Annotated in this window: 53 protein-coding genes and 1 tRNA gene (2 of these 54 only partly in view); 21 read left to right on the top strand and 33 right to left on the bottom strand. The window is 52.3% G+C overall.

Translation table 11 applies throughout. The features are described from left to right. The 4 genes in view from GHC22_RS07895 to yejF are tightly spaced (at most 1 nt apart) and all read left to right on the top strand, a layout consistent with a single transcriptional unit that may run on beyond the window. Window positions 1-256, top strand: partial view of an extracellular solute-binding protein gene (locus GHC22_RS07895; RefSeq protein WP_153752607.1) — the 3' portion only. The gene continues 1,559 nt to the left of window position 1, outside the view; only the last 256 of its 1,815 coding nucleotides appear in the window; its start codon lies off the left edge, out of view; it ends in the stop codon at window positions 254-256. Then, window positions 257-1,351 carry a microcin C ABC transporter permease YejB gene (locus GHC22_RS07890; protein WP_003834575.1) on the top strand — a complete coding sequence of 365 codons (1,095 nt, stop codon included), beginning with the start codon at window positions 257-259 and terminating at the stop codon, window positions 1,349-1,351. Next, window positions 1,351-2,376 carry an ABC transporter permease gene (locus tag GHC22_RS07885; RefSeq protein ID WP_079934551.1) on the top strand — a complete coding sequence of 342 codons (1,026 nt, stop codon included), beginning with the start codon at window positions 1,351-1,353 and terminating at the stop codon, window positions 2,374-2,376. Before GHC22_RS07890 ends, GHC22_RS07885 begins: the two co-directional genes overlap by 1 nt. Window position 2,377: 1 nt before the next feature. Next, window positions 2,378-3,967 (top strand): microcin C ABC transporter ATP-binding protein YejF, encoded by a 1,590-nt coding sequence (yejF, locus tag GHC22_RS07880; protein WP_153752605.1) that lies wholly within the window; start codon window positions 2,378-2,380, stop codon window positions 3,965-3,967. 3 nt (window positions 3,968-3,970) lie between these two features. On the opposite strand, the gene GHC22_RS07875 is transcribed toward yejF, so the two are convergent. From GHC22_RS07875 to rsuA, 3 genes are all read right to left on the bottom strand, one after another. Further along, complete coding sequence (locus tag GHC22_RS07875) at window positions 3,971-4,315, bottom strand: YejG family protein (protein ID WP_085951589.1); 345 nt, start codon at window positions 4,313-4,315, stop codon at window positions 3,971-3,973. A gap of 333 nt (window positions 4,316-4,648) precedes the next feature. After that, window positions 4,649-5,839 carry a Bcr/CflA family multidrug efflux MFS transporter gene (locus GHC22_RS07870; protein WP_003834584.1) on the bottom strand — a complete coding sequence of 397 codons (1,191 nt, stop codon included), beginning with the start codon at window positions 5,837-5,839 and terminating at the stop codon, window positions 4,649-4,651. Between the two features lie 15 nt (window positions 5,840-5,854). Next, window positions 5,855-6,562 (bottom strand): 16S rRNA pseudouridine(516) synthase RsuA, encoded by a 708-nt coding sequence (gene rsuA / locus GHC22_RS07865; RefSeq protein WP_008785291.1) that lies wholly within the window; start codon window positions 6,560-6,562, stop codon window positions 5,855-5,857. Between the two features lie 151 nt (window positions 6,563-6,713). On the opposite strand from rsuA, the gene GHC22_RS07860 reads away from it, so the two are divergent. Both GHC22_RS07860 and rplY read left to right on the top strand, forming a co-directional pair. Further along, window positions 6,714-8,474 (top strand): DEAD/DEAH box helicase, encoded by a 1,761-nt coding sequence (locus GHC22_RS07860; RefSeq protein WP_079934598.1) that lies wholly within the window; start codon window positions 6,714-6,716, stop codon window positions 8,472-8,474. A gap of 124 nt (window positions 8,475-8,598) precedes the next feature. Next, on the top strand, window positions 8,599-8,883 hold the full coding sequence (gene rplY, locus GHC22_RS07855) for a 50S ribosomal protein L25 (RefSeq protein WP_003027502.1): 285 nt from the start codon (window positions 8,599-8,601) through the stop codon (window positions 8,881-8,883). Window positions 8,884-9,003: 120 nt separating this feature from the next. Here rplY and yejK read toward each other — a convergent pair whose 3' ends face one another. Next, window positions 9,004-10,011: a nucleoid-associated protein YejK gene (gene yejK, locus GHC22_RS07850; RefSeq protein ID WP_003027504.1), complete on the bottom strand. Its 1,008-nt coding sequence runs from the start codon at window positions 10,009-10,011 to the stop codon at window positions 9,004-9,006. 134 nt (window positions 10,012-10,145) lie between these two features. Here yejK and GHC22_RS07845 point away from each other — a divergent pair, with 134 nt between their 5' ends. The 4 genes from GHC22_RS07845 (at window position 10,146) to narP (ending at window position 13,172) form a co-directional block, all read left to right on the top strand. Then, complete coding sequence (locus GHC22_RS07845; protein ID WP_003027506.1) at window positions 10,146-10,373, top strand: YejL family protein; 228 nt, start codon at window positions 10,146-10,148, stop codon at window positions 10,371-10,373. A gap of 31 nt (window positions 10,374-10,404) precedes the next feature. Beyond that, window positions 10,405-12,165 carry an LPS biosynthesis-modulating metalloenzyme YejM gene (gene yejM, locus GHC22_RS07840; RefSeq protein ID WP_003834595.1) on the top strand — a complete coding sequence of 587 codons (1,761 nt, stop codon included), beginning with the start codon at window positions 10,405-10,407 and terminating at the stop codon, window positions 12,163-12,165. A 74-nt stretch (window positions 12,166-12,239) separates the two neighbouring features. Next, window positions 12,240-12,316 (top strand) — tRNA-Pro (locus GHC22_RS07835). A 208-nt stretch (window positions 12,317-12,524) separates the two neighbouring features. Continuing rightward, complete coding sequence (gene narP / locus GHC22_RS07830) at window positions 12,525-13,172, top strand: nitrate/nitrite response regulator protein NarP (protein WP_003834605.1); 648 nt, start codon at window positions 12,525-12,527, stop codon at window positions 13,170-13,172. Window positions 13,173-13,268: 96 nt separating this feature from the next. On the opposite strand, the gene GHC22_RS07825 is transcribed toward narP, so the two are convergent. The 15 genes from GHC22_RS07825 to napF form a co-directional block, all read right to left on the bottom strand. Next, window positions 13,269-14,318 carry a cytochrome c-type biogenesis protein CcmH gene (locus tag GHC22_RS07825; protein WP_032944027.1) on the bottom strand — a complete coding sequence of 350 codons (1,050 nt, stop codon included), beginning with the start codon at window positions 14,316-14,318 and terminating at the stop codon, window positions 13,269-13,271. Beyond that, window positions 14,315-14,872: a thiol:disulfide interchange protein DsbE gene (gene dsbE / locus GHC22_RS07820; RefSeq protein WP_003834613.1), complete on the bottom strand. Its 558-nt coding sequence runs from the start codon at window positions 14,870-14,872 to the stop codon at window positions 14,315-14,317. The genes GHC22_RS07825 and dsbE overlap by 4 nt, the downstream gene beginning before the upstream one ends. Then, the gene (locus GHC22_RS07815) at window positions 14,869-16,824 is read right to left on the bottom strand and encodes a heme lyase CcmF/NrfE family subunit (RefSeq protein ID WP_153752603.1); all 1,956 of its coding nucleotides are present in this window, start codon (window positions 16,822-16,824) and stop codon (window positions 14,869-14,871) included. Before GHC22_RS07815 ends, dsbE begins: the two co-directional genes overlap by 4 nt. Further along, window positions 16,821-17,300, bottom strand: coding sequence for a cytochrome c maturation protein CcmE (ccmE, locus tag GHC22_RS07810; RefSeq protein WP_003834619.1), 480 nt, complete (start codon window positions 17,298-17,300; stop codon window positions 16,821-16,823). The genes GHC22_RS07815 and ccmE overlap by 4 nt, the downstream gene beginning before the upstream one ends. After that, complete coding sequence (ccmD, locus tag GHC22_RS07805) at window positions 17,297-17,509, bottom strand: heme exporter protein CcmD (RefSeq protein WP_020996676.1); 213 nt, start codon at window positions 17,507-17,509, stop codon at window positions 17,297-17,299. The genes ccmE and ccmD overlap by 4 nt, the downstream gene beginning before the upstream one ends. Then, on the bottom strand, window positions 17,506-18,243 hold the full coding sequence (locus GHC22_RS07800; RefSeq protein WP_003027538.1) for a heme ABC transporter permease: 738 nt from the start codon (window positions 18,241-18,243) through the stop codon (window positions 17,506-17,508). The genes ccmD and GHC22_RS07800 overlap by 4 nt, the downstream gene beginning before the upstream one ends. A gap of 76 nt (window positions 18,244-18,319) precedes the next feature. Continuing rightward, the gene (gene ccmB / locus GHC22_RS07795; protein WP_048215891.1) at window positions 18,320-18,979 is read right to left on the bottom strand and encodes a heme exporter protein CcmB; all 660 of its coding nucleotides are present in this window, start codon (window positions 18,977-18,979) and stop codon (window positions 18,320-18,322) included. Further along, window positions 18,976-19,596, bottom strand: a complete 621-nt coding sequence (ccmA, locus tag GHC22_RS07790) for a cytochrome c biogenesis heme-transporting ATPase CcmA (RefSeq protein WP_008785298.1) — start codon at window positions 19,594-19,596, stop codon at window positions 18,976-18,978. Before ccmA ends, ccmB begins: the two co-directional genes overlap by 4 nt. Before the next feature lie 20 nt (window positions 19,597-19,616). After that, a complete protein-coding gene (gene napC / locus GHC22_RS07785) occupies window positions 19,617-20,219 on the bottom strand; it encodes a cytochrome c-type protein NapC (RefSeq protein ID WP_003027548.1) in 603 nt (200 codons plus the stop codon). 9 nt (window positions 20,220-20,228) lie between these two features. After that, window positions 20,229-20,678 (bottom strand): nitrate reductase cytochrome c-type subunit, encoded by a 450-nt coding sequence (napB, locus tag GHC22_RS07780; protein WP_003834627.1) that lies wholly within the window; start codon window positions 20,676-20,678, stop codon window positions 20,229-20,231. Further along, entirely contained in the window at window positions 20,675-21,538 is an 864-nt protein-coding gene (gene napH, locus GHC22_RS07775) for a quinol dehydrogenase ferredoxin subunit NapH (RefSeq protein ID WP_003027552.1), read from the bottom strand. The genes napB and napH overlap by 4 nt, the downstream gene beginning before the upstream one ends. Further along, on the bottom strand, window positions 21,525-22,220 hold the full coding sequence (gene napG, locus GHC22_RS07770) for a ferredoxin-type protein NapG (RefSeq protein ID WP_003834629.1): 696 nt from the start codon (window positions 22,218-22,220) through the stop codon (window positions 21,525-21,527). The genes napH and napG overlap by 14 nt, the downstream gene beginning before the upstream one ends. Window positions 22,221-22,226: 6 nt before the next feature. Then, on the bottom strand, window positions 22,227-24,713 hold the full coding sequence (napA, locus tag GHC22_RS07765) for a nitrate reductase catalytic subunit NapA (protein ID WP_008785300.1): 2,487 nt from the start codon (window positions 24,711-24,713) through the stop codon (window positions 22,227-22,229). Further along, a complete protein-coding gene (gene napD, locus GHC22_RS07760; protein WP_003027560.1) occupies window positions 24,710-24,973 on the bottom strand; it encodes a chaperone NapD in 264 nt (87 codons plus the stop codon). The genes napA and napD overlap by 4 nt, the downstream gene beginning before the upstream one ends. Then, a complete protein-coding gene (napF, locus tag GHC22_RS07755; RefSeq protein ID WP_003027564.1) occupies window positions 24,963-25,454 on the bottom strand; it encodes a ferredoxin-type protein NapF in 492 nt (163 codons plus the stop codon). The genes napD and napF overlap by 11 nt, the downstream gene beginning before the upstream one ends. Before the next feature lie 413 nt (window positions 25,455-25,867). On the opposite strand from napF, the gene eco reads away from it, so the two are divergent. After that, window positions 25,868-26,365 carry a serine protease inhibitor ecotin gene (gene eco / locus GHC22_RS07750; RefSeq protein ID WP_032941984.1) on the top strand — a complete coding sequence of 166 codons (498 nt, stop codon included), beginning with the start codon at window positions 25,868-25,870 and terminating at the stop codon, window positions 26,363-26,365. A 93-nt stretch (window positions 26,366-26,458) separates the two neighbouring features. Here eco and mqo read toward each other — a convergent pair whose 3' ends face one another. Further along, complete coding sequence (mqo, locus tag GHC22_RS07745; protein ID WP_003834639.1) at window positions 26,459-28,120, bottom strand: malate dehydrogenase (quinone); 1,662 nt, start codon at window positions 28,118-28,120, stop codon at window positions 26,459-26,461. Between the two features lie 278 nt (window positions 28,121-28,398). On the opposite strand from mqo, the gene GHC22_RS07740 reads away from it, so the two are divergent. Continuing rightward, complete coding sequence (locus tag GHC22_RS07740; protein ID WP_060683791.1) at window positions 28,399-29,646, top strand: SulP family inorganic anion transporter; 1,248 nt, start codon at window positions 28,399-28,401, stop codon at window positions 29,644-29,646. Here the strand turns inward: GHC22_RS07740 and mgtE are convergent. The 6 genes from mgtE to GHC22_RS07710 all read right to left on the bottom strand — a co-directional run bounded on the left by mgtE (window position 29,609) and on the right by GHC22_RS07710 (window position 36,947). After that, window positions 29,609-31,045 carry a magnesium transporter gene (mgtE, locus tag GHC22_RS07735; protein WP_071444658.1) on the bottom strand — a complete coding sequence of 479 codons (1,437 nt, stop codon included), beginning with the start codon at window positions 31,043-31,045 and terminating at the stop codon, window positions 29,609-29,611. The genes GHC22_RS07740 and mgtE overlap by 38 nt on opposite strands. A gap of 106 nt (window positions 31,046-31,151) precedes the next feature. Beyond that, window positions 31,152-32,795 (bottom strand): multidrug ABC transporter permease/ATP-binding protein, encoded by a 1,644-nt coding sequence (locus tag GHC22_RS07730; RefSeq protein WP_153752601.1) that lies wholly within the window; start codon window positions 32,793-32,795, stop codon window positions 31,152-31,154. Between the two features lie 75 nt (window positions 32,796-32,870). Continuing rightward, on the bottom strand, window positions 32,871-33,521 hold the full coding sequence (gene alkB / locus GHC22_RS07725; protein WP_079934555.1) for a DNA oxidative demethylase AlkB: 651 nt from the start codon (window positions 33,519-33,521) through the stop codon (window positions 32,871-32,873). Next, window positions 33,521-34,585, bottom strand: a complete 1,065-nt coding sequence (ada, locus tag GHC22_RS07720) for a bifunctional DNA-binding transcriptional regulator/O6-methylguanine-DNA methyltransferase Ada (protein ID WP_153752600.1) — start codon at window positions 34,583-34,585, stop codon at window positions 33,521-33,523. The genes alkB and ada overlap by 1 nt, the downstream gene beginning before the upstream one ends. 79 nt (window positions 34,586-34,664) lie before the next feature. Next, window positions 34,665-35,717 carry an FAD:protein FMN transferase ApbE gene (gene apbE / locus GHC22_RS07715; RefSeq protein WP_071444655.1) on the bottom strand — a complete coding sequence of 351 codons (1,053 nt, stop codon included), beginning with the start codon at window positions 35,715-35,717 and terminating at the stop codon, window positions 34,665-34,667. Window positions 35,718-35,831: 114 nt separating this feature from the next. Then, on the bottom strand, window positions 35,832-36,947 hold the full coding sequence (locus tag GHC22_RS07710; RefSeq protein ID WP_048215883.1) for a porin OmpC: 1,116 nt from the start codon (window positions 36,945-36,947) through the stop codon (window positions 35,832-35,834). A gap of 737 nt (window positions 36,948-37,684) precedes the next feature. Between GHC22_RS07710 and rcsD the strand changes: the two genes are divergently transcribed. Both rcsD and rcsB read left to right on the top strand, forming a co-directional pair. After that, complete coding sequence (gene rcsD, locus GHC22_RS07705) at window positions 37,685-40,354, top strand: phosphotransferase RcsD (protein ID WP_153752598.1); 2,670 nt, start codon at window positions 37,685-37,687, stop codon at window positions 40,352-40,354. A 16-nt stretch (window positions 40,355-40,370) separates the two neighbouring features. Beyond that, the gene (gene rcsB / locus GHC22_RS07700) at window positions 40,371-41,021 is read left to right on the top strand and encodes a response regulator transcription factor RcsB (protein ID WP_003027592.1); all 651 of its coding nucleotides are present in this window, start codon (window positions 40,371-40,373) and stop codon (window positions 41,019-41,021) included. Between the two features lie 118 nt (window positions 41,022-41,139). Here the strand turns inward: rcsB and rcsC are convergent, their stop codons facing one another. Beyond that, entirely contained in the window at window positions 41,140-43,986 is a 2,847-nt protein-coding gene (gene rcsC / locus GHC22_RS07695; protein ID WP_008785313.1) for a two-component system sensor histidine kinase RcsC, read from the bottom strand. A gap of 54 nt (window positions 43,987-44,040) precedes the next feature. On the opposite strand from rcsC, the gene GHC22_RS07690 reads away from it, so the two are divergent. Together GHC22_RS07690 and GHC22_RS07685 are read left to right on the top strand one after the other, a co-directional pair. Beyond that, on the top strand, window positions 44,041-44,304 hold the full coding sequence (locus GHC22_RS07690) for a hypothetical protein (protein ID WP_081364668.1): 264 nt from the start codon (window positions 44,041-44,043) through the stop codon (window positions 44,302-44,304). Window positions 44,305-44,354: 50 nt separating this feature from the next. Beyond that, complete coding sequence (locus GHC22_RS07685; protein ID WP_048224672.1) at window positions 44,355-45,110, top strand: MurR/RpiR family transcriptional regulator; 756 nt, start codon at window positions 44,355-44,357, stop codon at window positions 45,108-45,110. Between the two features lie 93 nt (window positions 45,111-45,203). Here GHC22_RS07685 and GHC22_RS07680 read toward each other — a convergent pair whose 3' ends face one another. The 5 genes from GHC22_RS07680 to gyrA all read right to left on the bottom strand — a co-directional run bounded on the left by GHC22_RS07680 (window position 45,204) and on the right by gyrA (window position 51,156). Beyond that, the gene (locus GHC22_RS07680) at window positions 45,204-46,220 is read right to left on the bottom strand and encodes a Gfo/Idh/MocA family protein (protein WP_048224675.1); all 1,017 of its coding nucleotides are present in this window, start codon (window positions 46,218-46,220) and stop codon (window positions 45,204-45,206) included. Window positions 46,221-46,231: 11 nt separating this feature from the next. Continuing rightward, the gene (locus tag GHC22_RS07675) at window positions 46,232-47,248 is read right to left on the bottom strand and encodes a PTS glucitol/sorbitol transporter subunit IIB (protein WP_153752596.1); all 1,017 of its coding nucleotides are present in this window, start codon (window positions 47,246-47,248) and stop codon (window positions 46,232-46,234) included. Then, a complete protein-coding gene (locus tag GHC22_RS07670) occupies window positions 47,229-47,627 on the bottom strand; it encodes a PTS glucitol/sorbitol transporter subunit IIA (RefSeq protein ID WP_048224679.1) in 399 nt (132 codons plus the stop codon). The genes GHC22_RS07675 and GHC22_RS07670 overlap by 20 nt, the downstream gene beginning before the upstream one ends. A gap of 9 nt (window positions 47,628-47,636) precedes the next feature. Continuing rightward, window positions 47,637-48,158 carry a PTS glucitol/sorbitol transporter subunit IIC gene (locus GHC22_RS07665; RefSeq protein ID WP_006683705.1) on the bottom strand — a complete coding sequence of 174 codons (522 nt, stop codon included), beginning with the start codon at window positions 48,156-48,158 and terminating at the stop codon, window positions 47,637-47,639. Between the two features lie 358 nt (window positions 48,159-48,516). After that, a complete protein-coding gene (gene gyrA, locus GHC22_RS07660; protein WP_057066395.1) occupies window positions 48,517-51,156 on the bottom strand; it encodes a DNA topoisomerase (ATP-hydrolyzing) subunit A in 2,640 nt (879 codons plus the stop codon). A 158-nt stretch (window positions 51,157-51,314) separates the two neighbouring features. On the opposite strand from gyrA, the gene ubiG reads away from it, so the two are divergent. The 4 genes from ubiG to yfaE all read left to right on the top strand — a co-directional run bounded on the left by ubiG (window position 51,315) and on the right by yfaE (window position 56,243). Then, window positions 51,315-52,043 carry a bifunctional 2-polyprenyl-6-hydroxyphenol methylase/3-demethylubiquinol 3-O-methyltransferase UbiG gene (ubiG, locus tag GHC22_RS07655; protein ID WP_008785314.1) on the top strand — a complete coding sequence of 243 codons (729 nt, stop codon included), beginning with the start codon at window positions 51,315-51,317 and terminating at the stop codon, window positions 52,041-52,043. A 419-nt stretch (window positions 52,044-52,462) separates the two neighbouring features. Further along, complete coding sequence (gene nrdA, locus GHC22_RS07650; RefSeq protein WP_008785315.1) at window positions 52,463-54,748, top strand: class 1a ribonucleoside-diphosphate reductase subunit alpha; 2,286 nt, start codon at window positions 52,463-52,465, stop codon at window positions 54,746-54,748. A 110-nt stretch (window positions 54,749-54,858) separates the two neighbouring features. Then, on the top strand, window positions 54,859-55,989 hold the full coding sequence (gene nrdB / locus GHC22_RS07645) for a class Ia ribonucleoside-diphosphate reductase subunit beta (RefSeq protein WP_003834668.1): 1,131 nt from the start codon (window positions 54,859-54,861) through the stop codon (window positions 55,987-55,989). Beyond that, entirely contained in the window at window positions 55,989-56,243 is a 255-nt protein-coding gene (gene yfaE, locus GHC22_RS07640) for a ferredoxin-like diferric-tyrosyl radical cofactor maintenance protein YfaE (protein ID WP_003027609.1), read from the top strand. Before nrdB ends, yfaE begins: the two co-directional genes overlap by 1 nt. Before the next feature lie 3 nt (window positions 56,244-56,246). On the opposite strand, the gene GHC22_RS07635 is transcribed toward yfaE, so the two are convergent. After that, on the bottom strand, window positions 56,247-57,437 hold the full coding sequence (locus GHC22_RS07635; protein ID WP_153752594.1) for an MFS transporter: 1,191 nt from the start codon (window positions 57,435-57,437) through the stop codon (window positions 56,247-56,249). Between the two features lie 160 nt (window positions 57,438-57,597). On the opposite strand from GHC22_RS07635, the gene GHC22_RS07630 reads away from it, so the two are divergent. Next, window positions 57,598-57,671 carry the beginning of a LysR family transcriptional regulator gene (locus GHC22_RS07630; RefSeq protein ID WP_153752592.1) on the top strand. The gene runs 805 nt beyond the window's last position, so only the first 74 of its 879 coding nucleotides appear in the window; it begins with the start codon at window positions 57,598-57,600; its stop codon lies beyond the right edge, outside the window.

The following is a 57,671-nucleotide window of genomic DNA, read 5'->3' as shown; positions in this document are numbered from 1 at the left end:
TAAACTGATCGACCAAATTATCGCGGCACAAGGTGATAAAGCCAAATTGATCCCACTGGGCCGGGCACTGGACAGGGTATTAACCTGGAACTACTACATGTTGCCGATGTGGTTTATGGCAGAGGATCGCATCGCCTGGTGGGATAAATTTTCGCATCCTGCTATTCGCCCAATTTACACCATTGGCCTCGACAACTGGTGGTATGACGTCAACAAAGCGGCGAAACTGCCCGCAGCCAGACGACAGGGAGAATAAATGGGCGCGTATCTGATTCGACGTCTACTGCTGGTGATCCCAACGCTTTGGGCCATCATCACCATCAACTTTTTTATCGTGCAAATTGCCCCAGGCGGCCCGGTTGAACAGGCCGTCGCCGCCATTGAGTTCGGGCAAAGCGGGGCATTACCCGGCGCGGGTAGCGAAGGCGTTCGTGCCAGCCACGCGCAAACCGGCGTTGGTAACATCAGCGACAGTAATTATCGAGGCGGACGGGGTCTTGACCCGGAAGTGATCGCCGAAATCACTCGCCGCTATGGGTTCGATAAGCCCATTCATGAGCGTTACTTCAAAATGCTCTGGGATTACATTCGTTTCGATTTCGGTGACAGCCTGTTTCGTAGCGCCTCGGTGCTGACGCTTATCAAAGACAGCCTGCCTGTTTCCGTCACGCTGGGGCTGTGGAGTACGCTCATCATCTATCTGGTGTCGATACCTCTTGGGATCCGCAAAGCGGTGCATAACGGCAGCCGGTTTGATGTCTGGAGCAGCGCATTTATTATTATCGGCTATGCCATACCGGCCTTTCTGTTTGCCATTTTGCTGATCGTCTTTTTTGCCGGGGGAAGCTACTACGACCTGTTCCCGCTTCGCGGGCTGGTTTCCGCCAATTTTGACTCCCTGCCCTGGTATCAGAAAGTAACCGACTACCTTTGGCATATTACCCTGCCGGTGCTGGCGACGGTGGTTGGTGGGTTTGCCGCACTGACTATGCTGACCAAGAACTCATTTCTGGATGAGGTGCGCAAACAATATGTCGTCACCGCACGCGCTAAAGGGGTCAGCGAGAAAAATATTCTGTGGAAACATGTGTTTCGCAATGCCATGTTGCTGGTGATCGCCGGCTTCCCGGCAACGTTTATCAGCATGTTTTTTACCGGCTCACTGCTGATTGAAGTGATGTTCTCACTTAACGGCCTGGGATTGCTGGGTTATGAATCCACCGTATCACGCGACTACCCGGTAATGTTTGGCACGCTTTATATCTTCACCCTGATCGGTCTGCTGCTGAATATCCTCAGCGACATCAGCTATACGCTGGTCGATCCTCGTATTGATTTTGAGGGACGCTAATGTCGCGATTAAGCCCCGTCAATCAGGCCCGCTGGGCGCGCTTTCGCCACAATCGTCGCGGCTACTGGTCGCTGTGGATTTTTCTGGTGCTGTTCGGTCTTAGCCTGTGTTCAGAACTGATTGCCAATGATAAGCCGCTACTGGTGCGCTACGACAATAGCTGGTATTTCCCCCTGTTCAAAAACTACAGTGAAAGCGACTTCGGCGGACCGCTGGCGACTCAGGCTGATTATCAGGACCCGTGGCTACAACAGCGCCTGGAAAACCAGGGCTGGATCCTGTGGGCACCAATACGCTTTGGGGCCACCAGCATTAACTTTGCCACCGATAAGCCCTTCCCTTCCCCGCCTTCCGCACAAAACTGGCTGGGAACAGACGCCAACGGCGGTGATGTACTGGCGCGCATCCTCTACGGCACACGTATTTCTGTCTTGTTTGGTCTAATGCTCACCCTCTGTTCGAGCGTGATGGGCATTATGGCTGGCGCAATTCAGGGCTATTATGGCGGCAAGGTGGACCTGTGGGGGCAACGATTCATTGAAGTTTGGTCAGGAATGCCAACGCTGTTTCTCATCATCCTATTGTCGAGCGTGGTCCAGCCTAACTTCTGGTGGCTGCTGGGCATTACCGTGCTGTTTGGCTGGATGAGCCTGGTTGGCGTGGTGCGCGCGGAATTTTTACGTACCCGAAACTTTGATTACATTCGAGCCGCTCAAGCGCTAGGCGTAAGCGATCGCAATATTATTCTGCGTCATATGCTGCCTAACGCGATGGTCGCGGCCCTGACTTTTTTACCGTTTATTTTATGCGCCTCGATAACCACCCTGACCTCACTGGATTTTCTTGGGTTCGGTTTACCGCTTGGCTCGCCATCACTGGGAGAACTCCTGTTACAGGGTAAAAACAACCTGCAGGCACCGTGGCTTGGCATCACCGCGTTCATCTCCGTTGCCCTGCTACTATCGCTACTGATCTTTATTGGTGAAGCGGTACGCGATGCGTTTGATCCCAACAAGGCGATTTAAAATGACACAACCTCTGTTAGCCATTGAGAATTTATCGGTAGGTTTTCGTCAACAAGAGACCGTGCGCACCGTAGTCAATGCCCTCTCACTACGGGTTGATGCCGGACAAACGCTAGCGCTGGTGGGCGAGTCTGGATCGGGGAAAAGCGTGACCGCGCTTTCTATCCTACGGTTGTTACCGTCCCCTCCGGTAGTTTACCCTTCCGGGGACATCCGTTTTCATGGTGAATCATTACTTCACGCCAACGAGCAGACGCTTCGCGGCGTACGGGGGAATAAAATCGCCATGATTTTCCAGGAGCCGATGGTGTCACTGAACCCGCTCCACAATCTGGAAAAACAGCTTTATGAAGTGCTGTCGCTGCATAGGGGAATGCGTCGGGAAGCGGCGCGGGCAGAAATCCTGACCTGCCTGGATCGCGTTGGCATCCGTCAGGCGGCCAAACGTCTCGCAGATTACCCACACCAACTGTCCGGCGGTGAACGCCAGCGTGTGATGATCGCCATGGCACTGCTGACACGACCTGAGCTGCTTATTGCTGATGAACCGACTACCGCGCTGGACGTTTCCGTTCAGGCACAGATCCTGCAATTGCTGAGGGAACTACAGCGCGAGCTGAACATGGGATTACTGTTCATCACCCACAACCTGAGTATTGTGAAAAAACTGGCCGATACCGTGGCGGTCATGCAAAACGGCCAGTGCGTTGAGCAAAATAGAGCAGCACAGTTGCTCACTGCGCCAACGCATCCCTACACGAAGAAATTGTTAAACAGCGAACCTTCCGGCGACCCGGTACCTTTGCCTGTCGGGCAAGCTCCGTTGCTGGAAGTGGAAAAACTCCGCGTCGCCTTTCCTATCCGCAAAGGTATCCTGAAACGCGTGGTGGACCACAACGTCGTCGTTAACGACGTCAGTTTTTCCCTCCGGCCCGGTGAAACGCTGGGGCTGGTTGGAGAGTCAGGCTCCGGAAAAAGCACTACCGGACTGGCGCTTCTGCGGTTAATCACCTCGCAGGGAAGCATTGTGTTCGATGGTCTGGCACTGCATACCTTAAATCGACGCCAGCTGTTGCCGGTCCGTCACCGTATTCAGGTGGTATTTCAGGATCCCAACTCCTCGCTGAACCCACGCCTGAGCGTGCTACAGATTATCGAGGAGGGGTTGCGCGTTCATCAGCCTACCCTGTCAGCCGAACAACGCGAGGCACAGGTGAAAGCGGTAATGGCGGAAGTGGGATTGGATAGAGAAACGCGACATCGTTATCCTGCGGAGTTTTCCGGCGGACAACGCCAACGCATTGCTATTGCGAGAGCATTGATTCTCAAACCTTCCCTGATCATTCTGGATGAACCAACATCGTCGCTCGACAGGACCGTACAGGCGCAAATCCTGACGTTGTTAAAATCCTTACAGGAAAAGCATCGGCTGGCTTATATTTTTATCAGCCATGATTTGCACGTAGTACGCGCATTATGCCATCAGGTTATTGTGCTACGTCAGGGAGAGGTCGTGGAGCAAGGGCAATGCGAGCACGTCTTTAACGCACCACAGCAGGCCTATACGCGTCAGCTGCTCGCGCTAAGCTGACGCTCAAAAAGGATTGTTGTTTGAAAACGGTTCTGCGATAGCCACGCCGAAGTTTTTCAGTCTGCAGGTCGCGGCAAATTCGTCCTGGCGATTCACAAACAGGCACGGCTCTCCTTCACATTCCAGTACGGAACAAGGAACCTCGATATCACTGAGGGCCTGGCTGAGCTTATGCATGACTGACCACGCGCTGTCACCATCAGGACTGAGCAATTTGAGTGCCACCAGGCTGTTCTCATTACTCTGACCGTTTTGCGGAATCGGTTCAACTTTCGAACCTGCGAAACCCACCGACCAACGATAGCTCTGCGGCAGACGATGAACGATTGAGAGTTGTAATGTCATCACTTTCTTTCCCTGGAAGCACAATCACTTCACAATTATTTTACATCAATATTAACACATCATTGACAATACGTCTTTAGACAGTTGGTAAACGTTTACATCCAGTACTTATGCTGCTTACAGAACCCAGTAATTAAATTTATTCAACGGTTCTGGCATATTTCCGGGCTATATGTACTCGTTTCTGCGATCTAACTCAACCTTTTTAACTACAATGATGTGACTTTTTACATAAATTGATTTTACATAAAATAAACATAAGCGGGGAAAATGATAGATTTGCGGTTGATGTACATCAACTCTGGAGACCTTATGGTCCCCAGGTTGTGTAATAGATCACCGTTTTTGAGCGCGACTGGCGTAAAGATAGAAGAGAATTGAGCAGGTAGCGCAAAATGCGATCGACCATATCATTGGCCAGGCCGAGTTAAAGGTCGCCAGAGACAACAGGGCCCCGACAATGGCGCCAATGCCAAAGCGGAATGTCCCAGCCAGCGATGACGCCGTTCCCGCCATATGCGGAAATTCATCCAGAATAACCGCCATGGCGTTTGATGACACCATCGATACACAGCCAACAAACGCCGCAACGCCAACGACCAGAGCCCAGAACCCCAGCCCAAACAGTGCGCTAAAGACCATCCATCCCGCCATCACGAACTGGATCCACAGACCGGTACGGAACATATTCAATGCCCCAACCCGACGCACAAAGCGACTGTTGATGATAGTCATCACGAACAGGAATACGATGTTCAGTGCGAAGTAATAACCGAAATGCTGCGGTGAAACGTGGTTGATCTCAATGTAAACAAAGGGTCCGGCGCTCAGAAACGAGAACATCCCGGCAAAGCTGAACCCGCTGGCCAGCATATAGCTCAGCACTCGTTTATGACGAAACAGCGAGGCAAAGTTGCCAATAGTGGTACGCAGGCGAAACGGCTGGCGACGCTCTACAGGCAGGGTCTCTTTGATCAGCGTAAAGATCATCACCGACGCCAGAACAGCCGCCATGGCGAGGATCCAAAAGATATAGTGCCAGCTAAGCCATACCAGCACCCAACCACCCACGATAGGTGCCAACAAGGGCGCAATTGTCGTGACCAGCATGACGAATGACATCATGCGTGAGAACTCTTCCTTCGGATAGATATCGCGCATCAGGGCGTTGATAACCACGCTCGCCGCCGCGGCAGCCAGACCGTGGAAGAAACGCATCACGATCAGTTGATCAATAGTTTGCGCCAGTGCGCAGGCCACTGCCGCCGCCGCAAACACCAGCGTTCCGCCCAGAATCACCGGCTTGCGCCCAATGCTGTCAGCCATTGGGCCATAGAGCAACTGCCCCACTGCAAACCCCAGAATATAGGTACTGAGGGTCATCTGCGCGCTACCCGCAGGCACACCAAACTGTTCTGAGATAACAGGTAGCGCCGGAAGATACATATCAATCGACAACGGCATCAGCATGGCTAACAAGCCAAGGATAAAGACTATGGCAATTGACGAGTTCTGCCGGGTGGTCACATTTAGCTCCTGAAATTAACGCGGGGTTAAGTTAACGCTGGCGATTTCTTCTTCGGTCAATGGACGGTATTCACCCGGCTCCAGATCGTCATCAAGCCTGATGTCACCAATTCGTTCACGGTGCAGTTCCACAACGTGGTTACCCACCGCGGCAAACATACGTTTTACCTGATGATAACGCCCTTCGCTGATGGTCAATCGCACCTGAGTTGGCGTAATGACCTCCAGAACAGCCGGTTTGGTCAGGTCTTTTTCATTATGCAACTGTACGCCATGGGCAAACTGCTCGGCGGTATCGTCTGCCACTGGCGACTCCAGCGTCACCAGATAGGTTTTCTCACAATGGTGACGAGGAGAGGTGATACGATGCGACCACTGTCCGTCATCGGTCATCAGTACCAGTCCGGTGGTGTCGATATCCAGACGCCCTGCCGCATGCAATTTGTAGGCAACCGGTTCATCAAGGAAATAAAGCACCGTCGGATGATCCGGGTCATCCGTTGAGCAAACATAACCCTGAGGCTTATTCAACATAAAATAGCGCGGGCCATTTTGTTGAACCAGGGAATTACCGTCATATTCGACGTCGTGTTCTGGTAGCAGCTTAAAGGCACTGTTTTTAACGATTTCACCGTCGACAGTAACGCGGTTAGCACGGATCTCACGCCCGGCAATAGCGCGGCTGACGCCGAGTTGCTGAGCGATAAATTTATCAAGTCGCATGAGTGTGATTTTTGCCTGTAAAAATACGAGAAGCGGGTTTACGCCCGAAAAGTGGGACTATTATCCGCCCAGTATAGCGGTGTTACACCATCCCTCAAGGGAAATGATTCATGGCATACTATACATTGTTGCTGTTTACCTTAATGAGCTCATGATTTTTACTCTTCGCCCGTACCAAAAAGAAGCCGTGGACGCCACGCTCAACCATTTTCGCCACCACCGCACCCCGGCGGTTATCGTCCTGCCAACCGGCGCGGGCAAAAGTCTGGTGATTGCTGAACTGGCCCGCGTGGCACGTGGTCGCGTACTGGTACTGGCGCACGTCAAAGAACTGGTCGCACAAAACCATGCCAAATATTGTGCGCTGGGGCTGGAAGCCGATATTTTTGCCGCAGGCCTGAAGCGTAAAGAGAGCCACGGGAAAGTAGTCTTTGGCAGCGTACAGTCGGTAGCGCGTAATCTGGACGCCTTTCAGGGTGAATTCTCCCTGCTGATCGTCGATGAATGTCATCGTATTGGCGATGATGAAGAGAGTCAGTATCAGCAAATCCTCACTCACCTGACTAAAGTAAATCCCCACTTACGTCTGCTCGGGCTTACCGCCACACCTTTTCGTTTGGGCAAGGGCTGGATTTATCATTTTCATTATCATGGTATGGTGCGCGGCGATGAAAAAGCGCTGTTTCGCGACTGCATTTATGAATTACCGCTGCGCTACATGATTAAACACGGCTACCTGACGCCGCCAGAACGCCTCGACATGCCGGTCGTGCAGTATGACTTTAGTCGCCTGCAGGCGCAGAGTAACGGCCTGTTTAGCGAAGCGGATCTGAATCAGGAGCTGAAAAAGCAGCAACGAATAACGCCGCATATCATCAGCCAAATTGTCGAGTTTGCCCAAACCCGCAAAGGGGTGATGATTTTCGCCGCCACCGTTGAGCACGCCAAAGAAATTCTGGGCCTGCTGCCCGCTGACGACGCCGCGCTAATCACTGGGGATACGCCAGGCGCTGAGCGCGACGTGCTGATTGAAGAGTTCAAAGCCCAGCGCTTTCGCTATCTGGTGAATGTGTCGGTCCTGACCACCGGCTTTGATGCCCCGCACGTTGACCTTATCGCCATTCTGCGCCCGACGGAGTCAGTTAGCCTTTACCAACAAATTGTCGGTCGCGGGTTGCGCCTTGCACCGGGTAAAACCGACTGTCTGATCCTCGATTATGCCGGCAACCCGCACGATCTGTACGCACCGGAAGTGGGTGCTCCGAAAGGGAAAAGCGACAACGTTCCGGTACAGGTGTTCTGTCCTGCCTGCGGATTTGCAAACACCTTCTGGGGCAAAACCACGGCAGACGGCACGCTGATTGAACATTTTGGCCGCCGCTGCCAGGGATGGTTTGAAGATGATGACGGCCATCGCGAACAGTGCGATTTTCGTTTCCGTTTTAAAAACTGTCCACAGTGCAACGCGGAAAATGACATTGCTGCCCGCCGTTGTCGGGAGTGCGACACGGTGCTGGTTGACCCGGATGACATGCTGAAAGCCGCGCTCAGGCTCAAAGATGCGCTGGTCCTGCGCTGTAGTGGTATGGTGTTACAAAACGGGCAGGATGATAAAGGCGAATGGCTGAAAATCACCTATTACGATGAAGATGGCGCTGACGTCAGCGAACGCTTTCGCCTGCACACTCCCGCGCAGCGTACGGCCTTCGAACAACTGTTTATTCGCCCGCACACCCGAACACCCGGTATACCCTTACGCTGGATAACCGCCGCCGATATCCTCAATCAGCAGGCGTTGTTACGGCATCCTGATTTCGTGGTGGCGCGCATGAAAGGTCAGTACTGGCAGGTCCGTGAAAAGGTCTTCGATTATGAAGGACGCTTTCGTCGGGCACATGAATTACGCGGTTAATCGTACTTTTGATTGATGTACCAGCCGTTTGAGTATAGAATCTCGCCCGCTTTTGCATACGCAAAGCAGATCACTTACCTGTTGCTGGGTCGCCTGTAGCAGGAATTATTAAAGAGAGATTTAAATGTTTACTATCAACGCTGAAGTACGTAAAGAGCAGGGTAAGGGTGCGAGCCGCCGCCTGCGTGCCGCTAACAAGTTCCCGGCAATCATCTACGGTGGCGCAGAAGCCCCGATTGCTATCGAACTGGATCACGATGCAGTTATGAACATGCAAGCTAAAGCTGAATTCTACAGCGAAGTTCTGACCATCGTTGTTGACGGTAAAGAAGTTAAAGTTAAAGCTCAGGCTGTACAGCGTCACCCGTTCAAGCCGAAGCTGTCCCACATCGACTTCGTTCGCGCGTAATCGCAAACAAGTTGAAGAAAAACCCCGCCAAGGCGGGGTTTTTTTATGGGGTTTTGTCATCGATACTGATGGTTCTCTTCGACCGGATAAGGCGTTAACGCTCTCACCCGGCACACGGTTTTATTTCCCGCCAGACGTGCGGCGCTGCAGCTGGTCGCGCAGGTTCGGCGGCGTACCTTTGATGGTCAAGGTGTCCGTCGCCGGATCCCAGAAAATACGTTCACCCAGTAACATAGCGTCGAAGTTAATGGTTAACCCACCGCCGCTGCCGGCAAATTTGGTTAACTGACGCAGCGTACTGCGATCCGCAGGGAAGCTCTCTTCCAGCTCGTAGCCTTTATCAGCGGTAAATTCGCTGAAGCTAACTTCACTGACGCCGGAAAGCTCTTTAGACAGCGACTCTAGCTCGATCTCTTCACCTGCCTGCAACTGCTCGTTACAGTAGCTGTACACCTGCTGACGTACATTCTGGCGTTCGGCTTTATCGAGTTGCGCCTCGGCAGTAAAGTCATCGACCGCCTGCAGCAGACCACGGTTTTGTGCTTTGGCGTTCAAACCTTCGCTGGCACCGAGGAAATCCATAAAGAAATCGGCGACTTTGCGCCCTACCCGCCCTTTCAGGAACGTCAGATAACGCGTGGACTCCGGATTGGTTTCCCACTCGGTTAAATCAATACGCGCCACGATGTCCGCATGATTGATATCCAGATAGTGCGTCGGATTGATATCCAGATTTTCATTGACGCGCATGCTGCTTAAATTGTTCAGCACGGCGACCAGCAGATACTCTACCGCCAGATAGCGGTAATGGCAGAACAGGACAATACCGCCGTCGGCAAAAGGATATTTCGCCAGCTCGTCCCGCAAGCGTCCGGTCGCGGCACGACTAAATGCCAGAAAATCCTCTTCGCCCTGACGCTGTAAACGCAGCGTTTGCGCCAGTTCACTCTCTTCGCTAAACAGGCCATAGGCTTTATTCTTGGCGCTATACACCCGATGCAGCTCAGCCATCATATCGACAACCGTCGCTGTCGGTTCCAGTAATGAATCGCGCAAGACCAGCTCAAGGTTCTGCTCGTCACGTTTGATAAGCTGGTGCAGGGCAATCTGGTTGATATCCAGACTCATGATAAACTCTCCTTTTAGACCGGGCGGTATTCAACCACCTGCAGGGCAGTGACGCAATAGAAGATAAAAAAGCAGAAAAAAAACTGTCTGTACGGTAATATGTTGCCCTTTCATGAACAGACTGATTTCGATTTATGCCACAAATTTCCCGCTATAGTGACGAACACGTTGAACAACTGCTGAATGAGATGCTCAACGTACTGGAAAAACATAAGGCGCCGACCGACCTTTCCCTGATGGTACTGGGAAATATGGTGACTAACCTTATCAATACAAGCATCGCACCGGCCCAGCGCCAGGCGATTGCCAACTCTTTTGCCCGCGCATTGCAGTCTTCGGTAAACGACGACCAAGCGCATTAAGAGCCTGCTCCGGGGAAACGAACAATAGTTTATGGTAACTCATCGTCAGCGCTACCGTGAGAAAGTATCCCAGATGGTTAGCTGGGGGCACTGGTTTGCCTTGTTCAACATTCTGTTGGCCATGGTTCTCGGTAGCCGTTACCTGTTTGTCGCCGACTGGCCGACAACCCTTGCAGGTCGTGTATATTCCTACCTGAGCGTTGTCGGGCATTTTAGCTTTCTGGTGTTTGCCACCTATCTGCTAATCCTGTTTCCCCTGACGTTTATCGTCATGTCCCAGAGGCTGATGCGATTCTTATCAGCTATTCTGGCGACGGCTGGCATGACGCTGTTGTTAATCGACAGCGAAGTTTTCACCCGCTTCCACCTGCACCTCAACCCGATCGTCTGGGAACTGGTCATTAACCCTGACCAGAATGAAGCGGCGCGTGACTGGCAACTGTTGTTTATCAGCGTGCCGGTTATCCTGTTAATAGAAATGTTGTTTGCGACCTGGAGCTGGCAAAAGCTGCGCAGCCTGACGCGTCGTCGCCATTTCGCCAAACCGTTAGCGGCATTCTTCTTCGTTTCTTTTATCGCCTCGCATGTGGTGTATATCTGGGCAGATGCCAATTTCTATCGCCCGATTACCATGCAGCGCGCAAACCTGCCACTCTCTTACCCGATGACGGCGCGTAAGTTTCTGGAAAAACATGGCCTGCTGGATGCGCAAGAGTATCAGCGTCGCCTGATCGAACAGGGCAATCCGGAAGCGGTTTCCGTGCAGTACCCGCTCAGCGAACTGCACTATCGCGATATGGGGACTGGCCAGAACGTTCTGCTGATCACCGTAGACGGCCTGAACTACTCACGCTTTGAAAAACAGATGCCTGCGCTGGCTGAGTTTGCCGGGCAGAACATCTCCTTTACACGTCATATGAGCTCAGGCAACACCACGGATAACGGGATCTTTGGCCTGTTCTATGGCGTATCACCAAGCTACATGGACGGCATTTTGTCGACCCGAACGCCTGCGGCGCTGATCTCTGCACTGAACCAGCAGGGTTATCAGCTAGGGCTATTCTCCTCGGATGGCTTTACCAGCCCGCTTTATCGTCAGGCGCTACTGTCAGATTTCTCCATGCCGAGCGTGCAAACGCAATCAGACGAACAAACCGCAAGCCAATGGATTAACTGGCTGGGACGCTACGCGCAGGAAGATAATCGCTGGTTCTCCTGGGTCTCCTTTAACGGGACAAACCTTGATGACAGCAACCAGAAGAACTTTGCCAAACGCTACGCCAGCGCCGCTCAGGATGTGGATGCCAATATTAACCGTGTACTTAGCGCCCTGCGCGACTCGGGTAAACTGGACAACACGGTGGTGATTATTACCGCTGGCCGCGGTGTGCCGCTGACTCAGGAAGAGAACAACTTTGCCTGGTCGCGCGGTCATCTGCAGGTTCCTCTGGTGATTCACTGGCCGGGAACACCTGCCCAGCGTATCAATAGCCTGACCGATCATACAGACCTGATGACGACGCTGATGCAGCGCCTGCTGCATGTCAGCACGCCGGCTAACGAATACTCGCAGGGGCAGGATTTGTTCAATGCTACACGTCGCCATTACTGGGTGACCGCCGCTGACGGCAGCACGATGGCAGTGACTACGCCAGAGATGACGCTGGTGCTGAACAACAACGGAAATTATCAGACCTATGATTTACGTGGCGAGAAAATAAAAGATCAGAAACCGCAGCTCAGCCTGCTGCTACAGGTTCTGACGGATGAGAAACGATTTATTGCTAACTGATTAATTATAAATCAGTTAGTGAGGCATCCTCTTGCATTCGTAGCGGAAAGCAGTAGTATTAGCAGCCATAGCGTCGGCACGTAGCGCAGCCTGGTAGCGCACCGTCATGGGGTGTCGGGGGTCGGAGGTTCAAATCCTCTCGTGCCGACCAAAAATCCCTAAAAAAACCAACCCTTGTGGTTGGTTTTTTTATGTCTGCGATTCCGCATTCCTGAGTTTTACAGCAGCCTTCAGCACAGGTTTTACTACTTACCCATGCACAAATTGGGGTAAAATTCATCCTCTCATCAGCGCGATGAATCTGGACGATTGATGCGCTGAAAACAATAATGATACTAATAAAAGCTCAGGAGAATAGTATGCCTGAAGTAACGCCTTTTCGGGTGCTGATTGTCGACGACCACCCGCTCATGCGGCGGGGAATTAGTCAATTATTGCAACTGGATCCCGCATTTGACGTAGTCGCTGAAGCTGGCGACGGCGCAAGTGCTATCGATCTGGCAAACCGTCTGGACCTTGATGTGATCCTGCTGGATCTCAATATGAAAGGTATGAGCGGGCTGGACACCCTGAATGCGCTGCGTCGGGACGGCGTCACCGCGCAAATTATTATTCTTACCGTATCGGATGCCGCCAGCGATGTGTACGCCTTAATTGATGCCGGCGCGGATGGTTATTTACTGAAAGATAGCGATCCTGAAGTCTTGCTGGAAGCCATTCGTAACGGTGCCAAAGGTGGTAAAGCGTTTAGCGCTCGCGTTAGCGAATATCTGCGCGAACGTGACCTGTTTGGTGCGCAGGAAGATCCATTCAGCATTCTCACCGAACGCGAGCTGGATGTATTGCATGAACTTGCTCAGGGACTGTCGAACAAACAGATTGCATCAGTGCTGAATATTTCTGAACAGACGGTGAAGGTGCATATTCGTAACCTGCTGCGCAAACTCAACGTGCGTTCTCGCGTTGCTGCCACCATCCTGTTTTTGCAAACACGCGGCATGCAGTAATCAATGAGATGCCGGATGGCGACGCAACAGCGTCTTATCCGGCCTACAAAGCTCGCACAGGCCCGAAAGCAGCATGCCTTCGGGTAATCTGGACTCTTACTTCTCCTGCGGCGTTAGCTGCTCCATCGCCTGCTTAATGCTGCGTTCTATCACCGCCCGACGGGTATCATTGGCCGGTAATAATTTCAGCATCATCTCCCACGCCGCAACCGCCTCACCAAAGCGCTGCTGTTCAAAAGCGTTAAACGCGTACATGCTGAGAACCCGCACGTTGGCATGCTCGCCGCGCACCAGCTGGCGTAACAGCTCCCCTCCCCGGCGGTTATCGTCAGGATCGGATGAACGGGTCAGTGCTTCCGCATAACCCAGCGCCGCATCGCTGTTTTTAGGATCCAGTCGATAGGCATTGGCATAGGCTTCAGTGGCCGTACTGGCGTTACCGAGTACCATGCCAATACGCCCAAGCATGATCCAACCTTCAACGTTTGTAGGATCGGCTTGTAAACGCGTACGCAGCCCCAGCGCCAGACGTGTCATATCCTCTTCATTGAGCGGGTCAGCTTTCGGATCCAACGCGCGTTCCAGCAGCGCCGGAGCCTGAGCGGTGGCCTGCTGCCAGACCTGAACCTGCTTATAGCTGCCGGTTTCATAATAGCTCACCGCGCCAACGATCAGCGCCACCACGATGCCGGGTACAAACAACCCAAATCCACCGCGTTTGCCATCCGGGATAACGTCGTCAGGAAACTCTTCCAGCTTCACCCGGACGCGTCGGCGAGTACGGGCAAAAATAATCCAGCCGCCCAAACCAATCGCTACCACCGGCATCACCCACAAAAGCACTGTAAGCGGCGTCAACGGTGGATCGTAGGTGACGAAGTTGCCGTAGCGCGCCACCATGTAGTCGACAATCTCTTTCTGACTTTTTCCTTCCTGCATCAGTTCGTACACTTTCTGGCGCAGGTCAGTGGCAATCATCGAGTTAGAATCGGCGATACTGTTGTTCTGACATTTAGGACAGCGCAGCTGTTCGGTAAGCTGACGGAACTGCTGTTCCTGCGCTTCATCCTTAAACTGCATCACATCGATGGTCGCCAGCGCAGATCCCGAGATAACCAGCATCAGCAGGCCCAGTAAAAATCTCATTGCGCAGCCTCCTTACTGTACTTATCCCACAACGGTTTGATCTCGCTCTCCCACACCCTGGCATTCAAATCACCGGCATGGCGATAGCGAATAATACCTTTACCGTCGATCAGGAACGTTTCCGGCGCGCCGTACACGCCAAGATCCAGACCGAGCATACCGTCGCCGTCAAACAGGCTTAATGAGTAAGGATTGCCCAGCTCTTTCAGCCAGACAATGGCTTTCTGACGATCGTCTTTATAGTTCAGACCCACCACCCGCACGCCTTGTGCAGACAGCTGGTTCAGATACTGATGTTCGGCGCGACAGGTCGGGCACCAGGTCGCCCAGACGTTCAGCAGTACCGGTTTGCCCTGGGTCAGCACATCGGCCTGATAATGCTGACCCGGATTCTCCAGCGACTCCAGGCGGAATGTCGGAACGGGTTTGCCGATCAGCGCCGATTCCAGATTCGTGGGATCGTCTCCCTGAGCGTTACGCGCCAGCTGCCACAGCAGCGCCGCCGCAATGATCAGAAAAATAATAAACGGAATTAACAGTGCGTTGCGCTTCATACAGCCTCCGACGCATTTTTTTGCACCGCGGCGCGAGGATGCGTGCGCTGACGATAGCGTGGATCAAACAGGCAGAACAATCCGCCCAGCGCCATCAGCAATCCTCCGGCCCAAATCCAGCGAATAAACGGTTTGTAGTACAGACGCACAGCCCATGCGCCGTTATCCAGTTCTTCACCCAGCGCGGCGTACAGATCGCGCGTGAATCCGCCGTCAATTGCCGCTTCGGTCATCATCGAACTGGTGCTGTTATAGAAGCGTTTTTCCGCATGCAGCGTGGCTTCCGGTTTACCATCTCGGGTAACGCCAATAATGGCGACACCGCCCCGGTAGTTAGGTCCGGTAATATCTTTCACTTCGCGGAACGTGAACTGATAGTTATGGATACTGACGCTATCACCTGCTTTCATGCGCACATCGCGTTCAACGCTGTAGTTCTGGCTGAAGGCAATACCGACAATAGTAATCGCCAGCCCAACGTGGCCCGACACCATGCCCCAATAGCTTGGTGTTAATTTCGTTCCGCGGGAAACACGCAGGAATGCTTCGGACATCGCCAGCACGAATATCCAGCATGCCATCGCCAGCCCTACCACCGTCATAGCGGCAATGCGATCCTCAAACAGCCACGGTAGCAGCAGCGACAGAACAAGCGTGGTGACAAACGCGATAATCAGTAACGTTTTCAGTTTACGCGGTCGGTCACGGCCCCAGCGCACTAATGGCCCAATTCCCAGCAACAGCGCGAACGGCGCCATCAGCCAGGTAAACATGGTGTTGAAGAACGGTTCGCCAATCGAAATGCTGCCCAGACCCAGCTGTTTGTGCACCAGCGGCAGCAGCGTGCCCAAGAGCACCACCAGCATGGCGGCAATCAGCAGAACGTTGTTGCCCAACAGCAGAGATTCACGCGACCACAGCGCGTTGTTTACCCGTGAACGGACCTTGTGACCGCGCACCGCAAACAGCAGCAGGGAGCCGCCAATCACCAATACCATAAAGGCCAGAATAAACATCCCGCGTGACGGATCGGAGGCGAAGGCATGCACCGATACCAACACGCCGGAGCGCACCAGGAAAGTACCTAACAGGCAAAGCGAGAATGCGCAGATTGACAGCAGCAGCGTCCAGGCTTTAAAGCTGGCACGCTGTTCGGTTACCGACAGCGAGTGCATCAGCGCCGTTCCCACCAGCCATGGCATAAACGAGGCGTTCTCAACCGGATCCCAGAACCACCAACCGCCCCAGCCCAGCTCGTAATAGGCCCAGGCCGAACCGAGCACAATACCCAGCGTCAGGAACACCCACGCCGCCAGCGTCCACGGACGCGAAAAACGGGCGAAAGTACTGTCCAGTCGTCCGCTCATCAGCGCGGCAATCGCAAACGCGAAGGCCACGGAGAAGCCGACATACCCCATGTACAGCAACGGCGGATGGAAAATCAGTCCCGGATCCTGCAACAGCGGGTTCAGGTCGCGCCCTTCAATAGGGAAGTTGGGCAACGTACGGGCAAACGGGTTGGAGGTAAACAGAATAAACAGCAGAAAGCCAACGCTTACCATCCCCATCACCGCCAGCACGCGAGCAACGATGTCCAGCGGCATTCGCTGGCTGAACGCCGCAACGGCGAACGTCCAGCCGCTCATCAGCAGCACCCATAGCAACAGCGAGCCTTCATGAGCCCCCCAGGTTGCTGCCACCCGATACCAGACCGGAAGCTGGGTATTGGAGTTGCTGGCAACGTAGGTGACGGTAAAGTCATTAACCACGAAGGCGTTGACCAGAATCAGGAACGCCCCCATCACGCAGATAAACAGAACCCAGGCAAAAGGCCGCGCGGAGGCCATCATTCGCACGTCGCCGCGCGCTACGCCCCACAGCGGATAGACCGACAGTAGTAACGCCACGCCGAGCGCAAGGCACAACAGCGCATTGCCAATTTCAGGCATCATGACGTTTTATCCTTATAAACACTTTCCGGGCGACGATGGTTTTCCTGCATCGCTTTTTCGACTTCCGGCGGGGTGTAATTCTCATCATGTTTGGCAAGAACCTCTTTGGCCTGCACATGATTTCCTTCGTCCAGTTCGCCCTGAACAACGACACCCTGCCCTTCGCGGAACAGATCCGGCAGAATGCCTTCGTAGGTGACATCCACCACACCTTCGGCGTCATAGATACTGAAATTCACCTTCAACGACTGCGGATCGCGCTTTACGCTACCGGGCATCACCATTCCGCCCACGCGCAGGCGCTGACCGACTTCGGGCATCTGCTGCGTTTCGCGCTTACCGTAGAGTATCTCTCCCGGCGTATAGAACAGGTCAATATTAGAACGCAGCGCATAAAGCACCAGCGTAATGGTCAACGCCAGACCCGCCAGTACCGCACAGGCTATCCATAACCGATTTTTACGTCGAATATTCACGCCGCCTCCCGTTGCACTTGCGCCGCACGCATACGCGCTTCTCTCGCCCGCTGCTGCGCCACACCGCGTAAAATTGCGCGATGTTGTAACGCGGAATGCAGTACCAGCACCACCAGCGGGATAACGCTCATCGCTACGGCAAGCCAGACATACAAAGCGTAGCCGCCCATCGCGAAAAAATCACTCCATGATGCAAATGCAGGGGTCATTGGCGGCCTCTTTTTAAGATCAGTTCGCTCACCCACGGGCGGCGTTTTTCCATCATCAAAATCAGGTTACGCATGCGCATCAGCGCCAGCGTGACAAACAGTAACAGGTAGCCGACGATCGCCAGACGCAGCGGCGTACGCATCGCCGGATCGATGCTTTGCTGCATGCGGGTAGAACCCTGATGCAGCGTATTCCACCACTCAACCGAGTAGTGGATAATCGGTAAGTTGACCACGCCAATCAGCACCAGAATACCGGCGGCACGACCTGCCAGACGGCGGTCGTCAAAGGCATGCCACAGCGCAATGGCGCCCACGTAGAGAAACAGCAGCACCAGTTCAGAGGTGAGTCGGGCATCCCAGACCCACCAGGTTCCCCACATCGGTTTGCCCCATGCGGAGCCGGTCACCAGCGCAATAAAGGTAAACACTGCACCAATCGGTGCCATCGCAGCCAGCGCCAGATTGGCCATTTTCATCTGCCAGACCAGGCCGATAAACGCGGCAACAGCCATCGAGGCATAAATGCCCATCGACCAGATTGCCGCCGGAACGTGCAGATAAATAATGCGATAGCTCTGCCCCTGCTGATAGTCCGCAGGCGCAAAACCAAAGCCCCAGACCCATCCCGTTATCAGTACCACCGCGCTGGCAATCGCCAGCCACGGGATAAACCAGCCACAGATCTGATAGAGCCGAGGGGGCATCGCCAATTGATGAAGTGTTTTCCACATAGTTCAGTCACCAGACTCCATAAATTAAAATCCGTTGTGCCAGAGCACCTTGCCCGGCCTACACATCTAATTCTCGTTACTGCACGCTTATCCGTAACGCCGCAGCTGTGGCAAACGGGCTTAACGTGGCGCTGCCGACCAGCAACGCGCCCAGAATTGCCATGTACCCTTCAACCGGTAAGTGCATAGAAGCCGCATCCATCGCGGCGGTTGCAAAAATCAGTAAGGGTATGGTGAGCGGGAGCACCAGCACGCTTAACAACACGCCGCCGCGCTTTAAGCCCACCGTCAGCCCCACACCCGGCGCACCGAGGAAGCCCAGCGTCGGCGTTCCGAGTAACAACGTCAGCGCCATAATTTTCCAGCTGTACATATCCATGCCCAGCAGCAGCGCCACTAGCGGCGAGAGAATCAACAGCGGCAGGCCGGTCACGACCCAGTGCGCCATCACTTTCGCCAGCACTACGGCCGGTAGCGGTAACGGCAGCAGCATCAGTTGCTCAAGGCTGCCGTCCTGCAGATCATCACGAAACAGGCGTTCCAGCGCCAGCAATGACGCCAGCAGCGCCGCAACCCAAATGATGCCCGGCGCAATGCGTGCCAGTAGCTGCGGTTCCGGCCCAATGCTCAGGGGGAACAGCGTAATAACAATCAGGAAGAACCATAAAGGATTGGCGATTTCCGCACTATGACGAAACGCAACTCGCAGTTCTAAACGGAAGATTCGCCACATCATTGCGTTGCCCTCTCGCTGGTCAGCGCAATACGTCGCACTTTATCGGTTTCGACATTGAGCGGTTGGTGGGTGGTGAGAATAACAATACCGCCCTGCTCCGTATGCTGCGCCATACGCTGAGTCAGTCGCTCAACGCCGTTCACATCAATGGCGGTAAAGGGTTCATCGAGGATCCACAGCCGGGCGCGGGTCAGCCACAAACGGGCCAGCGCCACGCGCCGCTGTTGTCCGGCGGAGAGCTGGTTCACCGGAATATCTTCATATCCGGCAAGTCCCGCCTGCGCCAGCGCAGCCAGACACTGTGCAATGTCACCGTCATGATGAAAGAAACGCAGGTTCTCCAACGCCGAAAGCCGGGTTTTTATCCCCGGCTGATGTCCGATCCACAGCAGTTGCTGATGGTAGCTGTCCCGCACGTGATGCAGCGGCTGCTCTTGCCAGCAAACCTCCCCTGCATCGGGACGCGCCAGCCCGGTAAGCAACCGCAGCAGAGTGGTTTTCCCTGCGCCGTTGCTGCCGGTAATTTGTACCCATTCCCCTGCGTTGACGCGAAATGACAGATTGCTGAACAGTATTCTGTCATCTCGCTCGCAAAGTAATTCTCTGGCTTCAAGCATACCTGGTTATCTACATCCTGTTAAAAGCCCGGTTTGACTTCGCGCATATCAGGCAGTTTGTGCGCTATCCCTTTATGACAGTCAATACAGGTTTGCCCGTCTTTCACGGCCTGGTCGTGCATTTTGGCCGCAACGCCTTTCTGGGCGGTTAAATCCATAAACTCGAAGTTGTGACAGTTTCGGCACTCTTGCGAATTATTATCTTTCATACGCCGCCACTCATTTTGCGCCATCGTCAGACGATGGTCTTCAAATTTCTGCGGTGTATCTATCAGCCCCAGTGCTTTCGCGTACAGCTCTTTACTGGCCTTGATCTTACGAATCATTTTCGGGCCCCACTCATGCGGGACGTGGCAATCAGGGCAAGTCGCTCGCACACCACTGCGGTTGTTGTAGTGTACGGTTTCCATGTATTCCTGGTATACCGTATTGCGCATTTCGTGACAGCTAATGCAGAACTCTTCTGTATTGGCCTTTTCCATACCGGTATTAAAGCCGCCCCAGAAAATAATGCCGCCCACAAAGCCGATTAACAACAGCGTGCCGAGCGCCAGACGGCTGGGGCGACGCCACCATTGCCAGACGCGCTTAATCCAGCCTGGTTTACGGTTAGAATTTTCCATAATGACCTCTTATTTCCCGTAACCTTTCGAGGGGGTGAAGGTATTTTCAACAATCGGCGCGGCGTCAGCCTGCGGAACGTGACATTGCAGGCAGAAATAACGACGCGGCGCAACTTCAGCCAATACCTTGCCGTCGCTGTCCATAAAGTGCGTCGGACTGATGCGCGGCGCACCGGTAGTGCGATAGCTTTCCACACCGTGGCATTGCAGGCAGCGGTTAGTGTTAGTCGTCACCTGATACCCTTCAACGCTATGCGGAACCATCGGCGGCTGATTCACATAGTTCAGCGGCATGCGCTCTTGCTCTTTCGGCATGCGAATCGCCCCTTCCTGTGTTCCTGAGACTTCCGGTGACTGGCTCAGATCCACTCCATTTGCAGCCCAAACGGCCCCACTGACGACCAGGGCAAGCAGGGCCGTCCATTGACACAGCGTCTTAATCAGGTCATGGCTTTTCATGATTTCGCTCCCGAACTCCATCGTGTTGTTATTGTAAAAACATCCTCAGAACAGACATCCACGCAGCGACCGCAGGCCATGCAATCGCGGCTGGTTACCTGCACCGGACTTTGCTCATCCAGCACCGGCGCACGTAGCACATGCGGTTCCGGGCAAACATGAAAACAATCCATACAGCGGTTACATCTGTTACGTTCTTTTGCCGAAACGGTTAATGCCCCTTTGCTTCCCACCACGCTATACAGCGCACCCAGTGGGCAAAGATGCCCGCACCAGCCATGCTCAACGACCAGTAAATCAAATAAAAACAGCGCGAGGATCAGCAGCGCTCCGCTACCGAATCCCATTACCAGGCTCCGTCCAAGCAGAGAGACTGGATTTATCCACTCCCACAACAGCGTACCGGTCAGGGCGGAACCGACCAGGATAACCACCAGCAGGACGTACCGTATATGGCGCGGCAGGGTTGCGGACTGATTCAGGTCAAACCTTCTGCGCAACCAACTGGCTAAATCGGTAACCGGGTTCATGGGACAAACCCAACTGCAAAACAGTCGCTTACCGGCCAGGGCATACAGCACCGTGATGATGGCCGCCCCCGTTAACGCCACCGTCGCCGGCAAATGCCCGCTGGCCAGGCTTTGCAGAGTAATCAGCGGATCGGTGAACGGGATAGCGTCCAGCAACAGGCTGCTACTGTAGTTGCCATGCAGGATCCACACGCCAAGCCACGGGCCGCTGAGGAACATCGCCAGTATCAGAAATTGACTCAAACGACGCAGCAGCAGCCAGCGATGACTCTTCCACCATCCTTTTTTTGCCTGCGCTTCACGCCCGGCATCACGTTTACGATTTGCCATTGTTCCCCTCCAGCCAACCGAAGCGGTAATGGTGTCCTAACTCCCCTTTCGCCAGCGACAGCGGCAGCACTTTTATTGCTGGCTGTTCCAGTACGCAGACTTTTTCGCATTTCCCACAGCCGGTACAGGCATCGCTGTGCACGGTCGGAATAAACCGCGCATGCTTGCCGGTACGCATATTGCGGTCCAGCTCCAGGGTGATCGCCTCATCAATTTTCGGGCACTCGCGATAGCAAACGTCGCAGCGTAATCCCTGATAGTTGAGGCAGTTTTCGTGATCCAGCAGTACCGCCAGCCCCATACGCGAATCGTCAATGGATTCAATTTCCCTGTCCAACGCGCCGCTCGGGCAGACTTTGGCACACGGAATGTCCTCACACATTTCGCAAGGAATATCACGGGCGACAAAATATGGCGTACCGGCCGCCAGCCCGGAGGCCAGCGTTGCCAGCTTCAGCGTGTCATAGGGACATGCCTGAACGCACTGACCGCAACGTACGCAGGCGCTGGCGAATGCCTCCTCGCTCAGTGCACCTGGCGGGCGCAACCGCACGCCGGTTGCGCGTGCGGTTTGTTGTTGCAACCCCAGCGCCACGCCAACGACGGCCAGCCCGCCCGCTGCGCGAACCATATCGCGCAGAAAGCGGCGGCGGCCATTTTGGGGTTTTGCTGACCGGGACATAACGCGTTACACCTTCGCCAGTTTCACGGCGCACTTCTTGAAATCCGTCTCTTTGGAGAGCGGATCCGTCGCATCCAGCGTCAGGTTATTCACCAGCTGTGCGGCATCGAAGAACGGCATGTACACCAGCCCCTGCGGCGGACGGTTACGACCGCGTGTTTCAACAATCGAAATCACTTCGCCACGACGGGAAATCACTTTGACCTTATCGCCACGGCGCAGATCGCGTGCTTTTGCATCCAGCGGGTGGATAAACAGCACGGCTTCCGGGAATGCACGGTGTAGTTCAGGCACACGACGCGTCATACTGCCGGTATGCCAGTGTTCCAGCACACGTCCGGTAGATAGCCACAGGTCATATTCTTTATCCGGCGCTTCAGCAGCAGGCTCAAATGGCAGCGCGAAGATAACCGCTTTACCGTCCGGTTTACCGTAGAACTTGTAGCTTTCACCTGCTTTCACGTAAGGGTCGTTGCCTTCGCTGTAGCGCCACTGGGTCTCTTTACCCTCAACGACCGGCCAGCGTAAACCGCGCGCTTTGTGGTAATCGTCAAATGGCGCAAGATCGTGCCCATGACCGCGGCCAAACCAGGCGTACTCTTCGAACAAGCCTTTTTGCAGATAGAAGCCCAGCTCGCGGGATTCATCGTTCAGTTGATCTTCAGCCAGTTCAGTCACTGGGAATTTCGTTACTGCTGGCGTAGCAAACAGCACGTCATACAGCGTTTTACCGCGCAGTTCCGGTTTTTGTGCCAGCAGCTCTTCCGGCCATACTTCTTCTGTTTTGAAGCGACGAGAGAACTGCACCAGTTGCCACAGATCCGATTTCGATTCGCCCGGCGCTTTAATTTGCTGACGCCAGAACTGTGTACGGCGTTCCGCGTTCCCGTAGGCGCCTTCTTTCTCTACCCACATTGCGGTCGGCAGGATCAGGTCAGCCGACAGGGCGCTGATCGTCGGGTACGGATCGGAGACAATGATGAAGTTACGCGGATCACGCCAGCCCGGCATACGCTCTTCGTTGATGTTCGGACCGGCCTGCATGTTGTTAGTACACATCGCCCAGTAGACATTGAGCTTGCCATCTTTCAGCGCGCGGTCTTGCGCCACGGCGTGCAGACCAACTTTTGCCGGAATGGTCCCTGACGGAATATTCCAGTGCTTCTCACAGATATCGCGGTGTTTTTCGTTCGTTACCACCATGTCCGCAGGCAGACGGTGGGAGAACGTACCGACTTCACGCGCGGTGCCGCAGGCTGAAGGCTGGCCGGTCAGAGAGAACGGGCCGCAGCCTGGCTGGGAGATTTTGCCAGTCAGCAAGTGCAGGTTATAGACCAGGTTGTTGGCCCACACGCCGCGGGTGTGCTGGTTAAAGCCCATCGTCCAGTAGGAGATGACTTTTTTCTTCGGATCGGCATACAGCTGCGCCAGCTGTTCCAGCTGATCTTTCGGTACGCCGGTCATTTCGGCGGTTTTATCCAGCGTGTACTCAGCAACGAAGGCTTTGTAATCCTCAAAGCTCATCGGTTCAGAAGCATCGGATCCCGGGTTTTTCGCCGCTTTTTCCAGCGGATGGGTTGGACGCAGACCGTAGCCGATGTCCGTCACGCCTTTACGCAGGTTAACGTGCTTGCTAAAGAAATCCTGGTTAATCGCATTGTTTTGAATGATGTAGTTCGCGATGTAGTTGAGGATCACCAGATCGGTTTGCGGCGTGAAGACCATACCGTTATCCGCCAGCTCAAAGCTGCGGTGCTGGAAGGTGGAGAGAACCGCGACGTTCACGTTAGGATCGGACAGACGACGGTTGGTGATGCGCGACCACAGGATCGGGTGCATCTCCGCCATATTCGCGCCCCACAAGACGAAGGCATCGGCATGTTCGATATCGTCATAGCAGCCCATCGGTTCATCCATACCGAAGGTACGCATAAAGCCGACTACCGCTGAGGCCATGCAGTGACGTGCGTTCGGGTCGATGTTATTGGAACGGAAACCCGCTTTAAACAATTTGGCAGCGGCATAACCTTCCCAAATCGTCCACTGGCCAGAGCCGAACATACCGATAGACTCCGGGCCTTTCTCTTTCATCGACGTTTTGAATTTCTCTTCCATCACGTCAAAGGCCTGGTCCCAGCTAATCGGGGTGAACTCGCCTTCTTTGTGATACTTGCCGTCTTTCATGCGCAGCATCGGCTGCGTTAAACGGTCTTTTCCGTACATGATTTTCGGCAGGAAGTAACCTTTGATGCAGTTAAGCCCACGGTTAACCGGCGCATCCGGATCGCCCTGGCATGCCACAACACGCCCCTGCTGCGTTCCGACCAATACGCCACAGCCCGTCCCGCAAAAACGGCACGGGGCTTTGTCCCATTTGATGGCTTCTTGCTGACCGACTACCGCGCGGGCAACGCCCGGCACGCTTAACCCGGCAGCCGCCGCAGCGGCCGCAACGGCGTTAGCTTTCATAAAGCTACGACGACTGAGTTTCATGGTGTTTCCTCACCTTGCTCATCCTGCTGGTGATAAACCAGCGACACCGCCAGTACGCCCGCAACGTTGCGTACTGACTCAATTGTTTTCATTAGCGTTTCACTTTGCTCAGCTTCCACCACCACAATCAACTGACCACTTTCCACATCGCTGAGTGCAACTTCGCAACCGGGAAAGGAACGCAACTGCGTGGCGATATCGTTGATATGCTGGCTTTTGGCCTGAACGACCAGGCTGCAGACCTGCCAGTTATTGTCCATGGTTGTACTCCGCGTTAATGGCTGATACCGGGCAGATAGCGACACAGGCGCCACATCCGTTACAGTCCTGATTGTCGAGCTGCGGCTGATAAATGCCGGACAGCGTGGGACGAAAGGTTATTGCCATGGGCTCACAGCTATCCTGACAGCGGTGACATTCAACGGACTGATGTGCGAGACAGTTTTCTCCAATCGTAAAATTCAGATCCCATGCCCTGGTGTGGCGCGGAAGAAAAAGTGATTCGGGACAGGCTTCTGCGCAGGCATAGCAAAAGCTGCACTCGCCGTGTTTGAAATTTACGCTCGGGTAACCACCCTGGCCTCGCTGCAGGATGTCGGTTTCGCACGCCTGGATGCAGGCGTCACAACGGAGGCAATGGGCCAGAAAGTGAGAGTCTTCCTTGCTCCACGGCGGACGGATCCCTGCGCTGGCGTTTCGCCAACTGCCTGTCAACATACCTCGACGGGATAAATCAACCATGACATTGTCCTTCCATAATGACGCCCTCCCTCGGCGGGTTGAACGACATAAAAAACTGCACTATTTATGAGTAGTTATTTTTAGCCGTAAGATATTTCAGGATGTGTTAGAGGTGCATACCCCAATTGGGGTAAATGCTGTTGCCGGATCAAAGGAGTGTTGAGTTGGCGGGAAAAAATGCGCTTTTGCTCACATTTCAATGAGTTATATAACCATGTATATAACGAATTATTCAAAAAGATAAAGATCTCAATATTAGGATAATTCCTAGTATATATCGCTACCATGGCAACAAAACTCTACCTAATACACTTTAAATATAAGTAAATACAGATTAATAGATTATCCAAATATGTTAACCTGCTACAGACTCGTTCATAAGACAGAAGAAAGGAAACACTGTGAACAATAAGATGAAGACAATTGTCCCTGCCGTACTTTTCGCCGCCTTTGCCAGCACCTCTGCATGGGCTGCCAGTAACGAAACCGCCGCTCAGCCGCTGGAAAAAGTCGCCCCTTATCCCAAGGCGGAAAAGGGTATGAAGCGCCAGGTTATCCAGCTTACCCCTGAGAAAGATGAATCTACTCTGAAAGTAGAACTGCTGATCGGACAAACGCTGGAAGTTGACTGTAACCAACACCGCCTGGGCGGAGAACTGGACAGCAAAACGCTGGAAGGTTGGGGATATGACTACTATGTCTTTGACAAAGTTACGTCTCCGGTTTCAACCATGATGGCCTGCCCGGACGGTAAGAAAGAGAAGAAATTCATTACTGCGCATCTGGGTGATGACGGCATGTTGCGTTACAACAGCAAGCTGCCGATTGTGGTCTACACCCCGGAAAACGTGGACGTTAAATACCGTATCTGGAAAGCGGAAGACAAAATTCAGGACGCAGTCACGCGCTAAGTGAGAATGTGCCGGATGGCGGCGTACCGCCTTATCCGGCCTACAGGCGCATAAACAATGCCGGATAAGCACAGCGCCATCCGGCATTTTATTTTACAGCGCGATATCCGCGACGGCTTTCTGTTCAGGCTGCGGTTGTGCCTGAGGTTTCAGCTGTGGTTTCGGTGCTTCATCAGCAACCTGCGGCTTGTCATATTTCAGACCCAGAACCTCACTGGTGTACTGCAGCTCTTGTTCCGTAGCCTCAACGTTACCGTTCAGCTTAGTGCCATAAGACGGAATAATGGTTTTCAGTTTCGCCTGCCACTCGGGGCTGGCTACTTTATCTTTAAACACTTTTTCCATCAGATGCAGCATGATCGGTGCCGCGGTTGATGCGCCCGGAGAAGCTCCCAGCAGCGCAGCAATCGTGCCTTCTTTATCGCTGACGACTTCAGTGCCCAGACGCAGCACGCCGCCCTTCTCCGCATCGCTTTTGATGATCTGCACACGCTGGCCCGCCTGCCATAAACGCCAGTCTTCTTTTTTCGCCTGCGGATAGTACTCTTGCAGCGCAGCAAAACGGTCGTCGTCGCTGAGCATCACCTGGCTCACCAGATATTTCACCAGATCGAAGTTATCCAGACCCACGTTGACCATCGGCATAAAGTTTGAGGTGGTGGTCGAGCTGAGCAGATCCCACAATGAACCATTCTTCAGGAACTTGGTGGAGAATGTCGCGAATGGCCCAAACAGCACAACGCGCTTGCCATCAAGGATACGGGTATCGATATGCGGTACAGACATCGGCGGCGCGCCAACGGAGGCCTGACCGTACACTTTCGCCAGGTGGCGATTGACCACATCCGGATTTTCTGCAACCAGGAACTGCCCGCCCACCGGGAATCCGGCATAGCCTTTCGCTTCCGGAATGTCGGTTTCCTGCAACAGCTTCAGCGCAGCGCCACCGGCACCGATAAAGACAAATTTCGCCTTGATATCGTGTTCCGCTTCGTTATTTTTCAGATCGGCGACCGTGACCGTCCAGCTATTATCGGCATTACGCTTAAAGCCACGCACTTCGGTGCTCAACTGCAGCGCAAAGTTGGGCTTTTTCTGCAATGAGGTAATCAGTTGGCGGGTGATTTCGCCGTAGTTCACGTCAGTACCAATCTCGGTACGCGTTGCCGCGACTTTCTGCTGCGGATCGCGACCTTCCATGACCAGCGGCGCCCACTCTTTGATCTGCGCGTGGTCTTCTGAATAGCGCATACCACGGAACAGCGTGCTCTGCTGCAGTGCGGTGTAACGGGCACGCAGGAAGTTCACGTTCTCGTCACCCCAGACAAAACTCATGTGCGGAACGGTGGTGATAAACGAGCGTGGTTCATGCATTACGCCATTATTGACCTGATAGGCCCAAAACTGGCGGGAAATCTGGAAGGCTTCGTTAATTTCGACTGCCTTTTCAATGCTGATGCTACCGTCGGCCTTTTTAGGCGTGTAGTTCAGCTCCATCAGTGCGGAGTGGCCGGTTCCGGCGTTATTCCAGCCGTTTGAGCTTTCCTGCGCTACACCATCCAGTCGCTCAACCATGGTCATTGACCATTGCGGCTCCAGCTCCTGTAAATAGGTTCCCAGCGTGGCGCTCATGATGCCGCCGCCAATCAACAGTACATCCGTTTCCTGCTCTTCCGCCGCTTTCGCTTTTGCCGCCATCGAGACAACATTCAGCCCAACGGCCATGGTGAAGAGCATGGCAGTCACTTTTTTCATAATGTTAATGCCTTACTTTTAGTATCGCTTTTTTGCTTTTAATGCAGGTGAAAATCGAGCGGCACCAACGGTAACACTTAAGTAAAAATAATTAAATAAAGTTTATAAATTATATTTAATTTTTAAAAATGTTATTAATACGTTGATAGTTTATGCGGTTATTGACAATCATTTCTGGAAACCGGTCCATCTGACGGGTACTATGCTGCGCTTTGCTATTCACCGCACGGATGCCTGTCGGTCTGCTGTATTAGGCCATTTTTGACCTGAGTGTAACTATGTCTGCAACTCAACATTCCTCTGCCACAGTCTCGGAACACACGACCCGTGCCGTGCTCCGCCAACCCCGTCTGCTGGTGCGCGAAACGCTGGCCGGTGTGGTAACCGCCCTGGCGCTGATCCCGGAAGTAATCTCGTTTTCCGTGATCGCAGGCGTTGATCCTAAAGTCAGTCTGATCGCCTCCGTCGTACTGTGCCTGGCGATGTCTTTTTTAGGCGGTCGTCCTGCAATGGTTACCGCCGCTGCAGGATCGGTCGCGCTGGTGATTGGTCCGATGGTGCATCAACACGGCGTGCAATACATCCTTCCTGCAGTGGTGCTGGCCGGGATGATTCAGATCCTGTTTGGTGTATTGGGAATGGCACGTCTGATGCGATTCATCCCTACGGCCGTGATGACCGGCTTTGTTAACGCGCTGGGTATATTGATTTTCTTTGCCCAGGTCCCGCATTTCTGGGGCAAAAGCCCGCTCATCTGGGGGCTGTTTGTCCTGACGCTGCTGATTGTGCTGTGGGTTCCGCGGTTTATTAAAGCAATTCCCGCACCGCTTATCGCCATCGTGCTGCTAACCGTGTTCACTGTCACCAGCGGGCAACTGTTACCGACCGTCGGTGATGAAGGTTCAATGAGCGGCGGCCTGCCGGGTTTCACCCAGTTGTTGGTTCCGCTCAACCTGCAAACGCTGGCGATTATCTGGCCCTGCGCGCTAAGTATCGCTTTTGTTGGTTTGATGGAGTCGCTGTTAACCGCCCGTCTGGTGGATGACCTGACGGTTACGCCGTCGAATAAAAATCGCGAGAGTGCCGGGCTGGGGATAGCCAATATTCTGGCCGGATTTTATGGCGGCATCGCCGGGTGCGCGATGATTGGTCAAACCATCGTTAACGTCGAGATGGGCAAAGGACGCAGCCGCGTCTCGACGGTTGCCGCCGGACTGGTATTACTCCTGTTAGTCACAGGGTTAAGCGAAGTGATGGCAGAAATACCCATGTCGGTGCTGGCAGGTATTATGGTGATTGTGGCGGTAAAAACCTTCAGTTGGCACAGCATCCAGCCCGCCACGCTGACGAAACTGCCCGTCACTGAAACGCTGGTGATGCTGGTGACCGTCGCTGCCACGGTTTCTACCGGCAACCTGGCGATTGGCGTGGTTGCCGGGGTGATGACGATGCTTATTCTACCGCGTATCGTCAGACGCAAACGGGCGACTACATCAGAAACAGCGTTGCCAGACCGAGAAAAATAAAGAAACCACCAGTATCAGTGATAGCGGTTATCATGACGCTCGAGCCGACCGCCGGGTCGCGCCCGAGCTTCACCATCGTCATCGGAATGATAACCCCCATCAACGCCGCCATCAGCAGATTGAGCATCATCGCCAGAGTCATCACACCACCGAGCGCCATATCATCGTACAGCCACCAAGTAATGCCCCCCATAATCCCGCCCCACACGAGGCCGTTGATTAGCGCCACGCCCATCTCGCGCAGGATGAGAAACGTCAGGTTCCCCGGCTGAATATTTTGCAGCGCCAGCGCGCGGACGATCATAGTGATAGTTTGATTCCCGGTATTGCCGCCGATACCCGCCACAATCGGCATCAACGAGGCCAGCGCCACCAGTTGCGAAATCGTATGTTCAAAACCGTCGATCACCCGCGAGGCGATAAAGGCGGTACAGAGGTTAACGGCCAACCACGCCCAGCGGGTTTTTACCGCTTTGGTAACAGGCGCAAACACGTCCTCTTCGGCGCTTAAGCCCCCCATTCGACGCAGATCGGTGTCGGTTTCTTCATAGACAACGTCGACAATCTCATCGATGGTTAAACGGCCCATCAGTTTACCGGAAGGGTCAACCACCGCGGCGCTGACCAGGTTGTCGCGTTCGAAGGTACGTGCAGCGTTTTCGGCGATATCTTCAGGAGAAAAGGTGAGCGGGTCATCTTCCATCACCTCGCTGACTTTTCGCTGCACATCATTGAGTAAAATGCAGGTTAGCGTCAGTTCGCCAACCAGCATTTTATTGCGATCGGTCACGAAAAGTTTATCGGTGTTCTCCGGCATTTTCCCCAGCCGCCGCAGATAGCGTTGCACCACTTCCAGCGTCACGTCCGGACGCACAGTGATGACCTCGAACTCCATGATCGCGCCGACGCTATTTTTCTCGTAGTGCAGCACCTGGCGGACGCGCGTCCTCTCCTCTGCCGGTAACGTCGCCAGCAGACGACCGGTAAGGTTACGAGGCAAATGCTGCACCAGGTAAATCTGTTCATCGATATCGAGATATTGCAGCGCATCCAGCAGCTCGCGGTCGCTCATCTCATCGATCAGGTCGTCCCAGACGTTTTCAGACGCCTCAAGCAAGACGTTACCGCGCTTTTCATTTTCGACCAGTCGCCACAGGGCGTGGCGCTCTTCAGAGGGCAAAGCTTCAAGGGTATCGGCGAGGTCAGGCGGTGGCAGGTGGGCCACCAGCGCCCCTACCTCAGCAATATCGTCGGCTAACGTACCGACGTCATATTGCTCAGCCAGGGTAAGCTTGCCCAACAGCGTTGATATAATGGCTTTATCAGTGGTCAGCAGCCAGATGAGGCGCGCACGCTCTTCATCACGCAGTCTGGCGCTGTTTTTGTTTATTACGGACATTAATCATAAATCCATGATATGAAATATCATTAATCATGATGCCGATTTATGTAAATAACAATAAACAGTGCCGCCGGGTGGCTAAAAAACCGGCGGCACTGAAGGATCAGGCTGTGCGAGCCACCGCGTCGCGCGAGGCGGCGTCACGTTCATCGCCCAACAGTTCACTCAACTGTCCGTTACGCATTTCCAGTAGACGATCGGCGTGAATAAAATAGTGATCGTCGTGGCTGATGGCGAAAATGGTTTTCCCCATTTCCTGCATCAAAGGCAATAGCACCTGATAGAACTCCCGGCGGAAATGGGGATCCTGATCGGCAGCCCATTCATCCAGCAGAATGATGTCGCGCTCCTCCGCCAGGGCCAGCAGCAGCGCCACGCGTTTCTTCTGCCCTTTCGACAGCTTCAGATTGAGGATACGACCATCGCTCAGCTCCAGCTTATGACCCATCTTCAGATGTTCCAGCCACTTCGCGACCAGTTGCGGATTAGCCTCTTTACCTTCCGGCCCCAGCAGTTTGTCGAACAGCCAGACGTCGGTAAACACGGCGGAGAATAGCTTGCGGTAGTCTTCTGGTTTTTCAACGGCAACGGTCTTACCATCAAGCAATATTTCGCCTGACTGCGGCTGGTACAGACCGGTCAGTAACATCGCCAGCGTAGATTTCCCGCTACCGTTACCGCCAATCAGAAAGATCAGTTCACCGCGATGAATCGTCAGATTCACCGGCCCTACGGAAAACGCATTATCCTGATAGTGAAAAACCACGTTGCGCAGCTCCAGCGTTTGCCAGTTGGGAAACGCGGTTGGGCGTGGGAATTCGGCCTTAAAAGGTGCCAGTGCGAATTTATTCAGCTTGTTGAACGCCACCTGCGCGGTAAGCAGCGTCGGCAGCGCACCAACGGCAGAGAGCAACGGTGTTCGCAGGAATAACAGCGTCAGAGAATAGGTCGCTGCCACGGCGGTATCAGCCCATCCCAGACTGTTAGCCATCCAGAACACCAGGCCAATGGCACCCAGCATCATAATGTTCGACCAGTTAACCGCGCTCAGGTGGAAGGTATCGGCACGGATAATGTGGTGGCGATACTCTTTGGCATCCGGGACGTACATCTGATTAAAGATATGCTCGGCGCGCTCGCGGTTAAGCGTCAGCTCTTTGCGCCCTTCCAGCACCGTCTGATAATCGTTGTACAACTTGTCTTCAGTTTCGCGCAAGGTGGCCATGTGTTTATACACCCGCGCCACCAGCACAAATCCGCCCCAGATGGTGATTGCCATCCAGATTGCCGTTACCAGTAGCATTTTGGTCGACAGCATCGCCAGATACGCCGCCGATCCTATGGTCAGGATAATCCCCTGCACCAGCTCAGGCAGACGAACAAAGGCGATGGTGATGTTGCGGATATCACTGGTTAAACCGGCCAGCAACGAGGCGCTGCCAAGCTGTTCAATACGCTCGACGTGAGTATCCAGAATTCGTTTGATAAATTCGCTACGCAGGCGGTAGACAAAGTGGTGACCCAGCGTGGTCAACGCCAGCTGAGAACCGAGGGTGACAACCATCAACAACAGCAGCAGGCCAAGAAACTCCGGTAGCACCATCAGCGTGGTGTCGACCGTTTCGATCAAGCGCTGGTTGATAAACGCAATCAGCCCAATCCCCAACGCGGCGCTGGCGAGGCTGAGCGCCATCACGCTGATAAATGGCCAGCGATACTGCCGCCAGACAAGAAGTAAAAGTTCCATGCTAACAACCCGGACAAGTAATAACAGCCCGCAGTTTAAACATCTCTTCGTCGACAGCAATAATAATTCTTATTTTTATTCTTTTTTACCAGCCAGACGAAACGTCAGGTTGTAACGACAGTCTCCGGTTAATGGGTGATACCCTGTTTTAAGCGGCTGGATCCCATGATAAAACAGCCGCGAATTACCGCCCCACACCACGACATCGCCATGTTCCAGCAGCAAACGCTTTAAAGGGTCATTACGGTGCAATCCGCCAAATTGAAAGATGGCTGGTAGCCCCAGCGATACAGAGACAATCGGCGCCCGCAGGTCGGGCTCGTCTTTATCCTGATGTAAGGACAGTTTTGCCCCTGGCGTGTAGCGGTTAATCAGGCAGGCATCGGGTTGAAAATCAGCATATCCCGCCGCCGTCGCCGCCTGTTGGCACAGATCAGCGAACGCATCCGGCAGCGGCGGCCAGTGCGTGCCGGTGAGTGGATCAAACGGAGAATAAAGATAGCCATGCTGATCCGTCGTCCAGCCCAGATGGCCGCAGTTGGTCATCGCCACCGACATTGTATAGCCGCCGGGCGTCACCATCTGGCGAAACGGCGACTGTCTGGCGACAGCCGCTATTGCCTGAAGTAAAGTGGGCGCGGAGTCAAAAGCGAAACGTCGCAGAATAACCGCACCTGACGCCAGCGGTTCCTGCCAGGGTTTAGCATCCGCAAAGAGATCGAGCATTATGTTTCCTCGCCAGTAGTTTCCCGTTGCAGTAACTGCGCCTTGCGCGCAATACCCCATCGGTAGCCCGAAAGTGCGCCATCGCCACGGATCACCCGGTGACACGGGATAACAATCGCCAGTTTGTTGGCCCCACAGGCACTGGCCACCGCGCGCACCGCCTTCGGTTTGCCGATGGCGCTGGCCAACTGTTGGTAACTCACTGTTTCGCCGCACGGAATTGCGCGCAGCGCCTGCCACACCTGCTGCTGAAATGCGGTGCCTCGAATATCCAGGGGTAGCGATAGCGACGCGTCACGCGAGTTGATCGCAACGATCACTTCACGCACGCGCTGCTGAAAATTGGCATCTGCAGGAACATCCTGCGCGGCGGGAAACAGCGCATGAAGATCCGCAACCAACGTAGCGTCATCATCGCCAAGCAAGATCGCGCAGATACCCCGCTCGCTTTCCGCCACCAGACAACGGCCCAGAGCGCAATCTGCGAGGGTATAGCGTACAGAAACGTTGTCGCCACCTTTACGAAATTGCTTTGCCGTCATGCCTAATGCTTGATCGGCTTTGCGGTAGTAGCTGCTGCTGTCGGGGAATCCGGCGTTGAGAATCGCCTGTGTAACCGGAACACCTTTCGCCAGGGCATCGCGCAGACGGCGAGCACGCCATGATTGTTGCCACACTTTCGGGGTCATGCCCGTCGTGGCTTTGAACAGACGATGCAAGTGATACGGGCTCATTGCCACCTGCTGTGCCAGCTCGTCCAACGTAAGTGGTGACTCTTGCTCCAACAACTGACAGGCGCGGGCAATTTTATCCAGCCGATGCTGTTGCGCGCTGTCTTTATCCGGCTGACAGCGCTTACAGGGGCGAAACCCGGCATCCTGTGCCTGCTGGGCATCGGCGAAAAAACGGACATTTTTGCGCAGCGCATGTTTTGCCCGACAGGACGGACGGCAGAAAATACCGGTGGTCTGGACGGCAAAAACAAACTGGCCGTCGGCGTCAACGTCGCGATCCACAACGGACTGCCAACGGTCATCGTCAGTGATGCGTAAACGATTTTTCATTTCGGACTCCTTTGTTAAGCATAGCGCTTAGCCTCAGTGTGTCCCCATCGTCGGGCATAAAAACCCGCAATCTTGCTTTTTAATTTTTTTCGCTGACCAGAAAGCTATTAAACTGCGGCGACATCCAGGTTTTAAACCCCTCACCCTCTTTCACAATCATATAGACCGCCAGCCCTTCACGACGCACGACTTCTTTGGCCTTTTCCGGGCCGAGCACCATCAATCCGGTATCCCAGCCATCGGCTTCCAGCGCCGTTGGCGCAATCACCGTTACGGACACCAGATTATGTTCGATCGGGCGACCGGTTTGTGGATCGATAACATGGGAAAGGCGCTTACCGTCCAGCTCATAATAGTTCCGGTAGCTGCCGGAGGTGCTAATGCCGTGCCCGTTAATGTCGACAATCGCCTGCACCGCGTTTTCGCGATCGGTGGGTTTCTGGATTGCCACTCGCCACGGATGCCCTTCAGCATTCATTCCCCTGCTGTTCAGCGCACCACCAACGGAAACCAGATAACGGGCGATCCCCTCTTGCTCCATCAATCGAGCCAGATGATCGGCGGCGTACCCTTCACCAACGGTCGAGAGATCAACATACAGATCCGGCAAGTCTTTTTGCAGGTAGTTCTGATGCGCTTCATTCACAACTTTCAGATGAGAAAGCCCGGTTTGCGCTTTTGCAGCGTCAATTTGCGCTTGGGTGGGAATATGCAACGGCTGCTGATCCGGGCCAAAGCCCCACAGGTTGACTAACGGCCCCACGGTGATATCCATGGCCCCATCGGTTTTTGCACCAATGCGTAGCGCCGAAGTCACGATATCCGCCATGGCGTCGTTAACCGGCCACGGCGACAGGCTTTTCGACAGGTTAAAGCGCATTAACGCAGAATCGTTTTTATAGGTGGAGAGCAGTTGATCATCAGCATCAAGCTGAGTCTGGATCTTGGCCTGCAGTTCCCTGGCGCGTTTGGCATCTACGCCTACCACACTGACCCGCCAGAAAGTGCCCATCGTTTTACCTTCCAGAACCGTGGCAGGAATTGTGGTCTGAGCAGGTTTCGGGGCCTCATCGCACCCGACAAAAAAGATCGTCACAGCCAGCAGTGCTGCGCGATAAAAATTCATTTCCATACGTAATTATCCTCATGCGAACGGGCGCAAGAGTACACCAAAAATCGTTGTTTGTACGGCGAAAAAACGGCATTAAAAAAGGCCCCGCAGGGCCTTTGATAGACATAATGTAGATTAGAACTGGTAAACCAGACCCAGTGCTACGATGTCATCGGTGCTGATGCCAGCATCACGAGTGAACTGGTTGTCATCCAGCAGGTTGATTTTGTAATCAACATAGGTGGACATGTTTTTGTTGAAGTAGTAGGTCGCGCCAACATCAACATATTTCAGGATATCTTCGTCGCCATAGCCGCGGCCCAGGTCTTTACCTTTGGACTGCAGGTAAGCCACGGACGGACGCAGACCGAAGTCGAACTGGTACTGAGCAACGGCTTCGAAGTTCTGTGCTTTGTTAGCCCAGCCCAGGGAGCCCGCACGCGTTGCGTTGTAGGTCTGGGTGTACTGTGCTGCCAGGTACACGTTGTTCGCGTCGTATTTCAGACCACCAGTGTAGGTTTCAGCACGGTCGCCAGTACCGAAGTTCAAACGGTTCTGCTCGTCAGTACGTTTGGAGCTGGTGACAGCAGTACCCAGTGCGAAGCCTTCACCGATATCATAAGTGATAGATCCGCCAACGCCGTCGCCGTTTTGACGCAGCGCGTCACGACCGTTGTTGGTCACGCCAGTGAACGTTCTGCCGTTCTCGTCTTCGCCGCTTACGCTACCGTTTTTACCCTGATACTGAATGGCAAAGTTCAGGCCATCAACCAAACCGAAGAAGTCGGTGTTACGGTAGGTCGCGAAGCCGTTACCACGCTGCTGCATGAAGTTGTCAGCACCGTAAGTATCGCCGCCGAATTCTGGCAGGACGTCGGTCCAGGACGTTACGTCGTAAACTACGCCGTAGTTACGACCGTAGTCGAAAGAACCTACGTCAGCGAATTTCAGACCCGCAAACGCCACACGCGTCCAGGCGTTGTTTTCACTTTCAGCCGCATTACCCTGAATCTGGTATTCCCACTGGCCGTAACCGGTCAGTTGGTCGTTAACCTGAGTTTCGCCTTTGAAGCCGATACGCATGTAAGTCTTGTCACCATCATCACCTTTGTTGTCGGAGAAATAGTGCAGACCGTCGACTTTACCGTACAGATCTAATTTGTTGCCGTCTTTGTTATAAATTTCAGCCGCATTCGCTGCGCCTGCTACCAGCAGTGCTGGTACCAGGAGGGACAGTACTTTAACTTTCATGTTATTAACCCTCTGTTATATGCCTTTATTGCTTTTTTATGCCACTGCATACTGATTAAGGTCATTAACCAGTCGGCAACTTCATTCTCCGCAAAAACACAGAATAATCCAACACGAATATGATACTAAAACTTTTAAGGTGTTTCATTTATCGGCATAGATGTTTCTAAATGTTAATACAAGGGAACTTTTTTAAAATCAAAAAACAGTCGAAATAAGCACAAATAATCAAGAATAATTTCAATTCTCTTTAAAATCAATGTATTGTACAAAAATATCTTATAGCACTGAATGACAAAACAAAATCTTCACTCGCAACTAAAATAGACCCGCTATCATCATTAACTTTATTTATTACCGTCATTCATTTATGAATGTCTGTTTACCCCTATTTCAGCCGAATGCTCAGCGTTCGGTTTTTTTTTACCCTTCTTTACACAAAGCTTACCTTTCTGTGCTACCGATGAAAAACTATAACAACTATTAACTATCTCGGGCGTCACGATCAGATATAAGTTTGATAAATAATTTCTTGTTATTTAATGCTAAATGTATACATTCCGTACGAATATTTGTACCCACCTTTATCCACTGTACACCTTTGCACCGCCATGACTGCAACAAAATCAGGCGCAAAGAATGCAGGCCAGGCGGCGCAGTGTAAGTGTGGTAATTCATACATTACCCTTTATACTGCCCTTTCATCTTTCGCGTCGTTTAACAGGTCATAAACACGAATGAGTCAGTCTGACACAACGGTTTCCACCCGATTCTCCCTGTTACCAGGAAGTATTACCCGTTTCTTCTTATTACTGATCGTTGTGCTGTTGGTGATGATGGGTGTTATGGTCCAGAGCGCCGTCAACACCTGGCTAAAGGATAAGAGTTATCAGATTGTCGATATTACCCATGCCATTCATAAAAGGGTCGATACCTGGCGATACGTGACCTGGCAAATCTATGACAATATTGCCGCTACAACCAGTTCGCCAGGCGCAGATGGGCTACAGGAAACGCGTCTGAAACAAGATATCTATTATCTTGAGAAACCCCGCAGAAAGACTGAAGCGCTGATTTTCGGCTCGCATGACAGTTCTACACTGGAAATGACCCAGCGCATTTCAACGTATCTGGATACGCTGTGGGGCGCGGAGAATGTCCCATGGTCAATGTATTACCTGAATGGTCAGGATAACAGCCTGATCCTAATCTCAACGTTACCACTGAAAGATCTTACCTCCGGTTTTAAAGAATCGACGATTGGGAATATTGTCGATTCCCGACGCGCTGAAATGCTGCAACAGGCTAATGCGCTGGATGAGCGTGAAAGCTTCTCTTCACTGCGACGTCTGGCCTGGCAAAACGGGCATTACTTCACGCTACGCACGACCTTTAATCAGCCAGGACATCTGGCAACGGTTGTCGCCTTTGACCTGCCGATTAATGACTTGATCCCTCCCGGGATGCCGTTGGACAGTTTCCATCTGGAACCTGATGCCACCTCAACGACCGAGCACCTGAATGAAAAAGAGTCGCCTGACAGCGTCAGCATTAATTTCAACAACAGTAAAATTGAGATCTCTTCGGCGCTAAACTCAACGGATATGCGGTTGGTGTGGCAGGTTCCGTTTGGCTCATTGCTGCTCGACACATTGCAAAGCATTCTGCTACCGCTTTTGCTGAACATTGCGTTACTGGCCCTGGCGCTGTTTGGTTATACCACCTTTCGCCACCTCCCTGCCCGTTCGACTGAAGTGGCGCCAAACCTTGCGGCAAATAATGAGCTGCGTGTTCTGCGCGCAATCAATGAAGAGATTGTTTCCCTTCTGCCGCTGGGATTACTGGTACACGATCAGGAAGCAAACCGCACGGTTATCAGCAATAAAATTGCCGACCACCTGCTGCCGCATTTAAATCTGCAAAACATTACCAATATGGCAGAGCAGCATCAGGGAGTGATTCAGGCCACCATCAATAATGAACTGTATGAGATCAGACTGTTTCGCAGCCAGATCTCCCCGAGAACGCAGATCTTTATCATTCGTGACCAGGACCGCGAGGTGCTGGTCAATAAGAAACTGAAACAAGCACAGCGGCTGTATGAGAAAAACCAGCAGGCCCGCGCGGCCTTTATGCAGAATATTGGCAGCGCGCTGAAAGACCCCGCGAAAACGCTGGCTGCTAATGCCGCCGCGCTCAATACACCAGACAGCCAGAAACTGGCCAATCAGGCCGACGTTCTGGTGCGCATGGTGGACGAAATCCAGCTAGCCAACCTGCTGGAGAACGATGCCTGGAAAGGTGAATCCACACTGTTTTCCGTGCAGGCATTAATTGACGACGTGGTTCCGGAGGTTCTGCCGGCCATTAAGCGTAAAGGGCTGCAGCTGCTGATTAAAAATCACTTAAGCGCCCATGACGAACGCCGTGGCGATCGCGATGCCTTGCGCCGTATTTTGCTGCTGTTGATCCAATATGCGGTAACCACCACGCAGATTGGTAAAATCACGCTGGAAGTCGACCAGGATGAGTCAGAAGCCGAACGCCTGACCTTCCGCATTCTGGATACCGGGGAAGGCGTCACATTAAATGAAGTTGATAATCTCCATTTCCCATTCATTAATGACACGCAGGGCGATCGGTATGGCAAAGCCAACCCGCTGACGTTCTGGCTGTGCGATCAGTTATCCCGCAAGCTTGGCGGACACCTGAATATTAAAGCACGGGAAGAACTTGGAACACGTTACATCGTCCATGTTAAAATGCCGCTGCACGATCAACATGCTGATAGTGAAGAGCGCCTGTTGGATGACGTCTGCGTAATGGTTGATGTCACCTCAAATGACGTACGTAGCATTGTATTACGTCAGCTGGAAAACTGGGGGGCAACCTGCATCACGCCCGATGAACGGTTGAATAGTCAAGAATATGATCTCTTTTTAACGGATAATCCGTCTAATCTTACTGCCTCAGGCCTACTTTTAAGCGATGATGAGTCTGGCGTACGGAAAATTGGCCCAGGCCAACTGCGCGTCAACTTTAATATGAGCAATGCTATGCAGGAAGCTGTCCTTGAGCTGATTGAAGAGCAGCTGGCACAAGAAGAGTTCCAGGAACTCCCCCTCGGCGGAGATGAAAACGCCGAACTTCATGCCAGTGGTTACTACGCACTCTTTGTAGACACAGTACCGGATGATGTTAAGAGGTTGTATACTGAGGCGGCTATCAGCGATTTCGCTGCATTAGCCCAAACGGCCCATCGCCTGAAAGGCGTGTTTGCCATGCTTAATCTGGTACCCGGCAAGCAGTTATGTGAAGCGCTGGAACATCTTATTCAAGAGAAAGATGCTCCAGGTATAGAAAAATACATCAGCGACATTGACGTTTACGTCAAGAGCTTGCTGTAGCAAGGTAGCCCAATACATGAACACTATGAACGTAATTATTGCCGATGACCACCCGATTGTACTGTTCGGTATTCGTAAATCACTTGAGCAAATCGAGTGGGTAAATGTTGTCGGCGAATTTGAAGACTCCACTGCACTGATCAACAATTTGCCTAAGTTGGATGCGCATGTGTTGATTACCGACCTCTCCATGCCGGGAGATAAATACGGTGATGGGATCACGTTAATTAAATATATCAAGCGTCATTTCCCGAGCCTGTCGATTATCGTTCTGACCATGAACAACAATCCGGCTATCCTGAGCGCGGTACTGGATCTCGATATTGAAGGGATCGTACTGAAACAAGGCGCGCCAACCGACCTGCCAAAAGCGCTGGCCGCGCTGCAGAAAGGTAAGAAATTTACCCCGGAAAGCGTGTCTCGTCTGCTGGAGAAAATCAGCGCCAGCGGCTATGGCGACAAACGTCTGTCACCGAAAGAGAGTGAAGTTCTGCGCTTGTTTGCCGAAGGTTTCCTGGTTACTGAAATCGCTAAAAAGCTCAACCGCAGCATTAAAACCATCAGCAGCCAGAAAAAATCGGCAATGATGAAGCTCGGTGTGGAAAACGATATCGCACTGCTGAATTACCTCTCCTCCGTGACGCTGAGTCCGTCAGACAAAGAATAATTCTTTATCACGTCAAAATGCCTGATGGCGCTGCGTTTATCAGGCCTACGAACACACAGCATCGTGCACTTTTCGTAGGCCGGATAAGACTAACGCCGCCATCCGGCTCTTTTATCCCCTATCCCCGCGTTTTTCTCACTCTTTCCGCATATACCGCCAGCGTTTGCTTCAATACGTCTAAGGTCACCGGCTTGGACAGACAGCTATCCATACCTGATTCCAGACAACGCTGCTTCTCTTCGGCAAGCGCGTTTGCCGTTACCCCCACAACAGGCAGCGTTAACCCTAGCTGGCGGATACGCTGCGTCAGGCGATAACCATCCATATTTGGCATGTTGACGTCACTCAGCACGATATCGATATGGTTTTTGCTGAGTACGTTGAGCGCATCCACACCGTCATTCGCCGTTTTACACTGATATCCCAACGATCCCAGCTGATCGGCCAGTAAGCGCCGGTTGATAGGGTGATCGTCAACAACCAGGATCATCATGTCATCGTTCGTCGCACCGGCTTTATCCGGGGCTGGCAACGCCGTGGAGAGATCTTCACTCCCCAGCTCTACACTGTAGATATGCGCCAACAGCGCAGGCAGTTCGTGCGGTGACGCCACACTGTGTACCCATTCTCCAGGCTCTCTTTCCAGCGGAATGCCAATATGGCGGCGGCAGAAAATTACCGCTGCCCGTCCCTGCCAGGCCTGTTCCAGCACATCGTCGGCCACCAGCAGGTCATCCGCATCGGGCTGTTGTCCCTCATATCGCAGCACCGTCATCCCGTTACGCGTCAGGCTGGATTCGAGAAATTGGTACAGTGACGCATTGCGTACTGCCAGCCAGCAACGCGTGCCAGCCAATCCTTCTACACCCTTTTTCAACGGATACTGTGCGCCATAAAGCGGAATACGCAGCGTAAACTGACTCCCCATTCCCGGCTCGGAATCGACGGAAATATCCCCATCCATCATGCTGATCAGTTTTTCACAAATCGCCAAACCGAGTCCCGTTCCCTGGAAATTACGCTGTACGCCAGTCCCCACCTGGAAGAAAGGATCGAACAACCGAACCACCTCTTTGGCAGGGATCCCTACACCGGTATCACGCACTCGAATGCTCAGGTAGTCGCCGCTGCACTGCACGTGCAGCACAATACAACCGGTATCGGTAAACTTGATTGCGTTACTCAGCAGATTAGAAATCACCTGTTGTAAACGCATCGGATCGCCATTCAGCGCCACGGGCACATCCGGGTCGATAAAGCAGTACAACCCCAACTGCTTGCGGACCACCAGCGGCAAATAGTTAGCCGTAATATGGTTCATGACTTCACGCGGTGAAAACTCTCGCGGCTCAATCTTCAGCTGTTCAGATTCAATTTTTGAGAAGTCGAGAATATCGCTGATAATTTTCAGCAGCAGGCTGGAAGAGTTATTCATCGCCGTTACCAGACGATCCACCCCACTCGGTAACTCTTTGGTTTGCAACAAATCAAGGTTTCCGATAATGCCATACAACGGTGTACGTAGCTCATGGCTCACCGTCGCAAGGAACATCGATTTGGACTGGCTGGCCTGTTCCGCCGCCTGCGCCATCTCCTGCAACGACTCTTCCATTTTAACGCGCGCACTGACATCAACCAGGACACAAATTGCCACATTTTCATTGCGATAGCGCGAGTGCACAAAGCTGATTTGCAGATTGGTATTGTTGCTGGTTAGCACATCAACAAAATTGACCTGTTGGCCGCAAATAATTTGCGTTAACCGCTGACGGTCTTCATGCGTCAGCATATTCAGATAGGTGTGCGCCAGTTCGTTACTCAGGATGTTAATCCCATCCATCGTGCGCAGAATACAAATACCCACCGGCGCAGAAGCTACGATTTTACGGTTAAACTGCTCATGTTCTTCCAGCCGCTGAGCATCGCTTTCCGCTGGAATAAAAATGCGCCGTTCATACATGCGCGTGAGCATAAACAATGCCGCGCCAACCAGCACGTTCAACAAGATAGCGTTCAGGATCATCATGCGGATCCGCTCCAGCACCAGATCGACCGGAACGGAATAGACGATGCTCAGGGAGGACGGAGGCAGATTCTTCTTCAATACCAGCTCGCGGAAACCCGGCGTGTAACCAAACCAGGAACGTTCCTGCATCCAGTGGGGCTCAGCCTTAATATTCCCTTCAGGGCCAGTGAGCGAAATCAGCGCATGCCCATTTTCGTCGAGGATGGTCACGCCCATCGGTAAACTGCCCGGCGTGAAGAAATTCTCCATACGAATAGGCTGCTCTACGCCCAACAGCGCCTGGAGGCGATTGGCGAGGTAAACCGGCGTCAGCGCATAGAAATACCCTACTCCCGGACGCGGCCCCTGGCTGATCCAGAACAAGTTGTTGCCGTTTTCGTCTTGCGTAGCATTGCGATACTTAATAATGCGCTCATGCAACGCCTTCAGGGCCTCGTCACGTTCGACAGGCATATCACGCAAGCCGAAATTGGCCATACAGAGGTTGTCGCTGCCGATCAGGAACACTCGATTTAAATCATAGGCGGCGGAAAAGTTGTCGCGCCAGTAGCGCATAAACCAGGCTAGTGATTCCAGAGAGCCTCGCCAGGCGTTGCCCATGACAGAACAGTCGGAGTCGGCAAACAGCGGCTCAAAATTTGGCACGACGGTTTTATCATCTCGCGCCCGCAGCGACATCACGCCGTTTTCCGCCGTTAAGCGATTTTCGGCAATATATTTCAGCTCTTTAATGACATCAGATGTGCGCTGAATGTAGCGCTGGGCCTGATCGGAGCTGAGATTAAGCTCCTGATGGATCTCAGACTCTCGCTGATGCAGCGCATTCACAATGTAGAACACGGAGGCGAACGCAATCAGACACCAGATAACGAGCGCCAACGCTCTGAACAGGTAGCGTGAAACTTTTAGGGTTGAATGAACGGAAGCAAGGTATTTCAAAGGGGCGAAGCTCCGCCTCAGGGCATTAATAGAGTGTGGTTAAGGTAGCGGTAAATGTCCGGCGTCGCAATGCCCTCTCTTTACGGGAATATGATACACCGCTCTGAAACCCTTGTCTTAACCCCGCAATATTTACACAACCAAATGGTCATTGTGTCGATAATTCCACATGTTTATAGCGTAGAAATCACAGGCCGTTCAGCAGTCTTATCTGAAAATGAGAAAAAACGCTTTGCTGCTTGCCCTGCTCAACGTTATGCGGGGGAAGCGCCGTCAATCCTCTTCACGTTAACCACTCGCCAGGCAACACAGAGGTAACTTGAAGGAAAAAGTGTATATGTCATAATAAACAAAACCGAGGGACCTCAATGAACATTATCGAACAACTTCAGTTACTGGTGAAAACTGGCTCACACACGGAACAAACTATTAGTCGTTACATTCTGGCTACATTATCAGGCGCAGAAAAACTGACATCGACAGCAATTTCAAAAAAGACTCAGACCAGCCAACCTTCTATTGTTCGTTTTGCTCAAGCGCTCGGTTATACCGGTTTTACTTCTTTTAAATATGATTTAATTAAATGTCTACGCAGTGAACCTGCAGTGCTGCTTCCAGCACAGGCAACAAAGAACAATGTTATTCTCAGTGAATTTATCAACAATAATAACCCAGCAGCAATTAATACTTTCTTTGAAATTATCAGCTCCAGCCGCAACCTTTATTTTTGTCACTCCCGGGAACTAGGCTCTTTACTCAGTAATATCATTCAGGACTACAGTGATATTGGTAAGGTCTGTATTCCCGTTGAGTATCAAAATGCCGATTCGCTGTTAGCCAACAGCCTGACAGATTGTGATTCCGTAATCTTGCTACCGGGTCCCAAAGATGAACCGGATAACCAGTTGATTACATTGATTCGCGAGCATGAGGCTGCCTCGCTGGCTGTCGCCTGCCACCAGAGCGGCACATCGCTTGCCGATGTGACCCTGTACACTCCTCAATCCAGCGTCAGTCCTCTGAGTTTTGCCGCATTGAAAATGTCACTGCATACGCTTTTCTTTCATGCCCTGCAATATTGTTATCTGAATATGAATAATGAAAAGACGCCCCATAAGCGATGATCATTGGCAGGGTTGGGGGGAATAAGACACCCTACTTTAATCATAGAAATTAAAGTCAAAAAAAATACTTATGAGACGTAAAAAAAAGATTAATTACAAGTGCACAATATTTCCTGTTGATAGTGAATGATGTACTGCCTCGCAAATTAACGTAGCCTGTAAGCCGTCTTCTGCTGTTGCCAGATAAGGTGTATCAAATAATATATGCTCCACAAAATCATGTATTGGCTGAATTCCGTATCCGCTGGCCTTGTTATTAACATAATTGATAAAGTTATAATTTGGTGTCGCGCTACGTTGTGGTGTAAACATTTCATAGCCGCGCAACTGCGCATCTGCTCGATAATAGTTATTTTCAGTAATAACAAAACTACGACCATCATTTGCTTTGGGGAACGTAGAGGGCAGACACCATCCCACCTCCACCGTCCATTGCGCACCATTTTCAAACGTAACAAAAGACTGAATGGTGTCCCAGGAGTCGATACCTTCAGCAACCAGTTTCTTTTTCTGCCCTATCGCATAGACGCTCACTGCGTTGGCACCGTTCATATAGTATCGAATTAAATCGAAACAGTGAGTGCCGAGAAAATGGACGGGTGAGCTTTCATTCGCCCACGATAACCAGTTTTTTGGCACATCGATGATGTCATCCATGCTCATATAGCCACGTAGTACCTGACCGGTTTCAGGCTTCAATAGCTCATGATGAATATGTTGCGCCATTCCGTCCCAACGCTTGTGGTAATCAACACCAATTTTCACCCCATACTCTGTAGCGCAACGGATAATCTCCCGACATTCCGCCGACGTTGTTGCCATCGGCTTTTCAATCAGCACATGTTTTCCAGCGGTAATGGACTCAATTGTTGCATCAAAGTGGAAAGGATCCGGGGTGGCTATCGATACCAGATCAACTTGCGTAGCGGCAAACAGTTCTGCCAGCGATGCAAAGCCGGGAATATGAAACTCCTGAGCTACGCTGGCCCGAATGTCCGGGTTGATTTCGCAAAACCCGACCAGATTCACCCACGGATTATAGTGGTAAGCATTGATATGGTGTTTGCCATAAATTCCCGCGCCAACCACCGCGGCATTGATTTTATTCATTACATGATTCCTCAGTTAAACAAACCAAAAGAAAACAGATAGCCGATAGCCACCGCCAGAGGAGCGGTAATCATTCGTGATAACAGGAAGGCAGGAACGCCAAGACGAATGGTCTTCTCTTTCGCCTCCTGCATGGAAAGCCCGACAGGAATAAAATCGGCCCCTACCTGAACATTTATCGCGAACAGTGCCGGCAACGCCATCAGTGGAGAAACCACTCCGCTACCGATTAATGTTCCCACCAACACACCCACAACCTGTGCTATGGCCGCGCCAGGAGCCAGAATGGGTGAGATAAACGGTAAGCCGCAGATAATCGCGATGACAAACAAGCCAGTTAACGACCCGGCAAGCGGTGATAGCGCATTCCCGGTCCACTGACCAATTGCCGTTTCCTGCACCAAAGCAATTAACACAGAGATAAAAGCCATAAACGGGATAACGTTTTTAATGCACAGCTCAACCGACTCACGCGCAGAGGTATACAGCAGGCTGACAAAATTACCGATACTCGTAGCAAATCGGGTCAACAACTCCAGCGCAGTGTTGGTTGCTGAACCGCGTGGTTTTGTGTCAACCTGGCGGCTGACAACCGCCGAAGCATCACCTGCGGGCAAAGGTTCAGCAAGATTAACCTCTTCGTGTGCATTGACCGGTTGGTTAAGCGTTTCAATCAACGATAGCGATTCGCTGCTGACATCAGAAATATAGATATCCTCAGTGATATACTTCGCCAGCGGTCCCATCGCGCCGGTAGGGAGGATGTTGATGGTCTTGATTCTTTTTTGCGGGTAGATGCCGCAGCGCAATGAACCACCGCAGTTGATCACCACGCAGAGGATTTTCTTATCATCTGGCATTGCATCAAAGCCGTTAACCACCGGCATCTCGAGCATTTTACCCAGTTTTTTTGCAATAGGGTCAATGCTTTTCCCGGTGAGCGACAAGATTACTTTGCTGGTATCGCGAGATAAATACATGTCATCGCCAATTCCTGAATGACCTTTTTTAATCAGCACGGTTTTCATTGGTTTTCCTCATTATTGTCAATGGGCCCGTTAATTCATTAACGGAAGGCGAGAAACCGCTTTTAACGTGTAATGAACCATAGGCAATTGGCTTTTCTGCCCCGTCAAATACCACTGTAATATGACCCAGCTCACATAGATTTTGCCACGCAGCATCTCCCCAGCAGGTGATATTCCATATCTGGTTATTAATCTGTAAAACATAGTTCGCTGTTTTTTGTAACGGTGCGCTATCAAAAACAATATTCTTTATAACCAGCACATAATCGAGATAATCTTCCGGGGCGCGATCGTTAAACGTTATGAGCATGCCATTAAGCAGCCCTTCTTCTACTTTCTTTCCAGCTTTTACGACATCAGCCGAAAATAGCACTTTCATTGTCTTTCCTTATTCCTGATTAAGTTCGCGTTTTTCCAACCTTGTGAAGATATATTCGGTAAGAAAACCGCGGATAAATCCAAGCAGAATACCTGCAGCGATATAACGCAATGCCAAGTCGGCAACAGGAAGGTCGAGTCGGGTAATCCCCGCCGCCACTCCCAGCCAGATAAAGAGTTCCGATGGTACGATGTGGGGAAACAGCGAGGTCAGTGGATGTACGGTACTGCCCAGTGCATCCTGATAAGCGGGCTTACACCGTTCAGGCAGGAACTTACCCATTGTCAGCGCGCCGGGGCTGCTAAGGAAGAACCAGGCAAAACTGGGCAATATTCCGTATGTTAATATTTTTGATTTCCCCATCAGAGTCGCGACTTTTTCCATTCGCTGTTGACCTATTAACTTCATAATGAAATTAACCGTCAGAATTAATGTTATCAACATCGGAATGGTACTGACGATCATCCCAGAGAATATCTTCCCTGCACTCTGAAAAAGATGGATAAAGCCTTCCGCAATTTCAACTATCATAGTTAACTCCCAACGCCGAGGTAAAAGTATATTCATCCGTCAGAGATGAACTGACAGACTGAGGCAGCCAACGCATTTTTCTTTCACACTTCAGGTGCTTTTTCTTAAATAGTTTGCAGGTCTCCTGTTCATAGCGGATGTTAAAAAATCTTTTATTGGGCAGAGAAAAGTTAGCGGTAAAAGAGTGAACAAACAGTGAGCACTCTCACAGAGTTATAATTATTCATTTATTTTTGTATTTTTATACAAGAAGCGGGTAGACGGTTAGAAAAAGATAATGAGCTGATGGGTAAGGGATTATTCAGGACGTAAAAAAGGGAGGCAAAGCCTCCCTTGTGCACAGTATTACAATGTTTAATTACTCGTCAGCGTCATCCGCTGCTGCATCATCATCGCTTTCCGCTTCAGGTGCGATATCCTCGTCACCTTCAGCTGCACTTCCGTCGATGGAATCGAGCTCTTCATCATCAACCGGTTCAGCAACGCGTTGCAGACCCACGACGTTTTCATCTTCCGCAGTACGGATAAGGATCACACCCTGGGTATTACGCCCTACCACGCTGATTTCCGACACGCGAGTACGTACCAACGTACCTGCGTCGGTGATCATCATGATCTGGTCGGTATCTTCAACCTGCACTGCGCCAACAACGGAACCGTTGCGCTCGGTAACCTTGATGGAGATAACGCCCTGGGTCGCACGAGACTTGGTCGGATACTCTTCCGCCGCCGTACGTTTACCGTAACCGTTCTGAGTAACGGTCAGGATCGCACCTTCACCGCGCGGAACGATCAGCGATACCACGCTATCTTTTTCCGCCAGCTTGATACCGCGTACACCGGTCGCGGTACGACCCATTGCACGGACAGCATCTTCTTTAAAGCGCACCACTTTACCTGCCGCAGAGAACAACATGACTTCGTCACTGCCGGATGTCAGATCTACACCAATCAGTTCGTCGCCTTCGTTCAGGTTAACCGCAATAATACCGGCAGAACGCGGACGGCTGAACTCGGTCAGCGCCGTTTTCTTCACGGTACCGCTGGCGGTTGCCATAAAGACGTTCACGCCCTCTTCGTACTCACGTACTGGCAGAATTGCGGTAATACGTTCGTTAGCTTCCAGCGGCAACAGGTTGACGATAGGACGTCCACGTGCGCCACGGCTTGCTTCCGGCAACTGATAGACCTTCATCCAGTACAAACGACCACGGCTGGAGAAGCAGAGGATCGTGTCATGGGTGTTGGCCACCAGCAGGCGGTCAATAAAGTCTTCTTCTTTAATGCGTGCCGCTGATTTACCTTTACCGCCACGACGCTGCGCTTCGTAATCGGTTAACGGCTGATATTTCACGTAACCCTGATGAGACAAGGTTACGACTACATCTTCCTGGCTAATCAGATCTTCGATGTTGATGTCAGCGCTGTTCGCGGTGATTTCGGTACGACGAGCGTCACCGAACTGTTCACGAATCAGCTCCATCTCTTCACGGATAACTTCCATCAGACGATCGGCGCTGCCCAGAATGTGCAGCAGTTCAGCGATCTGTTCCAGCAGCTCTTTGTATTCGTCGAGCAGTTTTTCGTGCTCAAGGCCGGTCAGTTTCTGCAAACGCAGATCCAGAATAGCCTGGGCTTGCTGTTCAGTCAGATAGTACTGACCGTCACGCACACCAAATTCCGGCTCCAGCCATTCAGGACGCGCGGCGTCATCACCGGCACGCTCCAGCATGGCGGAAACGTTGCCCAGTTCCCACGAACGCGCAACCAGCGCAGCTTTCGCTTCAGCCGGGGTCGGCGCGCGGCGGATCAGTTCGATGATCGGATCGATGTTCGCCAGCGCAATCGCCAGCGCTTCAAGGATGTGCGCACGGTCGCGGGCTTTACGCAGTTCAAAGATAGTACGACGGGTTACGACTTCACGGCGGTGACGTACAAACGCGGCAATAATATCTTTCAGGTTCATGATCTTCGGCTGGCCATGGTGCAATGCAACCATGTTGATACCGAAGGAAACCTGCAGTTGGGTCTGGGAATAGAGGTTGTTCAGAACCACTTCCCCGACCGCATCACGTTTCACTTCAATCACGATGCGCATACCGTCTTTGTCAGACTCGTCACGCAGCGCGCTGATGCCTTCAACGCGTTTGTCTTTTACCAGCTCGGCGATTTTCTCAATCAGGCGCGCTTTGTTTACCTGATACGGAATTTCGTGAACGATGATGGTTTCACGACCCGTTTTGGCATCCGCTTCGACTTCCGCGCGTGCGCGAATGTACACTTTGCCACGACCGGTACGGTAGGCTTCTTCGATACCACGACGACCGTTGATGATCGCGGCAGTCGGGAAGTCCGGACCCGGAATATGTTCCATCAGCCCTTCAATGCTGATGTCTTCATCGTCAATATATGCCAGACAGCCGTTGATCACTTCGGTCAGGTTGTGCGGCGGAATGTTGGTCGCCATACCTACCGCGATACCGGACGAACCGTTCACCAGCAGGTTAGGAATTTTGGTCGGCATGACGTCAGGAATTTGTTCGGTGCCGTCATAGTTGTCGACGAAATCAACCGTTTCTTTTTCCAGGTCAGCCATCAGCTCATGGGCGATTTTCGACATACGGATTTCCGTATAACGCATCGCCGCTGCGGAGTCGCCATCGACAGAACCAAAGTTACCCTGACCATCTACCAGCATGTAGCGCAAGGAGAATGGCTGCGCCATACGAACAATGGTGTCGTAAACGGCGATATCACCATGAGGGTGGTATTTACCGATTACGTCACCAACGACACGGGCAGATTTTTTATAGGCTTTATTCCAGTCGTTGCCCAATACGTTCATGGCGTAAAGTACGCGACGGTGAACCGGTTTCAGGCCATCTCGGACGTCCGGCAGCGCACGGCCAACAATGACCGACATCGCATAATCCAGATAGGAGCTCTTCAGCTCTTCCTCAATGTTGACCGGTGTAATTTCTCTCGCAAGGTCGCTCATCTAACCGCTATCCCTCTACTGTATCCCGGATTCAAAGGTCGCAAATTATAACACATCCGTGCAGATTCAGGTAAATGGATTCCCCCTGACAGAGGCTTTATTCATCCCGTCAGGCTGATATACTCATTTGCATCGCAAATTTAGGAGTAGAAGCCCCAATGAATGCCGAAAAACCTCCGGTAGCTCACAACGTTGACCATGAAGAAATTGCCAAGTTTGAAGCAGTCGCGTCACGCTGGTGGGATCTTGAGGGTGAATTTAAGCCGCTGCACCGCATTAACCCACTGCGTCTGGGCTATATTACTGAGCGCTCAGGCGGCCTGTTTGGTAAAAAGGTACTCGACGTCGGATGCGGCGGCGGTATTCTGGCGGAGAGCATGGCGCGCGAAGGTGCTACCGTCACCGGACTGGACATGGGTTTTGAACCGCTGCAGGTAGCAAAACTGCATGCACTGGAAAGCGGTATCCAGGTAGAGTACGTACAAGAAACCGTCGAAGAGCATGCGGAAAAGCATGCACATCAGTATGACGTTGTCACCTGTATGGAAATGCTGGAGCACGTGCCAGACCCACAGTCAGTGGTCAGAGCTTGCGCCAGGCTGGTCAAACCGGGTGGCGAAGTATTTTTCTCCACGCTTAACCGCAACGGCAAATCCTGGCTGATGGCGGTGGTCGGAGCGGAATATATTCTGCGCATGGTGCCGAAAGGCACGCACGATGTGAAAAAATTTATTAAGCCTGCTGAATTATTAGAGTGGGTTGACCAGACCGTACTGAAAGAGCGCCATATGACCGGCCTGCATTACAACCCCATCACCAACACCTTCAAACTTGGCCCGGGCGTTGATGTGAACTATATGGTACATACCACCGCCAAGGTTGATTAACCGCTCCTGTAGGCCGGATAAAGCGTGCAACGCCGCCATCCGGCATGCTTACTGGAACCATGCCTGATGACGTTTCGCTTATCAGGCCTACAAATCCTGTGCCAGATCATAAGAACTTTCCTTGCCTTAGATGAAGAAATCAGCACTCGATCAAATTTTCTATTTTTTTTCTCAATTATTGACATCCCCGCCAGGCCTTATAAGACGCGCACTTAGCGATTATCACCCTTTTGCAACCTCAATTTAACCTCAAAATCAACTCTTGTGCTGAAAAGAATCCCTACTAGAATACTCACCATATAGCGTCTATTTTATCAAACAACCCCTACATATAGTATTTATCCACAGACTTAGTCACAACATGACTCTGTGGATAATATGGGGGATATTTTTTCTTTCACGGACAGGTAAAAAACCACATGAATCAGAGTCTGCTGGTGACAAAGCGTGATGGTAGTACAGAGCGCATCAATCTCGACAAAATCCACCGAGTTCTGGATTGGGCGGCAGAAGGACTGAATAACGTATCGATTTCTCAGGTCGAGCTGCGCTCCCACATTCAGTTTTATGACGGAATCAAGACCTCCGACATCCATGAAACAATCATCAAAGCAGCCGCCGACCTGATCTCCCGCGAAGCGCCGGATTATCAGTATCTGGCTGCCCGTCTGGCGATTTTCCACCTGCGTAAAAAAGCGTACGGTGAGTTTGAACCGCCAAAGCTGTTCGACCATGTCGTGAAAATGGTTGAAATGGGCAAATACGACAATCATCTGCTGGAAGACTACACGGAAGAAGAGTTCAAGCAGATGGACTCGTTCATCGTACACGACCGTGATATGACCTTCTCCTACGCTGCGGTGAAGCAGTTGGAAGGTAAATATTTGGTGCAAAACCGTGTTACCGGTGAGATCTATGAAAGCGCACAGTTCCTCTACATTCTGGTAGCGGCTTGCCTGTTCTCTAACTATCCGCGTGAAACACGTCTGCAATATGTAAAACGTTTCTACGACGCCGTTTCTACGTTCAAAATCTCGCTGCCGACGCCAATTATGTCCGGCGTGCGTACCCCAACGCGTCAGTTCAGCTCCTGCGTACTAATCGAGTGCGGCGACAGCCTGGACTCCATCAACGCAACCTCCAGCGCAATTGTGAAATACGTTTCTCAGCGTGCCGGTATCGGCATTAACGCTGGTCGCATCCGTGCGCTGGGTAGCCCGATTCGCGGCGGTGAAGCGTTCCACACCGGCTGTATTCCGTTCTACAAGCATTTCCAGACTGCGGTGAAATCCTGCTCTCAAGGTGGCGTACGCGGTGGTGCAGCCACGCTGTTCTACCCAATGTGGCACCTGGAAGTTGAAAGCCTGCTGGTCCTGAAAAACAACCGTGGCGTCGAAGGTAACCGCGTTCGTCACATGGACTACGGCGTACAGATCAACAAGCTGATGTACACCCGCCTGCTGAAAGGCGGTGACATCACCCTGTTTAGCCCGTCTGACGTCCCGGGTCTGTATGACGCGTTCTTCGCCGATCAGGATGAGTTCGAGCGTCTGTACACCCAATATGAAAACGACGACAGCATCCGCAAACAGCGCGTGAAAGCAGTTGAGCTGTTCTCACTGATGATGCAGGAACGTGCCTCGACCGGTCGTATCTACATTCAGAACGTTGACCACTGCAACACCCATAGCCCGTTTGATCCGGTTGTCGCGCCGGTACGCCAGTCCAACCTGTGCCTGGAAATTGCCCTGCCGACCAAACCGCTGACCGACGTTAACGATGAAAACGGCGAAATTGCACTGTGTACGCTGTCCGCATTTAACCTGGGCGCTATCGAAAGCCTGGACGAACTGGAAGAGCTGGCTGTACTGGCTGTACGTGCGCTGGATGCGCTGCTCGATTACCAGGATTATCCGATTCCGGCCGCCAAGCGCGGTGCGATGGGTCGTCGTACGCTGGGTATTGGCGTGATCAACTACGCTTACTGGCTGGCGAAAAACGGTAAACGCTACTCTGACGGCAGCGCCAATAACCTGACTCACAAAACCTTTGAAGCGATTCAATATTACCTGTTGAAGGCTTCTAACGAGCTGGCAAAAGAGCAAGGCGCATGCCCATGGTTTAACGAAACCACCTATGCGAAAGGTATTCTGCCGATTGATACCTATAAAAAAGATCTTGATGCTATCGCTAACGAACCGCTGCATATGGACTGGGAACAGCTGCGTGAATCTATCAAGACTTACGGCCTGCGTAACTCCACGCTGTCAGCCCTGATGCCGTCCGAGACCTCTTCACAGATCTCCAACGCCACCAACGGTATTGAACCACCACGCGGTTACGTGAGCATCAAAGCGTCGAAAGATGGGATTCTGCGTCAGGTCGTGCCGGACTACGAACACCTGCACGACGCATACGAACTGCTGTGGGAAATGCCAAACAACGACGGCTATCTGCAGCTGGTAGGCATCATGCAGAAATTTATCGATCAGTCGATTTCCGCCAACACCAACTACGATCCGTCGCGCTTCCCGTCCGGAAAAGTACCGATGCAGCAGTTGCTGAAAGACCTGCTCACCGCCTACAAATTTGGTGTCAAAACGCTGTATTATCAGAACACCCGTGACGGTGCGGAAGACTCTCAGGACGATCTGGTACCGTCCATTCAGGACGATGGCTGCGAAAGCGGCGCATGTAAGATTTAATCTTTTGCCGGGTGGCGTAACGCTAACCCGGCCTACAAATTAATTCGCGGTATTGTAGGCCGGATAAGCAAAGCGCATCCGGCAGTACATTCCAGACAGGATTCACATCAATGGCATACACCACTTTTTCACAGACGAAAAATGATCAGCTTCTGGAACCGATGTTCTTCGGCCAGCCGGTGAACGTCGCCCGCTACGATCAGCAAAAATATGACATCTTTGAAAAACTGATCGAAAAGCAGCTCTCTTTCTTCTGGCGTCCGGAAGAAGTCGATGTTTCTCGCGATCGTATCGACTTCCAGGCATTGCCGGAACATGAAAAACATATCTTCATCAGCAACCTGAAGTATCAGACGCTGCTGGACTCCATTCAGGGACGTAGTCCTAACGTCGCGCTGCTGCCGTTAATCTCGATCCCTGAACTGGAAACCTGGGTGGAAACGTGGGCGTTTTCTGAAACGATCCACTCCCGCTCTTACACCCACATCATCCGTAATATTGTTAACGATCCGGCGGTGGTGTTTGACGATATCGTCACCAACGAGCAAATCCAGAAACGCGCAGAAGGCATCTCCAGCTACTACGACGAATTGATCGAGATGACCAGCTACTGGCATTTGCTCGGTGAAGGTACGCATACCGTTAATGGTAAAACGGTTGTCGTAAACCTGCGTGAGCTGAAGAAGAAGCTGTATCTGTGCCTGATGAGCGTGAACGCGCTGGAAGCGATCCGCTTTTATGTCAGCTTCGCCTGCTCTTTCGCCTTCGCCGAACGTGAACTGATGGAAGGCAACGCGAAAATTATTCGTCTGATCGCCCGCGACGAAGCCCTGCACCTGACCGGTACTCAGCATATGCTGAACCTGCTGCGCAGCGGCGTGGACGATCCGGAGATGGCGGAAATTGCCGAAGAGTGCAAACAAGAGTGCTACGACCTGTTCGTACAGGCCGCGCTGCAGGAAAAAGAGTGGGCAGATTATCTGTTCCGTGATGGCTCAATGATTGGCCTGAACAAAGACATTCTGTGCCAGTACGTTGAGTACATCACCAACATCCGTATGCAGGCTGTTGGACTCGATCTGCCATTCCAGACACGTTCTAACCCGATCCCTTGGATCAATACCTGGCTGGTGTCTGACAACGTCCAGGTTGCGCCGCAGGAAGTGGAAGTCAGCTCTTATCTGGTCGGCCAGATCGATGCCGAAGTCGATACTGACGATCTGAGTAACTTCCAGCTCTGATGGGCCGCGTGACTCTGCGCATCTCTGGCACGCAGTTGCTGTGCCAGGATGAACACCCTTCCCTGCTTGCCGCGCTCGAGTCGCACGATGTTGAAGTCGAATATCAGTGTCGTGAAGGCTACTGCGGCTCCTGCCGTACCCGCCTGGTGGCGGGACAGGTTGACTGGATTGCAGAACCGCTGGCCTTCATTCAGCCCGGTGAAATATTGCCGTGCTGTTGCCGGGCAAAAGGCGATATTGAAATAGAGCTGTAGTGTTTAGTGAACTTCATGCGCGGAGACCAGTACCACGTCTCCGCGTTTTTTCATCTGCATGATATACAGCGCCCCGGCCAGTACCACCAGCAGCGCCCCCACCAGATAAATCGCCCGATATCCCACACCCTCGACCATCATCCCCATGATAAACGCGCCGATTGCCATTCCCGCATCCATCGCATTGAAAAACAGCGAATTGGCGATACCAATTTTATGGGGTTCCACCGAACTAATAATTTGTGCCTGAAATACGGGTGTGACCGAACCATAACCGATGCCAATTAATCCACCGGAAATAATCATCATAATGCTGCCGTTAGTATAGCCAAGCGCCACCAGCCCGACGGTGAAAGCCAGCAAACACGGATAGACCACGTATTTCGGCCCTTTTTTATCACAAACATTGCCGGTAAAGGTTCGACAGATCATCAGGCAAATGGCGTAACACAACAGGAAATTACTGGCGGCGGCCATCAGATCGAGCTCGCGCGCATACAGTGCGAGAAAAGCGGAAACGCCCGCGTAGGAAAAGGTCATGAAAAACGTCACCATCGCGAAAGGCAGTGCGGCGCGATCAAACATAGCAGCAAATCCCAGCTTCGGTTTTGAGCCGTCAGCATGACGGATAACCGGCGGTACGGCGACAATCAATGACAGGATAATACCCAGTACGGCAACCGCGCTACACAGCCAGAATGCAGTGGTAAAAGCTTCCCAGCGTGCCATGTTCAGCCCTACCCACGGCCCCACAACCATTGCCAGTCCCATGGCTAACGAGAAAAAACTGATGCCCTCCCCACGTCGGGAGGCCGGTATCAACCGCGCGGAAATCGTTCCTTTTACCGTGGTAATAACGCCAAACGTTACACCATGAAGCACCCGAATCAACAGCAGTGATTCAATTGAGTGGCAAACAGGATACAGCGCAGTGACCACCAAAAAGGCCAGAGAAGAGAGCACCAGAATTGTTTTATTCGAATATTTTCCTACCCATTGTCCCGCAAACGGGCGCACAACAATGGCGGCCCCCAAAAAGAAGGTGACTAATAATCCGGCCTTATCTGGAGTGGCATGCAGTCGATCCGAAATATAGATCGGTAACAGCGTGAGCAGGACATAAAAAACAAAAAATATAATAAAGCTGATTATCGTTATTGCCCAAAAATCTTTCGTCCACAGTTTTTCTTTCATATTCGACAACCTGTCCAGACGGCGCACGCAGGCAACGCTCAGCTCAACTGAACTACGGACAGGTGCGTCGAAGTGTGATTTTACGGTAGACCGCAAGTATAAACAGGTCCATTATATTAGAGAAATTAATCGTTTTAATATTGTTGATTAGAGGGAGCTAATGACATTAACCCAGATCCACGCCCTGCTTGCCGTACTTGAGTACGGTGGTTTTACCGAAGCCAGCAAGCGGCT

Origin of the sequence: Citrobacter sp. H12-3-2, assembly GCF_009649895.1 — a bacterium.
Taxonomy (GTDB): Bacteria; Pseudomonadota; Gammaproteobacteria; order Enterobacterales; family Enterobacteriaceae; genus Citrobacter; species Citrobacter portucalensis.
The sequence above is the reverse complement of the archived record's forward strand: the minus strand, read 5'-3'. Positions and strand labels throughout refer to the sequence as shown.

Bases quoted from the DNA above. Each gene is read 5' to 3' on its own strand.
- ccmB (WP_048215891.1), bottom strand. From the start codon at position 18,979: ATGATGTGGCGAATCTTCCGTTTAGAACTGCGAGTTGCGTTTCGTCAT.
- napD (WP_003027560.1), bottom strand. From the start codon at position 24,973: ATGGACAATAACTGGCAGGTCTGCAGCCTGGTCGTTCAGGCCAAAAGC.
- napF (WP_003027564.1), bottom strand. From the start codon at position 25,454: ATGGTTGATTTATCCCGTCGAGGTATGTTGACAGGCAGTTGGCGAAAC.
- mgtE (WP_071444658.1), bottom strand. From the start codon at position 31,045: ATGTCCGTAATAAACAAAAACAGCGCCAGACTGCGTGATGAAGAGCGT.
- yfaE (WP_003027609.1), top strand. From the start codon at position 55,989: ATGGGCCGCGTGACTCTGCGCATCTCTGGCACGCAGTTGCTGTGCCAG.
- apbE (WP_071444655.1), bottom strand. From the start codon at position 35,717: ATGGAAATGAATTTTTATCGCGCAGCACTGCTGGCTGTGACGATCTTT.
- nrdA (WP_008785315.1), top strand. From the start codon at position 52,463: ATGAATCAGAGTCTGCTGGTGACAAAGCGTGATGGTAGTACAGAGCGC.
- GHC22_RS07680 (WP_048224675.1), bottom strand. From the start codon at position 46,220: ATGAATAAAATCAATGCCGCGGTGGTTGGCGCGGGAATTTATGGCAAA.
- rsuA (WP_008785291.1), bottom strand. From the start codon at position 6,562: ATGCGACTTGATAAATTTATCGCTCAGCAACTCGGCGTCAGCCGCGCT.
- ccmD (WP_020996676.1), bottom strand. From the start codon at position 17,509: ATGACCCCTGCATTTGCATCATGGAGTGATTTTTTCGCGATGGGCGGC.
- yejF (WP_153752605.1), top strand. From the start codon at position 2,378: ATGACACAACCTCTGTTAGCCATTGAGAATTTATCGGTAGGTTTTCGT.
- GHC22_RS07690 (WP_081364668.1), top strand. From the start codon at position 44,041: ATGTCCGGCGTCGCAATGCCCTCTCTTTACGGGAATATGATACACCGC.
- GHC22_RS07885 (WP_079934551.1), top strand. From the start codon at position 1,351: ATGTCGCGATTAAGCCCCGTCAATCAGGCCCGCTGGGCGCGCTTTCGC.
- GHC22_RS07635 (WP_153752594.1), bottom strand. From the start codon at position 57,437: ATGAAAGAAAAACTGTGGACGAAAGATTTTTGGGCAATAACGATAATC.
- GHC22_RS07800 (WP_003027538.1), bottom strand. From the start codon at position 18,243: ATGTGGAAAACACTTCATCAATTGGCGATGCCCCCTCGGCTCTATCAG.
- alkB (WP_079934555.1), bottom strand. From the start codon at position 33,521: ATGCTCGATCTCTTTGCGGATGCTAAACCCTGGCAGGAACCGCTGGCG.
- rcsD (WP_153752598.1), top strand. From the start codon at position 37,685: ATGAGTCAGTCTGACACAACGGTTTCCACCCGATTCTCCCTGTTACCA.
- GHC22_RS07675 (WP_153752596.1), bottom strand. From the start codon at position 47,248: ATGAAAACCGTGCTGATTAAAAAAGGTCATTCAGGAATTGGCGATGAC.
- GHC22_RS07730 (WP_153752601.1), bottom strand. From the start codon at position 32,795: ATGGAACTTTTACTTCTTGTCTGGCGGCAGTATCGCTGGCCATTTATC.
- GHC22_RS07685 (WP_048224672.1), top strand. From the start codon at position 44,355: ATGAACATTATCGAACAACTTCAGTTACTGGTGAAAACTGGCTCACAC.
- rcsB (WP_003027592.1), top strand. From the start codon at position 40,371: ATGAACACTATGAACGTAATTATTGCCGATGACCACCCGATTGTACTG.
- yejK (WP_003027504.1), bottom strand. From the start codon at position 10,011: ATGAGTCTGGATATCAACCAGATTGCCCTGCACCAGCTTATCAAACGT.
- narP (WP_003834605.1), top strand. From the start codon at position 12,525: ATGCCTGAAGTAACGCCTTTTCGGGTGCTGATTGTCGACGACCACCCG.
- rplY (WP_003027502.1), top strand. From the start codon at position 8,599: ATGTTTACTATCAACGCTGAAGTACGTAAAGAGCAGGGTAAGGGTGCG.
- mqo (WP_003834639.1), bottom strand. From the start codon at position 28,120: ATGAAAAAAGTGACTGCCATGCTCTTCACCATGGCCGTTGGGCTGAAT.
- GHC22_RS07710 (WP_048215883.1), bottom strand. From the start codon at position 36,947: ATGAAAGTTAAAGTACTGTCCCTCCTGGTACCAGCACTGCTGGTAGCA.
- napG (WP_003834629.1), bottom strand. From the start codon at position 22,220: ATGTCCCGGTCAGCAAAACCCCAAAATGGCCGCCGCCGCTTTCTGCGC.
- gyrA (WP_057066395.1), bottom strand. From the start codon at position 51,156: ATGAGCGACCTTGCGAGAGAAATTACACCGGTCAACATTGAGGAAGAG.
- GHC22_RS07845 (WP_003027506.1), top strand. From the start codon at position 10,146: ATGCCACAAATTTCCCGCTATAGTGACGAACACGTTGAACAACTGCTG.
- nrdB (WP_003834668.1), top strand. From the start codon at position 54,859: ATGGCATACACCACTTTTTCACAGACGAAAAATGATCAGCTTCTGGAA.
- GHC22_RS07740 (WP_060683791.1), top strand. From the start codon at position 28,399: ATGTCTGCAACTCAACATTCCTCTGCCACAGTCTCGGAACACACGACC.
- GHC22_RS07665 (WP_006683705.1), bottom strand. From the start codon at position 48,158: ATGATAGTTGAAATTGCGGAAGGCTTTATCCATCTTTTTCAGAGTGCA.
- ubiG (WP_008785314.1), top strand. From the start codon at position 51,315: ATGAATGCCGAAAAACCTCCGGTAGCTCACAACGTTGACCATGAAGAA.
- GHC22_RS07815 (WP_153752603.1), bottom strand. From the start codon at position 16,824: ATGATGCCTGAAATTGGCAATGCGCTGTTGTGCCTTGCGCTCGGCGTG.
- napB (WP_003834627.1), bottom strand. From the start codon at position 20,678: ATGAAAAGCCATGACCTGATTAAGACGCTGTGTCAATGGACGGCCCTG.
- ccmA (WP_008785298.1), bottom strand. From the start codon at position 19,596: ATGCTTGAAGCCAGAGAATTACTTTGCGAGCGAGATGACAGAATACTG.
- eco (WP_032941984.1), top strand. From the start codon at position 25,868: ATGAAGACAATTGTCCCTGCCGTACTTTTCGCCGCCTTTGCCAGCACC.
- GHC22_RS07890 (WP_003834575.1), top strand. From the start codon at position 257: ATGGGCGCGTATCTGATTCGACGTCTACTGCTGGTGATCCCAACGCTT.
- dsbE (WP_003834613.1), bottom strand. From the start codon at position 14,872: ATGAAGCGCAACGCACTGTTAATTCCGTTTATTATTTTTCTGATCATT.
- GHC22_RS07670 (WP_048224679.1), bottom strand. From the start codon at position 47,627: ATGAAAGTGCTATTTTCGGCTGATGTCGTAAAAGCTGGAAAGAAAGTA.
- napH (WP_003027552.1), bottom strand. From the start codon at position 21,538: ATGGCAAATCGTAAACGTGATGCCGGGCGTGAAGCGCAGGCAAAAAAA.
- napC (WP_003027548.1), bottom strand. From the start codon at position 20,219: ATGGAAAATTCTAACCGTAAACCAGGCTGGATTAAGCGCGTCTGGCAA.
- GHC22_RS07825 (WP_032944027.1), bottom strand. From the start codon at position 14,318: ATGAGATTTTTACTGGGCCTGCTGATGCTGGTTATCTCGGGATCTGCG.
- yejM (WP_003834595.1), top strand. From the start codon at position 10,405: ATGGTAACTCATCGTCAGCGCTACCGTGAGAAAGTATCCCAGATGGTT.
- GHC22_RS07860 (WP_079934598.1), top strand. From the start codon at position 6,714: ATGATTTTTACTCTTCGCCCGTACCAAAAAGAAGCCGTGGACGCCACG.
- napA (WP_008785300.1), bottom strand. From the start codon at position 24,713: ATGAAACTCAGTCGTCGTAGCTTTATGAAAGCTAACGCCGTTGCGGCC.
- ada (WP_153752600.1), bottom strand. From the start codon at position 34,585: ATGAAAAATCGTTTACGCATCACTGACGATGACCGTTGGCAGTCCGTT.